Consider the following 57,671-nt stretch of genomic DNA (forward strand, 5'->3'; position numbering starts at 1 on the left):
GCCAGGCAGAATGCCAGGCCGGCAGAAGCGGTTCCGTGGATTGTGCGTTTAAAGCTCGTCACGTGATCGCTCCGTTCAATTCGCCTGTGTCGAGCCGGTGATGATCGATCCCGACTTGATGACCTGGATATCCGCCTTGCCGCCACCATGCAGAAGGTAGTCAGCCGCAACCGTATCTTCTTCCTGAGCATCGGCGACGGAGCGCAGGGCGAGCGTCAGACGCTCGGCCATCTGCTGGGCGACGGCCATGACCTTCGTCTGATCTGGCGTCAGCTCCAGCGTCGCGGTGGTGCCGACGACGGACTTGCTGCCATCGGGGGCTTCCTGGATGTTCTGGTCGATGGCCAGGACGCGGACGTTGTTGAGAACGTTTTCGGTGATGTAGCCGCCGCCGTTGTTCTTGTCCTGGCGAACCATGATGACGTCAACGCGGTCATTCGGCAGCACGAAACCACCGGCGCCGGTGGCAACCGAGATTTCAGTGGCGACCGCGCGCTTGCCCGATGGCAGCAGCGACGACATGATGCGGCTTGAACTATCGGCGACTTTTTCCGCTCTCAGCGGTTCGCCCTTGAAGATCGGCAGGCGGACGACGGAACCGTCAAGCTCCTTGAACGCATCCGGCCGCGCTTCGTTGGTGATAAAGCCCTCGGCGACACCGCTGCGCGGCCAGTCCAGCCATTGCAGCGACTTTTCGTTGAGGCGTGCTCCGACAGGCAGGTTTTCGGCAGACACCAGAACCTGGACGGTCGGCTCCTTGATGATTTTTTCCACCAGCTGTGGCGCCTCGGTACCGGACATGCGCATGGCCAGCAGGCCTGCAAGGCCTGCCGCCACGACGGCCACTGTCAGGATGATGATGCGAGCGGGCTTCATTGCCGTTCCTTGGGAGAATCCTTGATCTTCCCTGCAGAATGGTCGGCAATGGTGTAATTATGGTTAATGGGAAGCTTACAATACTGGTTAACGCAGTATTGCCGGGGCTTCGGCGCTCTTCAGATAGTCTTGAGCGCGAGGATTGCGATCGGCGAGGCCGAAAATGACAACAGTCCACCGATGGCGATCGCGATGCCATAGGGGATTTTCCTGGTTCCGACGATCGAGACCGGTAGAGGAATTCCCATGGCCATTACCATATCGGCGCGGAAGCGAAGCAGAATGAAAAGCACGGTCACGAGGCCGCCTGCATAAGCGACCGTGACAAGGAAGCCGGCAAGTGCCGGTGTGAAACCAAACCACAGGCTTGCTGCGGTGAGGAGCTTGGCATCTCCGCCGCCCATGGCGTTCGCGGCGAACAATGCAAAACAGACTAGAAATACCGCACCAGCTCCAACAAGGCTGAAGCCGATATCGGCAAGCGGTATGCCGGCAAGCGGAGCCAACAGCAGAAAAGCCAACGCGAGACCAAGTGATACCCGGTTGGATATGGTCATCGTCAGGAAATCGCTTACCGCGGCGATGACGAGTGCCGCGGGAAACACCGCGAGCACGAGGATGGCGACCATATCATTCAGCATTGGCAGCTCTTCCAGGCAACTTGGCGAAAAGGTTCAAAGCCGCCCACCGGACGGCTTCAACCATTGTCATCGTGCCGAACAACGGCAGAGACTTACCTGTTGGCGCTAGTTGTCGCGTTGTTCATGCGGCCGGCCAGAGCATTGAAAGTGTTACCCAGGTTGTTGCCGAGCGTCGAAGCGCCAGCGATAAGAGCAACCGAGATGAGAGCAGCGATCAGGCCATATTCGATGGCAGTTGCACCGGATTCATCTTTAAGAAAACGAGCGAAAATCTTGGACATTGAACTCTCCTACTCCAGATGGTTGTTGTTCAGCACTTACCGACAACTGTTTGCCGTTGCTCGGTTGACCTGAAAACTACATGCGGACGATTGCCAACCGTTTAATGAGGAGCGTTACCAAAGGGTTAAACGGGTCACTTATGGCCGCTTTGGTAAACGGTTGCTAATGAGAATGGTGCAGTTTCTATCGATCTGCACCATTGCGATATATAACGCTAATAAGCGTTATTTTTCATAAAGATAATAGATGCACCAGAAGAGCGGAATTTGACTTTCGTCATGCTGATCGGCAGCCAAGAGCCCAGACTGCCGGTCATTGGAGGCCACTTAAGGCTTCATTCACCAATCAGCGTCATCTTCTGTTCATATCGAAATCCGCTCAAGGACCTTCAAAATGGCGCTGCGTAGCGTAATGGTTGCCTTCACCATTATAACCGGTCTTGCTGCCGGCACGGCCGGCGCTGCAGAGGAACAGGACCTGCTGCGGGTTTATATGAATCAGGCGCGCGTGCTGAAGCTCGACCGACCGGTGGCCAAGGTGATCGTTGGCAATTCGGAAGTGGCGGACGCTACCGTAGCCGACCCGATGACGATCGTTTTGACCGGCCGCAGTTTCGGCGCAACCAATCTCGTTCTTCTCGACAGGGATGGCAACGCGATTGCCGACGAACGGGTCCTTGTATCGATCGACGAGGGTAATACGGTGCGCATCTTCAAGCAGACCGAACGCACCGTGCTTTCGTGCACGCCGAACTGCGAGCAGCACGCCGAGTTCGACACGACCACGAAGACGCCGTGATCGCTTCGACTGCACCAATTTGCATCAGTCGCGAAACGGATTCTCAATAATCCTCCAATATGGTCCAATCGCCTTCGCCGTTTGCCGGATAGGAAGAGATGCATCAGGACCATTCGTTCACGGCCGTCGGAAAGACTTCGCCAAAAGCTTCCAGATTCGGTCTGAAGAGGCTGCTGCGGTCAAGAGACGGCGCGGCGGCCATTGAATTCGCAATCCTTGCCATCCCCTATTTCCTCATCGTATTCGCGATCATCGAGACCTTCGTCGCCTATACGGCCGAGCAACTGGTCGCCAATGCCGTCGACACGATGGGACGCAAGCTGCGTACCGGCAACATCACTTACAGCAGCACCAGCGCGACCACCTATATGGACAGGACCGCGTTCCGCACCGCCTTCTGCGGAGAGGTTTCCATCCTGATCCAGTGCAGCGCTGCAGAAATCGCGACCCCGAACAAGCTTTGGCTGGACATCAAGAGCTATTCGAATTTCTCCGACATGCCGACGACCGTGCCGATCACCTCGAGCGGCGACCTCGACACATCGTCCTTCACCTATTCGCCGGGCGCAGCGGGCACCAAGAACATGCTGCGGGCCTATTACAAATGGGACATCATCACCGATCTGCTGCGGCCCTATATCTCCAACGTCCGGCCGACCAGCGGCTCTAACTATTTCCTGATCGTGGAGACCTCGGCATTCAAGAACGAGGAATACCCATGACAAGGCATCAAAACGCCTTTTCACGGCTTCTCTTCATCGATCGCCTCAGCCGCTTCGCACGGGATATACGGGGCGTCGGGGGTGTGGAATTTGCGCTGATCGCACCGCTTCTGCTCGGTCTTTATATCACATCGTTCGAGTTGACGATCGGGCTCAGCGTTTCCAAGCGAGTAACCCGTTCGGCCAGCACGATCGCCGATCTGGTCACCCAGCAGTCGAAGGTTGCGACCACCGACCTGCAGCAGATGATCAATGTCACCAACGGCATATTCACGCCGTATACGCCGCAGAACCTGTCGATCAAGGTCACCGGCATTTCACTCGACACATCCGGCAACCCGACCGTCGCCTGGTCCTGGGCCCAGGACGGAAGCAGACCCTATGCCAACGGTGCGACCGTCGCTGACGTTCCGACCGACATGCGTTCCGCAAGCACGTTCCTGGTCCGCGCCGAAGTGTCGGTGACATACCAGCTATTCATGTTCATGCCGGGCGTGATGCCCGACCAATGGAAGACGCTGACGCTCAGCCGGCAATTCTTCTATCGCCAGCGCGTGGGAACGAGCATCACCTGCGACGGCTGCTGACGCTTCCGCCACGCTTTTGCCGCGACCTTTGCCAATATCATTACCGGGCTATATGTAACGCGAAACGACCCGCTCATCAGGAGCGGACGAAACAGCATTAAGATCACCGGTGGCAGATGGCGCGTGCCTTTCTTTTCGTTCTTGATTCCTTTGGCGTCGGCGGCGCCCGCGATGCCGCCGATTACGGCGACCTGGGATCCAATACGCTGGGCCATATCGCCGAATTCTGTGCCGCCGGTGCAGCCGACCGGGCCGGCGTCAGGCAGGGACCACTGAAACTTCCCAACATGAGCTCGCTCGGCCTGATGGATATCGCCAAGATGGCAAGCGGCAGCCATCCGGCCGGCATGCCATTGCCCGAAAGGCTGTTCGGGCTCTATGGCGCGGCAAGCGAAATGTCCAACGGCAAGGACACGCCATCCGGCCATTGGGAGATCGCCGGAACGCCGGTCATGTACGACTGGGGTTATTTCCCAACCGAGGGTGATGCCTTTTCACCCGAACTGGTCGAGGCCATTTGCCGTGACGGCGACATTGCCGGCATTCTCGGCAATTGCCATGCCTCCGGTACCGACATCATCGCCAGCCTTGGCGAAGAGCATATCCGCACCGGCAAACCGATCTGCTACACATCGAGTGACAGCGTGTTCCAGATCGCCGCACATGAGATCCATTTCGGCCGCGACCGACTGATCGCACTCTGCCAGGTGGTGCGTGGCCTGCTCGATCCGCTCAATATCGGCCGGGTGATCGCCCGTCCTTTCCTCGGAGAGACACCGGAAACTTTCAAGCGCACCGGAAATCGCCGGGACTTTTCCGTGCTGCCGCCGGAGCCGACATTGCTCGATCGCCTGGTCGAGACCGGCCGCAACGTGCATGCGGTGGGCAAGGTCGGCGATATCTTCGCCCATCAGGGCGTATCGCGGGTGATCAAGGCGAATGGCAATGCAGCGCTCACGGCTGCAACGCTTGCCACCATGGGCGAGGCTGCCGATGGCGACCTCGTGTTCACCAATTTCGTCGACTTCGACATGCTGTATGGCCATCGACGCGACGTGCCGGGTTATGCGGCAGCGCTGGAAGCCTTCGACCTCGGCCTGCCGGAGATCCACAGGCAGCTGAAACCGGGCGACCTGGTGATCCTTACTGCGGACCACGGATGTGATCCGACCTGGCGCGGAACCGACCATACCCGCGAACGTGTGCCGATCATGGCTTTCGGCCCTGGTGTCCGAACCCGCTCGATCGGCGTCAGATCCTCCTATGCCGATATCGGCGAGACGGTGGCCGCGCATCTGGGCATTCCGGCGGGCCAGCATGGATGGAGCTTTCTTTGACCCAAGAACTTCCCAAGGCCGAAATCCATTGCCATATCGAAGGTGCTGCACCGCCGGCACTGGCTCTGGCGCAGGCCCGCAGATACGGCGTGGACAGCAGCCACTTCCTGCACGACGGCCGATATATATGGCGGGACTTCTCGCAATTCCTTGTCGCCTATGATGCGGTTGCGGCGCTGTTCAGGACGGAGGCGGATTATGCGCTGCTGACCGAGACCTATCTTGCCGAACTTGCCGCCATCAACACGATCTACAGCGAGATCATCGTTTCGCCGGATCATGGCGACCGGATCGGGCTCGGCGCCGACGCCTATCTTGCCGGCATCTGCGACGGGATAATTGCTGCCAAGGAAAAATCGGGCATAGAGGCGCGGATCATCGTGACCGGCGAACGGCATTTCGGTCCGGATCGGGTGATCGCGGCGGCAAATTATGCGGCACGCGCCAAAAACCCTCTCGTCACCGGTTTCAACATGGCCGGCGATGAGAGGATGGGGCGGGTTGGCGATTATGGCCGCGCCTTCGACATCGCCCGCGATGCCGGGCTGGGCTTGACCATCCATGCCGGCGAAGTCTGCGGCGCATCCAGCGTCGCCGATGCACTCGACCTGGTGAAACCCGCGCGGATCGGCCATGGGGTGAGAGCCATCGAAAATGCAGCGCTGGTGCTACGTCTTGCCGAACTCGGCACGGTGCTGGAGGTTTGTCCGGGCTCGAACATAGCGCTCTCGGTCTTTCCCGATTTCGAAAGCCATCCGCTGAAGCGCCTAAAGGCTGCCGGCGTGAAGGTCTGCATCAATTCCGACGACCCGCCCTTCTTTGGCACCTCGCTTGCCCGCGAATACCAGATCGCGTCGGAAACGATGGGCATGGCGGATGCCGAAATCAATGCGATGACCCGGACCGCTCTCGAAGCTGCGTTCGTCGATGATGCGACAAAGACGGCCCTCATTTCACGTTTCGACGGAGAGATTGGGGAACAAGTGCCATCAATCACGTGAAGGCTTGCAGAACGAAGCATTTTTCGGGAAGAAGAAGGCGATAACGAAGAGGAAAAAGCCATGGACGGCGTCACAGTCATCGATCACCCGCTGGTGCAGCACAAGCTGACGATCATGCGCAAGAAGGAGACCTCGACGGCCGGCTTTCGCAGGCTGCTGCGCGAGATCTCTATGCTGCTCTGCTACGAGGTCACCCGCGATCTCGACCTGACGATGGAAACGATCGAAACGCCGATCACGCAAATGCAGGCGCCGATCGTCGAAGGCAAGAAGCTGGTTTTCGTCTCCATCCTGCGCGCCGGCAACGGCCTGCTCGAAGGCATGCTCGAACTGGTGCCATCCGCCCGCGTCTCGCATATCGGCCTCTACCGCGACCACGAAACATTGCAGCCGGTCGAATATTACTTCAAGGCGCCGGAAGATCTCGACGAGCGCCTGATCATTGTCGTTGACCCGATGCTGGCAACGGGCAATTCCTCGATCGCCGCCGTTCACAAGCTGAAGGAGCGCGGCGCCAAGAACATCCGCTTCCTTTGCCTGCTTGCGGCACCGGAAGGCATCCAGAACTTCCAGGACGCCCATCCGGACGTGAAAATCTACACGGCCTCGATCGACAGCCACCTTAATGAAAAGGGCTATATTGTACCCGGCCTCGGCGATGCCGGTGACCGCATGTACGGAACGAAGTGAAATTCAGCATTTCCTAACCAATGATGAAGAAGGCGGCCGGACCGGAAGGCTCGGCCGCTTTTTCGTAACCATTGGCGCCTAGCATATCTGCCCAGAACCCAAGGGACAGATCATGCTCATCCGCACCGCCATATTCGCAGCCGTCGCTGTCATCCTGGCAACGCAGATCCCGGCTCTGCTCGAGCGGGGTAATGACCCGGCGCAGCAACAGACAGCACCACAGCCGCAAGCCCCCTCAACCACCGCACCTGCAGCAACCATACCGCTGGCGGCTTCCGTGACACCAGGCAGCACCGTGCTCGATGCCGATGGGCGTGGGCATTTCGTTGGCAATTTCCGCATCAACGGCAAACCTGTAACCGGCCTCGTCGATACCGGCGCATCGCTCGTCGCGATCAACGAAAGCACGGCCCGCAAGCTTGGTTTCGGCGGCAACAATCTCGATTTCCGTTATACTGCCAATACCGCGAACGGCCAGACGGAAGCGGCCCATGTCGTGCTGGACCGGATCGAGATCGGCAATGTTCGCGTTCGCGACGTCGATGCCTTCGTTCTGCGCGACACGTCGCTGTCCGGCACGCTTGTCGGCATGAGCTTCCTGACGAAGCTGAAATCCTATCAGGTCAAGGGCAGCAGCCTGACGCTTGCCAATTAACGATGATCTTCAGTCGACCCGCTCGATGATGGCCGGCGAAAGCAATGGTGCGCGCTCGTCGGTGCGGTAGGCAGCAAGCAGCGCCTCCGACGCTCGCTCCGCCTGTTCAAAAGATAAGGCGTGAACGCGCGCAATAGGCTGGCCCCTGGTGACGGCCGAGCCGAGCGGAAGGATCTCGCTGAAACCGACACGGTGATCGATAGCATCCGAAACCTGACGTCGCCCGCCGCCCATATCCACAACGGCAAGGCCCAGGGCTCGTGCATCGCAGGCCGAAAGATAACCGTCGGCCGGAGCCGGAACGTCGAGGATGATGGGCGCCTGCGGCAGATAGATTTGTGGCCGCTCGCAGAAATCCGCGGGACCGCCAAGCGCATGCACCATGCGGGCGAAGGCCTCCATCGCCCGACCGGATGAAAGTGCCGCAGCCGCCAGCCGGGTTCCTTCGGCAAGTGTCGCGCCCAAGCCCGCCTGGACCAGCATTTCGGCGACCTCGGCCAGAACCACGGATTCCAGCCGTGTTCCAGCCTTGCGACCGTTGAGGAAATCCACACAGTTCATCACCTCGACGGCATTGCCTGCGGCATCTGCCAGCGGTTCGTTCATGTCGGTGATAAGGGCGACCGTCGGCACCCCTGCTCCGCTCGCAACATCGACCAGCGAACGCGCAAGCAGGCGAGCCTCCCCGATATCCTGCATGAAGGCTCCGGTACCGATCTTTACATCCATCAGCAGCGTCTGAAGCCCGGCCGCCAGTTTCTTCGACAGAATGGAGGCCGTGATCAGCGGCACAGATTCGACCGTCGCCGTGACGTCGCGGATCGCATAAAGGCGACGGTCCGCGGGTGCCAGATCGGCGGTCTGCCCGACGATGGCGCAACCGACCTTCTTCACCACCTGCGCAAAGCGGGTCTGATCAGGAGCGATGTCATAACCGGGAATGGATTGCAGCTTGTCGAGCGTGCCGCCGGTATGGCCAAGACCACGGCCGGAAATCATCGGCACTGCCAGGCCGCAGGCTGCGGCAACGGGCGCCAGCATTAGTGAAACATTGTCGCCAACGCCGCCTGTCGAGTGCTTGTCGGCAACCGGACGGCCGATATTGCTCCATTTCAGTACAGAACCGGAATCACGCATGGCCAATGTCAGCGAAACTGTCTCGTCTTGAGACATGTCCCGAAAGAAGACAGCCATTGCGAAAGCCGCGACCTGGGCCTCCGATATGGTTCCTTCGGTTACGCCCGCAATGAAGGCGCCGATTTCGTCCTTCGAGAGTATGTGACCGTCACGCTTGCGGCGGATGATTTCCTGCGGGAGCATACGGCGCCGTCAGTAACCGGCGGCGGCTGCGCGCGGCGAGGACGTGCCGGCGAGAACCGCCAGGATATCGTCCAGCAGGCTCGAGGCACCGAAGCGGAAGGTGGATGGCATGATCCAGTTCGGCCCCATGATGCTTTCGGCCAGTCTCAGATAGAGATCGGCATCGGCGACGGTGGAAACACCGCCCGCAGGTTTGAAGCCGACCCGCGCCTTCGATTCGCGGATCGCGCTCAGCATGATGTCTGCGGCTTCCAGCGTCGCATTGACCTGTACCTTGCCGGTCGAAGTCTTGATGAAGTCGGCACCTGCGGCAATGGCCAGTTCGGATGCGCGCTTGATGAGCGATCTATCCCGGATCTCGCCGGTTTCCAGAATGACCTTGAGGCAGGATTGTGGGCAGGCTGCACGGACGGCCTCGACCATGGCGGTGACGGCTGCTTCGTCGCCGGCGATGAAAGCCTTGTAGGGAATGACGAGATCGATCTCGTCTGTGCCTTCCTCGACCGCCTTGCGCGTCTCCGCGACGACATCGGCTACGGCAAGATCACCAGACGGGAAGTTGACGACGGTAGCGATACGGACCGGATGGCCGGCACCGAGGATCTGGCGCGCGTGGGCGACAAAACGCGGCCAGATGCAGATCGCCGCCGTGTTGCCATAAGGGGTCTGCGCCCTCAGGCACAGGTTCTCGATCGCGGCGTTGTCGCAATCATCACGCAGGTTCGTCAAGTCAAGAAGAGACAGGGCAAATGCCGCCGCCTCGCGCGGGCTATGCAGTTCCATGATGTTCTCCGCTTATGATTGAAGTTCAAGTTTTAGCGTTCAACCGATTAGAAGCAAGGCGCAGAACCCGGGTAAAATGGCGCATAAGCGCTATGCATCTGATAAGTCAGGCGTTGCCGGACAGCATTTCTCGCAGGATTGCGGCAAGACGCGCGCCCCCGATCGGCGCCATGTCCTTGGTTTCCTCGTGGCTGAGCTCGGCGCCGGTCATGCCCGCACCGTAGTTGGTCACGACCGAGGCGGCTGCAACCTTCAGCCCGAAATAGCGGGCGAGGATGACCTCCGGCACGGTTGACATGCCGACGGCATCGGCGCCGAGCGTGCGGGCCATGCGGATTTCCGCCGGCGTTTCGAAGCTCGGGCCGGAGAACCACATGTAGACACCGCCGAATAGCGGCACGCCGGCACGGATCGCCGCGTTGCGCATCGCGAGCGCCAGATCGGTGTCGTAGGCGCTCGTCATGCCGACGAAACGGCCGTCGCCATGTTCGCCGATCAGCGGGTTCATGCCGGAATAATTGATGTGATCGGTGATCTGCATGACGGAACCCGGCGGCATGTCCTGGCGCACCGAGCCGGCGGAATTGGTGAGGATCAGCGACTGCACCCCGATGCCCTTCAGGACCTGGATCGGGAACCGCATGGCGCGCGCATCGCCACGCTCGTAATAATGGGCGCGGCCAGACAGCATGATCACCGGCTCGCGCCCGAGATAACCGGCAACCAGTTCTGCCGCGTGGCCGGTGACGCCACTGACTGGAAAACCCTCAAGTTCGGCATAGGGGATGCGGATTTGATCGGTCATGCCGTCGACCAGCGATCCTAGTCCGGAGCCGAGCACGATCGCCACCCGCGGCACGAGGCCATCCAACCGTTCAACCAGCAGATCCGAGACAGTCGTCATCCGATCACATCCGTCTCGAAAGCGTAGGGAAGCAATTCGGCCATGGTGACGGTCTTCTGCACGCCGAGGTCATCACAAAGATAGATGCGTGTCTCGGCCGAGGCGAATTCCGAGATCTTCTGCCGGCAGCCGCCGCAAGGGGTGCAGAGCGGCAGCTTTTCGGCAATCACCGCCAGTTCGACGATCTTCTTTCCGCCGCCCATGACCATGGCGCCAATGGCCGTCGGCTCGGCACACCAGCCTTGAGGAAAGGACAGGTTTTCGATATTGGCGCCCAGATAGACCTTGCCGTCATCGGCCCTCAGTGCAACGCCGACCGGGAATTTGGAATAGGGCGCATGCGCCCTCTCCATGGCCTTGCGGGCCGCCTCGAACAATTCATGCGACATGGTCAGCGTTCCTTCGTGTAGGCGACACCGCCGGCCTTGGGCGGACGCGCCACGCCGATGAAGCCTGCAAGCAATATACAGGTGAGAATATAGGGCAGAGCCTGGAAGATCTGTACCGGCACCTCGCCGATGAGCGGCAGGGATTTGCCCTGCATGAAGTTTGCGAATGCATCAAGGAAACCGAACAACAGGCAGGCGAACATGACCGGCACCGGCTTCCACTTGGCGAAGATCAGCGCTGCCAGCGCGATATACCCTTTACCGGCGGACATGTTGTTGATGAAGGCGGCCGACTGGGCGATCGACAGATAGGTGCCGGCAAAACCTGCGAGAAAACCGGTGACGATCAGCGCCCGATAACGCAGCCAGGTGACGGAAATGCCCGCCGTATCGACGGCACCCGGATTTTCGCCGACGGCTCGAAGCCTCAGGCCGAAGCGGGTTCGATAGAGGATCCACCACGACAGCGGCACCATCAGGAAGGCGATATAAGTGAGAAGGTTATTGCCGGAGATGACATTTGCATAAAGCGGTCCGATGATCGGAACCTCGCGCATCATGTCCACGCCGGGCAGGATGATGGCGCCGAAGCGACCTTCAGCCGGCACCTGACCGGTGCGGCCGCCCTGGTTGAACCAGGCCTGACCGAGCACGATCGTCACGCCGGCGGCGACGAAATTGAGTGCGACGCCGGAGACGATCTGGTTGCCACGATTGGTGATAGAGGCAAAACCATGCAGCATCGAGAAGGCGATCGATATGGCGATGCCGGCACCGAGACCGGCCCAGGCATTGCCGGTCCAATAGGCGACGCAGGCTGCGGCAAAAGCCGATGCCAGCATCTTGCCTTCCAGCCCGATATCGAAAATGCCGGCGCGTTCGGAAAACAGCCCGGCAAGAGCGGTGAACAGGAGCGGGATCGAAAGGCGGATGGCCGAGCCGAGGATGCTGACGAAGGTATCGAAATATTCCATGGCCTATCTCCCCCTTGCCGTCTGGTAGAGCCTGACGATCCCCGGGCGCAGCATGTATTCCAGCGCGCCGGCAAACAGAATGACCATGCCCTGGATGACGACGATCATGTCACGGGTGATCGACGGCATGTCGAAGGACAGCTCTGCGCCGCCCTGATAGAGAATGCCGAACAGCAGTGCCGACAGCACGATGCCGGCCGGGTGGTTGCGGCCCATCAGCGATACCGCGATGCCGACGAAGCCGGCGCCGCCGACGAATTCGATCTGCAGGCGGCCGGAGGCGCCCATGACCGGGTTGAGCGCCATCATCCCGGCCAGACCGCCAGAGATCAGCATGGTGATCATGACGATCTTTCCATAACGGATGCCGGCATAACCGGCGGCGCTCGGGCTGACGCCGAGTGTGCGGATCTCGTAACCGAGCCTCGTGCGCCAGATAAGCACCCAGACCAGAAAACACATGATCAGCGCGATGAGGAAGGAGAAGTTGAGCGGTGCGGCACCCAGCTTGCCGCCGAACAGCTCGATCAGCCAGCTCAGTTTCGGCAATTGGCCGCCTGGGAGAAAGGTGCGGCTTTCCGGCGCCATCTTGCGCGGCACGATCAGCAGGCGCACCAGCACGTAGTTCAACAGCGACGAGATGATGAAGTTGAACATGATGGTGGTGATGACGATATGGCTGCCGCGATAGGCCTGCAGCCAGGCGGGGATGGCGGCAGCAGCCGCGCCGAACAAAGCCGCGCCGATGACCGCGAAAGGCATCGTCACATACCAGGGCACATAATGGTCGAGCGACAGCGCCACCAATGCAGCCCCCAGACCGCCGAGATAGGCCTGGCCTTCGGAGCCGATATTGAAAAGGCCGGCATGGACGGCGACCGCCACCGAGAGGCCGGTGAAGATGAAGCTGGTCGTGTAGAACAGGGTGAAGCCGATGCCTTCGCCGCGGCCGAGCGCGCCGACCAGCAGCAGTTTCAGCGCTTCGAACGGATTTTCGCCGATCGCCCAGACGACCAGGCCGGAAAAGAAGAAGGCGAGCACCAGATTGAGAAGCGGGATGACGCCGTAATTGATCCAGGCGGGCAAGGGAACTGAAGCCGTGCTCATCTTGCGCCTCCCGCCCGTTCGGCGACAACCCGACCGGGGATGATCCACCCATGCTTCATTGCAGACTCCAGAACCGAATTTCCATCAGGCATCGTCACGCGGCGATCCCCGCCATCATCAGGCCGATCGACCCTTCATCGGCATCCGCCGGCTTTTCGCCGACGATCCTGCCGGCAAACATCACGAGAATCCGGTCCGAGAGCGATCGGATCTCGTCCAGCTCGACCGAGACCAGCAACACGGCCTTACCGGCATCGCGCATTTCGATGATGCGGCGGTGGATGAATTCAATCGCGCCGATATCGACACCGCGTGTCGGCTGACCGATCAGAAGCATTTTCGGATCGCGCTCGATCTCGCGGGCGACAACGATCTTCTGCTGGTTGCCGCCGGAAAAGTTTGCCGTCTTCAGCCGCGCATTTGGCGGGCGGATATCGTATTTGGCGATCTTTTCCTCGGCATCTTTGCGGATCGTTGCAGGGTCGAGCAGCATGCCGCGGCCATAACGCGGATCGCGATGGTAGCCGAGGATGGAATTTTCGTATTCCTCGAATTTCAGCACCAGACCCATATGGTGCCGGTCCTCGGGAATATGGGCGAGGCCGAGCCTGCGCAGCAGTGCCGGATCGGCCGCTTCAACCGGCTTTCCTTCGACGAGGATCTGACCGGATACGGGCTTGCGAATGCCGGCGATTGCTTCCAGGAGTTCCGACTGGCCGTTGCCTGCGACACCGGCAATACCGACGATCTCGCCTGCACGGACATCGAAGGAAACGTCGTCGACCATGGTGACGCCACGACCGTCTTTCACGGTCAGGTTCTTCACCGACAGGAGAACAGGGCCGGGATTGGCATCGTCCTTTTCGACACGCAGCAAAACGCGGCGGCCGACCATCAGTTCGGCAAGTTCGGCAACCGTGGTTTCGGCGGTCTTTCGGGTCGCCACCATCTCGCCGCGGCGCATGACCGACACCGTATCGGTGATCGCCATGATCTCGCGCAGCTTGTGGGTGATCAAGATGATCGTCTTGCCCTGATCGCGCAGGACCTGGAGGATGCGGAACAGGTGGTCCGCCTCGGCCGGCGTCAAAACACCGGTCGGCTCGTCGAGGATCAGGATATCGGCGCCGCGATAAAGCGCCTTCAAGATCTCGACGCGCTGCTGGCTGCCGACCGGCAGTTCCTCGATTACCGCATCGGGATCGACTTCGAGGCCATAATCCTTCTCGAGCCGCTTCAATTCCTTGCGCGCGCCGGCGACACCCTTGGCCAGAAGCTGGCCGCCCTCGGCGCCGAGCATGACGTTTTCGAGCACGGTGAAATTCTCGACCAGCATGAAATGCTGGTGGACCATGCCGATGCCGGCAGCGATCGCCGCCTGGCTGTCGCGGATTGTAACCGGCTTGCCCTGAATGCGGATCTCGCCTCCGTCGGCATGATAAAAACCATAGAGGATCGACATCAACGTCGACTTGCCGGCGCCATTTTCGCCGATAATGCCGTGGATGGACCCTTTGCCGACGGTGAGGTTGATATCCTTGTTGGCGTGGACTGCGCCGAATTTCTTGTCGATGCCGACAAGCTCGATCGCGGGCTCGTTTGCGGAAGACTGAAGGTTCAAAGGCTCGACCTTGCTCTCTTTATATATGCAAAAAGGGCGCATGGCGGAAACCGCCACACGCCCCTTCGACAGATAGCTTACATCGGGCAGGCGTTGTCCGACATGTAATCGTGCACCTTGACAGTGCCGGCGACAATATCGGCCTTGGCCTTGTCGACGGCTGCCTGCATTTCAGGGGTGATAAGCGACTTGTTGTTTTCGTCGATCGCAGCGGTTACGCCGTCTTCCTTGATACCGTTGGACTGGACGCCGGCGGTGAACTTGTCGGCAGCCGTATCCTTGTAGGCATTGTAGACGGCGAGATCGACGCGCTTGACCATCGAGGTCAATACCGAGCCCGGATGAAGGTGGTTCTGATTGCTGTCGACGCCGATCGAGAATTTCTTGTTGTCGGCAGCCGTCTGCAGCACGCCGAGGCCCGAAGCGCCGGCTGCCGCGTAGATAACATCCGCGCCCTGGTCGATCTGGTTTTTGGTCAGCTCACCGCCGCGAACCGGATCGTTCCAGGCAGCACCCGTCGTGCCGATCATGTTCTGGAAGACTTCAGCCTTGGCATTGGCAGCCTTTACTCCCTGGACATAACCGCAGCCGAACTTGCGGATCAGCGGGATATCCATGCCGCCGACGAAGCCGACCTTACCGGTCTTGGAGGCCATGCCGGCAAGGATGCCGGTGAGGTAAGAGCCTTCCTCTTCCTTGAATACGACCGAGCGGACGTTCGGCAGATCGACGACGGAATCGACGATCGCAAACTTGGTGTCAGGGAATTCGGCGGCGACCTTTTCCATCGCCGAAGTCCAGGCGAAGGAGACCGCAACAACGGGGTTGTATCCGCGGCTTGCGAAGTTGCGGATCGCCTGCTCGCCCTGCGTGTCGCTGGTCGGCTCGAAATCGCGGTAATCGGTGCCGGTTTCCTTCTTGTACATCTCGGCGCCGGCATAGGCGGCCTCGTTGAAGGATTTGTCGAATTTGCCGCCGGTACCGTAGACCAGCGCCGGCTTGATTTCAGCAGCCAGAGCCGTGGTCGACATCGCAGCCACGGCCAGAAGGCTCAAAAGGGTTTTCTTCATCATGCAGCCCTGTTTTTTAGTGTTTAGGTCCTCCCGCAAAGCTGTCAGTCAGACATCAAGCGGTCACCTGCCCCCCTCTTAGAAGGCTTGGCTGCAACTACTCTTGCATGTGCGCGGCAAAAATTCACCAGATTTTTTTCAACTGGTAAAAACGCCTATCCCTTTGGCAGCCTGCATGAATTTGGCCGCGGACCTGCATAAATCCGCGGCGCATGATGCGTTGCCGCCGGTGATCAGGCGACTTTATCGACCGGGCAGGACACACCGGTGCCCTTGAGGCCGCAATAGCCGGCAGGGTTCTTGGCGAGATACTGCTGGTGATAGTCCTCGGCATAATAGAAATCCGGGACGGGCGCGAGCTCGGTGGTGATCAGCGCATCACGGCCGGCACGCGCCAGCGCCGCCTGAAAAGCGTCAAGCGCATCACGGGCTTCAGTAGCCTGGCTTTCGCTCGTCGTGTAGATGACGGAACGATAGGTCGTGCCGATGTCATTGCCCTGGCGCATACCCTGGGTCGGATCGTGTTCCTCGAAGAACAGTTTCAGCAACCGGCGGTATGACACCGCTTTCGGATCGAAGACTATTTTTACGACTTCGGCGTGACCGGTTAGGCCCGTCGTCGTCTCGTGATAGGTCGGATTGGGGGTAAGCCCGCCGGCATAACCAACCGACGTCACGTAAACGCCCGGCAGTTTCCAGAACAGCCGCTCGGCGCCCCAGAAACAGCCCATGCCGAAATAGGCAGTATCGAAGCCATCCGGATAAGGGCCATCCAGCTGGCGGCCGCTAACGAAATGCAGATCCGCGGTGGGGATGGGGTTGGCCCGTCCCGGCAACGCTGTTTCGCTCGACGGCATGGCCGTCTTTTTGTTGAAGATCTCGCGCAGGAACATGCTCGCCTCCTCACTCCGCGACATGATTACCTTGGCGCTTGCCGCTCTCATGTGCATGCCTTTATGCCGCGACAAGGCATGCTGTCGGCCTTCACGTCGCCGGGACGCAGCATTCAGGCAGAGAACCGCCCGGCGAATGATTGCCTTTTGTAGCCGATCATCCAGAATATCAACGCCAGAATGAGGAACACACCGCAAGCCGGCTGTGCCAGGACAGGTGCCACAAAGGGACGCCAGATATCGGCACTTATATAGTCATTGGCGGACAGTTCTGCCAGTGTCAGGCTTGCGGGATCGAGACTGAGCCAGGCATTGCCGAGACTGGTAAGCACGACACCAGAGGAGGACACCGACTGGATGGAATCAAGCGTGCCGACAAGGATGGCTGCGACAAGCGCAACAAAACTAAAGGCATGTAACACTGCTCGAACGGCGTTCACTGCGCAGATCCCTTTTCCTCACCGGGAAAACATCGGGGGCGCTTCACGATCCCGGAAAATGACGTGCTGCGCTTCAACTCGCTGTTTTCCCGCTTATCGCCACGAAAACAGCCGAATGCCATTGCCGGACATGCCTTGATATTGCTCCGGAGAGGATAGCGAGCGAGCGGGCGATTGGCAACGCAGGCAAACTTTCCGGGACGATGTCAAAAAAGCTTCAGATTCGGGTTGATCCTTGAGAATTGATCGGTATATATCGCGACCGTTCCAACGCTTTGCTTCCGAGACGACGCAAAGCACTCAAAGGACAGGTGGCCGAGTGGTTTAAGGCGCACGCCTGGAACGCGTGTGTGCGTGAAAGCGTACCGTGGGTTCGAATCCCACCTTGTCCGCCATTTATCTTCTTAATATGATGATTTTGCTTGGTTTTTTATACAGCACATAAGCTGGCCCATCATTCAGCCCATCAGCCCTTTTTTTCGTGATTTTTATCTGTGCCGGGATTGTCATATCCGGGTGCAGTCGGATAAACCGCGTAACACGGGCTCGAAAGGTCCATGCGCAAGACGTGCTAAATCAATCTGTTCGCCGACAGGCGGAATAGGGTTTAGCATGAAAAGCGTTCCTCCTCGCCGGGCATTAAGCCTGGACGAACTCTCCCACAACAACAGCTATGCTGCGATGAAGGCTGGCCTTGGCGACGATACGGAGAATATCTCCGGTCGCATAGAGCCCCAGCACGCAAACACGCGCTCGACGAAGCGCATCTCTACCGGCTCCTCTCCGGATAACGCCAATATCAATGTCCCCAACAAGGCGTCTGCCTCCGCTTCGTTTGGCCCCTATCTGTCGGATAAGGAGGTCGCCCAGCGCTACGGAGTGAAAAAACAGACGATCTGGCGGTGGGCGAAGAAGTCGGAAACTTTTCCCAAGCCCATCAAATTCCAAGGGACCACGACGCGCTGGTGCCTCGCAGCGCTGATCGAATACGAGCGCCGCGAAAAGGAGGAATGCGCATGAGCGCGCCTCCGGTCAGACACCCTCGTCGCAACCTTCAGGACCCGCGCAAGGCAAAGGCAAACTATCTCTACACCAGCGCAAGTGTGATCAGCCATTATGAGATCTGCGCAAACACCCTTACGAACTGGGTGCAGCGTGGCTTGGTACACTACCAGTCCGGCCGCAAGCGCCTGTTCAAGGGTGAACATCTGAATGCCTTCCACCTGAATAGACTGAAGAATGCGAAGCGCGGACTGGAATTGCATGAGGTGTACTGCGTCACATGCAAAGACATCCATTCGCTTCTGGAGGCGAAAATTCACGCTGTCCCCTTTAAGGGAAGGATGTCGGTATCCACTCCGTGCCTCAAAAGGGCCTCGCCGGCCTACAAGTCCATGTCGATCGGCGATTACGAGGCTCTCCAGGTGCTCAGAAAACCAATCCTAGAACGAAGCCAGAAGACTAATAATGATTCCGGCTCCCCTTCTGCGATTGTGATTGAAGAGGTTTTTTCGGACGGCAATAGCAGAGCGCCGCATGCGGAACCGGCGCAGTCAGCAGTCCCACTGCCATCCAAGGCGATTCAGAGGGGTAACGCCGCCAAAGTGCACGTCATCGCCGTGCCCTCCGCTGCCGAAACCGCGAACGTTTTCGCAATCTACGAGTATCAGATGCTTGTGAAGGAAGCTCGTGGGCGTCATGACAAGACCGTCGACGCGATCCTTCGTCATATCTGGCAGTTTGTCGATCTGGCAGGAAAGGTTGACTTCCGCGAAGTCGACAAGGAAACGATCGCACTCTTTAAGTCGGCCTTCCAAGAGAAGAGTGTCAATGGCAAAGCGCGCGCCGCACAAACCGTGGTTCATGCATTCACTCACCTGAAGGGCTTCTTCGAGTGGCTCGCGGAGCAGCCTGGGTACGGGTGTGTGCCGTCGCATCTCCACGACTATTTCACGCCCCCGCGCCGGCTGGTAAATATCGCCAATGCGCCGAACACGAAGGAGTACCCCTCTCACGAGGAGATCGTTGCAGCGGTGGAATCAATGCCCGGCAACTCGTTCTTGGAGCGCCGAAATCGTGCGATGCTGGCATTCGCCTACCTATCCGGCGTTCGGGTCGGGGCACTCATCACCTTGCAGATAAAGCACGTTGATCTGACACTGAAAACGGTGGATCAACTGGCTGCCGAAGTCGATACCAAAAACAGCAAAACGATGCGTTCGGATTGGTTTCCGGTTGGAGAGATGTTCGAGGCAATCGTTTCCGACTGGATCACCGATTTGAGAGCACAGGGAGCCACCGGCGAGACACCTCTCTTCCCAAGAGGAGCACGTTACGCATTTGGCGCCAGAAACGGCTCCGGCTGGGAACCCCTGAAGGACGAAGGGACCGTTGGAAAGATCTTCGCCCGCGTTGCGGTCAACAGTGGCATCGACCATTTCACCCCGCATCGCGTACGCGACACGATCGGCTCGATGATCTTTCGCTGGGCTTCAAATCTGGAGGAAGCGAAGGCCCTCAGTCAGGGCATTGGGCATGACAACTTGAAGACGACGCTGGATCACTACGGAGCGATCAGCGAAGCGAGGCAGCACGAACTGTTCTCGGGAATTCGGGGCCGGAGCGAGCTGCAGTTTGGTATCAACACGCGCAGCCTTACCCCGAAAGCACGCGTGCAGCTTCAGCAAACCGTCGAAGAATTTATCGAGAAGATGATGGCGATGCTGAAGACGGAATAGGCTTAGAATCAGGCTAGCAGGCCTCTGTTTCGCTGTCCGCGCAGTTGGAGCGGCGGGGCAAAATCGAGAAAGGTGCGGCGGCGACACAGGTCGCCGTATCTCAAATCACAATTGTTGGATAAGCGGCGATTTACCGGGAACCACACACAGCCGAAGCGGCGTGAGCGCTCATCAATTGCGAGCTTGCCCCGTTCGACAGATCCACTGATCTACGATCATATCGGCTGGAATAAAGAGTGGAGAAAAATACGGGCCGCTCTGGAACGGGCCGGGCCCAGCGCGCCATCCGCCGAAGCGAACCCCCTTAATCCCAAGGGCCAGAACACAGATAATATAGGCGACAAGTTCGCCCACGTCCAATAGGCAGCGACGCCAATGCAGAACCGTGTGATCAGGCCACTTCGGCCGAGGGCGGCGTCGGCGCGGTGACCACCCTATTGGGCCGCCGCCTACTCTGAAAGAGCGGCTTGCATGCGGCGCCTCATCGAGGCGAGAAGCGCGAGGGCCCCTTCGAAATCAAGTTCTTCGTGATGCTCCGGATCAAAATAGCGGGGATAGAGGATGTAGGCCGCGGCGAAAATCTCCACTGGCGTGCGCCTCGCCGTCCGGCGATCACATCGCTGGCGATCGTCCGTTGCTCCCCAACCGGCATAAAATGGCATGCCCACGCAGGTCACCGGAATATCGCGTATCAGCGCTTCGAAACCAGATAGCGACGTGATCGTGTAGACGTGATCAACGGTCTTGAAGGCATCCGCGAGCGTTATGTCCTGCTCGAGGATCATAGCCAGATGGCCGACGTCGCGAGGGTTTGACTGGTATGGCCGTGTGCCGTGCAGCAGTTCGGGATGCGGCTTGTAGATAATCTGCGCACCCGGATTTTCATCGGCAGCAATATTCACGAGATCGTTGTTGTCGAGCCTCCGGTCGCAACCCTTCTCGATTGAGGCGTCACCCTCCACCTGCCCGACGACGAGGACACGTTTGCATGTTTTCGGGCCATATATAGCATCGATATCGACATCCTTCGACGTGTTGTATTTCGACAGCCTGGATGCAACCAATGCACCGATGCCGGCCTTTGCTCGTTCGATCAATTGAGGATCGGCATCAAAATCGTAGGTCTCGATGATGCGCTCAAGATCGGACTGCCTTGTCGCATCGAAATACATGGCTGAGCTATCAAAGCAGAGTGAAATGGGCGGAGCCCGCGTAGCCCCGAGCGCAATCGAGCGAAGGAAACCATCTTCGACCCTAGTGATCGGGATGGTATGCCGCTGACAGAAATCTTCGATGAAGGCGGGAATTTTGTAGCCCCAGACATAAACCTTCGAGCCTTTTCGCATCAGCATGAAGGGCGCGATCAGGAGATAGAACCGCAGTCTGCCGATATGCCTGTTGCGCCGGGCGACGTTTTCACCCACAAGCCAGTGCTTGATAAAGTGCTTCCAGGTGTTGAAGCCCAGCACATAAGAGCGTGGTTCGAGCCGTGGCATCGCCCGGGATAGAAATGATGCCAGCCATTTATGCAAATTCCCGCCCATAGCTGGTTCGTCTCATTTCCAAAAGAGAAAAGCAATTCAAGAAAAGGTCCGTTAGATCGCTGAACTAAGTGGATCAAGCCTTTGACCTCCAGCAGCCTTCCCAGTAATCGACTAGGGCAAAGCCAATTTGCTCCGTTAGAAACAGGAAGCCAGTGCGAAAGTAGCTAATATCTGATCACGCGCTGGACCGATCGCAACCAACCAAATAAACTAAACGTCCGCATAACACCGTGATAGCCGGCCTTTGAAGCCTTGGCTAGACGGCTACCGTGACCAAGAACGAGACGATAAAAATGCAAGCCGAAGAAATATTGAGGCGCATACTAACTGCATCGGAAGGTGACAGGGAGTTGGATATCGAGGTTGCACAATTTTTTGGATGGAAAAGCATTCCACTAATGAAGACGGACCCCGACACGGGCCTACCACGCCTAGGGGCCGCGTGGGCACCTCCTCATTCTGAAGAGCCGGCCCGCCTACCGCACTACACGACACGTATTCAAGCGGCTGCGGACTTACTATCAGAAATCGCGCCTAACGAAGAAGTAGGAGTGAGCTGGGAAGGTGGCGCAGCCTCTTCGAAGATCACCAACTGGAAACCAGTTAAAGCAAACACACCAGCGCTTGCCCTGTGTGCCAGCGCTCTAATTTTTCACGCTTTTTCTAGGCAGTCGCCCCCCCCAGCCTAGCCACTGGATCATGCGCGCCCCAAAATTTGGGAGTATTGATAATTGTGCGGCTCGGCGGTCGCCAAGCGCAACTCTATATCTTCGATCGACTTTTCTATCTCGGCGAAATCGATCCCTCTTAAATGGTTAATATCGAAGTCCCACCATTTTGTCGCTTGAAGACGCGAAGCTACATCTTCAGGAAATCGCTTCTTGATTTCCTTGGCCGGCAGTCCTCCGACAATGGAATAGGGCTCGACATCTCGGCTCACTACGGAGCCAGCACCAATGATCGCGCCATCACCGATTTCGACGCCCCTCAATATCGTGGCGTTAGCTCCGATCCAGACGTCATTTCCGATAGTCGGCGGCTTTTTTTGCTCTCCGCGCCGACCTCCCAGCCCACGGGTAATACCTAAGGCCCGATGAGCACCGAACACCACAGGATGAGTAGAAAACATATGGATCGGATGCTCACCGAGGCCAATAGTCACATTGGGCGCAATTGAGCAGAACCTTCCAATTGAACACTGCGCAACAAGACAGCCTTGCCCAAAAAAAGTGTAAGCACCGACCGAACAACTTCCAATAAATACAGCCTCAACATCGGCATAAATCGGATCTTCTACAGAAAGAACAACATCTCTTTTGATGCTACGCGGCGCAACTCTAATCATTACCGGTCCGTCTTTTCCATTCCCCCGAGCCACCCAGCTCAAATCATGGGGCGCATCTGAGTGACCTATCTAGGGCAAGTCAATCGCCTCGATGCTTGGCTGCGGATTTTATTGTAAAAAAGACCAAAAGAACGCGAGATCCAGCTCGGCTAGACATTAACTCATGCGCGATGACATGGTTGCTCGTTTGCGCAAAGGCATGTCATAACCCGTGTCGTCGAAGCAGAGAAACGTGGGACTATCGACTTATGCCTGACTACTTTAGGTTGATTGAACTCCTCGAATCGTCGAGTAAGCCAGATCGGGGACTGGACGGGGAACTCGCCAAGCTAGTTGGATGGATGAAGACTGTGGTTGACATTGAGGAAGCACGGACAAGGCAATCACAGAAAAAATCTCATTGGCTTACCCCAACAGGCGAGGACGCACTCTATCCTCCTCCGTACACTGCCGATCTAGATCGTGCCTATGAATTCGCTCAACAAATGATACCTGGTCACATCGCGGCGGTAATATGGAGAAATGGCGCGAGCTCAAAAGCCCAACTTGAAGGGTACAAGGCCTGTTTTGCGCCGACAGCTCAACGCGCGCTGTGCGCAGCAGTATTACACGCAAAAGTCGCAGATTGAAATCAACGGCGCGCTAGCGCACCCCACGCGCCACGTGGCTCGGGTGGTAACTCATTCCAAATTTGACCCTTGTCGGGAAGCTCGCCAGAAACCAGAAACTTTGCCCCCCAATGAAGACACTTGCGTTACGTCTGTCGTCGCGGTTATCCACACGAAAGGCTTACGCCGTATTTCAACCACCACAACGTGCTGGCTGATGATGAACTTCGAGCTAGGAAAAATTCATGCGCCTGTTGATCTATTCGCACCCACTTGCCACCAATGGGAACCCAAACTTCGGCCTGAATGCGTTCCGCAATAAATTGTTGAAAGTAGCCTCCGCTGCAGTCCAGCAAGGGCACGACGTTTTCGTAGCTGCTCCTCCTCATTATCTACAGGCAAGCCAGCGGATCGGCGGCGCGACGTACATCGAACTCAACACCAACGAATTCATCGCCTCGACTGGCATCGCAGGCGACATCGACTTTCATTTTTATCGCGTAGCGCCCGATTCTTTGCCCGTCCAAGCTGCGGCAAATCTGCTTAAAAGAAACATCAAGATTTCTCCAGACGTGGTTTTGACCTGGGAAGCAGCAGTGCCCCACATCAAGATCGCCTTCCCTGACGCTCGCATCGTTAATATGATGCCGTCGCCATTCAGCCGCGTACCTTATGGGGACATGGTAATGGTCGATCCAGAAGGGCTATTCAAAGAGGGTTATCTCTACGGAACACTCCCTAACCGGATTGAGGAGATAACCTTACTTCAACAGGAGATTGATGCGCTTAATCGACTCCGCTCGGAAGGAGCGCAATTCTTTAACTCAAAAGATAGGGTAAGAGACGAAGTCTTTCGACTTAGAGAGAGCCGCGATGGTATATCGTCGGTATCGCTCCTGCCGTTGCAAGTGTCCGCTCACTACGCATTTCGCAAAGACGCACCATTTCTTACGCAATTCGAGATGCTTGAGAATGTACTTTCATCATCTGATCGAAAAAATGGCATCTTAACGACCCAATACGTAACAAAAAATATACACGAAAGAGCTCTAAATCCCGATACTGCCAGCTATCTGGACAACACATATCCCAATTTCTTGTTCAATAAAAATTTCGACAATCTACATAACATCTCACAATACTTACTTCCATTTGTCGATAGCGTTACAACCTACTCGTCATCTCTTGCATTCCAGGCACTGCTTCTGGAGAAGCCTGTTTCCTTGGTGGGCGATTCATACCTATCTCCCGCCATCCGTGCCGTTGCCGGCGATGAAGTTCTACGTGACAAATTGCTTGCGTTTGTGCTTTTCAGATATTCTGTATTTTTCCCGGCCGCCATCACCCAGCCTGAGACGCTAGAAAGGCTCCTCAATCCGAATTTCGAAAAATCGCAGCTCGAAATAAACGGCTATAAGGACCAATTTTTCAACGGCTTGAGATTTGCTAACGCAGAAAAAGAACTTACACGCGATCTGCAGTATTGGCCCAATCGTGCTTCAGTTCCGCCGGAAATCGCCGCAACGATCAAGCAAGCCGAACTCGTTTCTTTCGATATTTTCGACACTCTAATCGAGAGGCCGCTGGTCGACCCGAAACACGTCTTTCAGGTCGTGCAAGATCGTCTTCGCTCAGAGCCCAGCGTCAGAACGTTCAATTTCGCGAAAGCCCGCGTGGAAGCGGAACGTGTCGCCCACACTGTACTGAACGGCAAACGAGAAGAGGTCACCTTAGACGACATTTATGCCGTCCTGAGTGAAAAATATGATCTCGATGATATAGAAACGCAGGCGCTCAAGAATATTGAGATTCAGGTTGAAATGGACTTGATGGTAGCCCGTCCAGCGGGCGAGCGCCTTTATCAATTCTGCATCTCTACAAACAAGCCGATCGTTTACACATCAGACATGTACCTTGGGCGCGAAACAATTCTAGCGCTACTGAAAAAGTGCGGTTATTCGACCGAGCACACCCTCTATTTATCGTCGGAGATTGGTAAGAAAAAGAAATCAGGCACGATCTTTCCGCACATGGCCCGCAGTGAAGCGGTAGCAATGGATCGCATCGTTCATATCGGCGATAACCCAATCGGTGATGTAGCGTCACCGGAAGCACATGGTATAAAAGCTATCCATGTTAAACGTGCTATTGATCGATTGCGTGAACATGGGCGCTATCGGTCGTTGTTCGGCAATGCTGCATACACCGATATCCATGGATCGGCGACAGCCTATTTGATTGCACGCCACCTATTTGACGACCCATTTGAAACGATCGACGACGAAACATTGTTTCGAAATAGCGCCTTTGAGCTCGGCTATTGCGGGCTCGGGCCATGCGTGACCGACTACGCATTTTGGTTAGATCAAGAGATATCAGCCAATGGAAATGACCATGCTTTCTTCATCGCCCGCGACGGGAGAATCATAAAGGACATCTTTGAAATCATCCAGCGCTCAAACGCTAAATCGACTTACGCTTGGGGCTCACGGAGGCTCCTTCGCGGGGCGACCACAAAGAACGCGACAGAATTTTTCGACATCGTTGAAGACGTCACAGCCGCACCGTTGGACGACATCATATATGATCGCTTTGGGCATCGGCTTGATAACCATACGGGCATCTCACCGAATGCAAGCCGCCTGGATAAAATACGTTCGGCCAAGGAAGCATTCCCTATCCTCCTCAAGAAAATAGACGAACGGAATTCGAGGCTTAAGACGTATTGTAATGCCATCGGTCTAACTGCTGCAAAGAACCCTTGCTTGGTAGAAATCGGTTATGCTGCAACTATTCAGGAAGGATATCAGCGGCTAACAGGGAAGCCGTTGACGGGTTACTATATGGTGTTGCTTGACACCGCTCTCGGTCGTGCAGCTCCTGAGCGTGCGATGTTTGGTTACGCCGGAAATTTCTCACAGAGATTCAATTTTTGGCACCCCCTCACAAACTATTCGCAGATATTCGAAACACTATTCTGCAGTGATGAAGATACGATTGTTGACGTCAAGTACGATGCCGATGGGCAACTTGTTCCAATACGTGACGTAGCTAGCAACGACTTTGATAGAAAATCGCTTATCCGCGAGGTGCACGCTGGTGCACGCGAATTCGCTCGGAATGCAAAAAAGATTATCGGGCCTTTGGCCGACTACATTAGGCCAAACCCTGAGGTCGGCACTCGAGTTCTGACCAACTTTATTGAGTACCCAACCAAGTCTGACGCCCTGATCTTGGAAGGCATCACATTCGAGAACGCTTTCGTTAAAAACAAAATTTTGCATATGATACCCCCGAAATCGAAGTATCGCGACTATGCAGCTGGGAAATTCAGGACAGCATGGCCGCAAGGCTCAGATGCAGTCGTTGAAATAGCGACGTCAGCCGGCCCAAGAGCCAATAATGGGAAAACTAAAAAGCAGCCTCCGGCTCCAATCAAGGCCGTTAAAATGTCTTGGCCGCGCAGGCAGGTAAAGAAGGTCGTGCGGCCTTTTGTCTCCAAGCTTGGCAACGAAAAAGATGTTCAAGAGTTCGAGCTTAACCCACCCGCATTTTTCGCGAAGCTGCGGAACCCATGGTATCGGGGGATTGGATATGTTTTGTTTCCGCCACCAAAAGCAAAGAAATGACCTACAATCCGAAACCAGGCATTTAGATCGACCAAGGTCTTGAGCGACCAATTGTCCAGCGAGCTCACGGCGGCATAAATCGTGAAAGATGAGACATGAGGCTTTTGATCAGAGTCTTATCTCATCTTTCATTGACCCTTATCCCGATGGCTTTTGAGAGGGTAAGAAGGCGGTTCAAACGGAGCAAAATACCTCTCTCTTTCCGGTACCATTGCTCATCCTTGGTCGAATAAATTCGTCCGGTGTGTGCTGTCACCTCATTATTTGTTGTATGTGACAGGCCTCTGTCCACCAGAACACATGACTGGCCGTTAGCGGACGCCCAGCGCTAAAGCTAAACCGTGAGCGGTAGGGAAGCGGCGAGGCGTGTCGCTTTTTAGTTGCTGTTAAAACATGAGCTTGGTCAACGAGAATTAATGGATTCGGCGCGTCGACAGTTGCGCTACTTCACGCCCCGCACCTTTCAATCTCTAGAGGCAATTGGCTAGAGAACCGACGCCATCGAAAGCAATGCCAGGACAGACACCACTGCTTTTAAATCGCCGGATGACTAGCCAGCGGATCGACAGCACTGAAGTTCCATAATCCAGCACCGTTGGCAATGACTTTTTATCATGCAGCTATCACACGTCATTCGCTTTCAGCTAGTTAAGCAATACCCCTCCCACTCCAGCATCATCGCCCGCCTCTGCTCCAGGAGATCCGTTCGGTGATACGCCGCTTCCACCGCATTCTTGATCGTATGCGCCAGCGCGCGTTCTGCGAGATCGCGTGGATAGCCGTTCTCGGAGGCCCAGTCGCGGAAGCTGGAACGGAAGCCGTGGGCCGTAGCAAGGCGGCCGGGGGTGTCGCTTTGGATCCTCTTGTCGCGAAGGAACTTGGTCAGCACCATATCCGTCATCGGTTTGCGTGAGCGAGAGATAAAGACCAATCCCTCCCCCGTCTCCGATTTATCCAATTGCCTCTCCAGAATTTTGATCGCTCTTGGGCCAAGGGGGACCCGGTGCGTGACCTTGCCCTTCATTCGAGCCGCTGGGATGGTCCAGATCGCGTGAGAGAAATCGATCTCTTCCCATTGCATTTCCCGCAGTTCACCGGAGCGGCAGGCCGTCAGGATGAGCAGCTCCAGCATTTGCCGTGACACAGCCTCGCCTTCCATGAGCATCGAAAAGAATTCTGGGATTTCCCGCCAAGGCAGAGCCGGCTGGTGCTCTACTCTTTCGCGCTTGCCCGGTTGCTTCGGCAGGATCTTGTCCACGACGCTAACCGGGCTGGCCAGTATGAAGCCGTTGGCCGCCGCCCAGTTCATCACCGCGTCGCAGCGCTGTTTGATCCTTGCCGCGGTCTCAGCCTTTTTGAGCCAGATCGGCTTCAGGCATGCAGCAAAATCTGCAGGCGTCAGATCTTTGACCATCCGCTTGCCGATCTTCGGGAAGATGTACGTCTCCAGCGACGTCATCCATTGTTCGGTATGTTTGCTGTTACGAAAACCTTCAGCCTTGTCAGCGTGATGCCGCCTTGCGGCATCTTCGAATGTGGGGACGGAAGCGAGCTTCTTTTGCTCGCGCTCTTGGGCCCGGCGCTCCTCCAAGGGATCAATGCCCTTCTCGATCACGATCCTCAACTCAAACGCTTTCGCGCGCGCATCTCGGATCGAGACGATGGGATAGCTGCCCAATCCCATGTCTCGCCGCTTGCTGTTCTCGGGGGACTTAAAGCGAAATATCCATTTCCCGGTGCCGGCAGTCTTTGCCGGATAGAGATACAATCCGGCGATCGTACCATCTGAAACAGGCTTGTCGTCGGGTTTCAGTTTTCGCGCTTTCGCATCGCTCAAGGCCAAAATCATTCTCCAGCATTCGGATCCTGATTGGTCTCTAGCCCATCATCCAGCCCATCACAAGATGATGGGCTGGATGATATTTAGTGTTATTCCATGCACCTATTATTCATTGCAACTATCGTATTTTATCTCTATTAAACAATGACATATGACGTCATATCCGAGAGCATAGATTATCAAATATAGCAGTCACCTTGTCCGCCATTCTTTATTTCCAACCGTCGTGACACGTAGTCACTCTTCGCGAAACGTATGCGCCATCTGATCGGTAAACGGCTTGGCCAGATACGAGATGACCGATCGATCAGAAATGCGGATGAATACCTCTGCCGGCATGCCGGGATAAAGCGCAAGGTTTTCGAGCTTGGCGAGGCTTTTCGGCTCGGGCCGGATGCGTACGGGATAGTAGCTCTGGCCGCTGCGCTGCTCGACGACAACGTCGGGAGACATCGACACGACATCGCCGACGACCTCCGGCGTGGTGCGCTGATCAAAGGCACTGAAGCGGATGTCGACCGCCTGTCCGGGATAGACCTGATCGATATTGCGAGATGCGATCTTGGCCTCAAGCGTGAGTTCGCGCTGGTCCGGCGCCAGAAGCATCAGCGCCTCTCCAGGATTGGCAACACCGCCAATCGTGTGGACAGCCACCTGATAGATGCGTCCGGCAAGCGGGGCACGCAGATCAAGCCGCTGCAGCTGGTCGAGTGTCGCGACCCTGCGCTCCTCCATTTCGGAGATCTTCGCCTCGATCTCGGTCAGTTCCTTGGCGTTCTCGCTTCGCCGATCTTCATCGAGCTGCAATATCTGTAGATTGATCTCGCTGATCCGCCCTTCGGCCTGCGCCCGGGCGGCGATCCGCTCGCCTTTGTTACCGTCAAGTTCAACGCGCTGGCGTTTGAGAGCGTTCACCCGCTGCAGGGTGACGAGCTGCCGCTGATAAAGCGATTTGATGGCGCGGTATTCCTCGTCAATCAGCTCGATAGACTCGTCGATCGCCTGAATTTGAAGATTGTTTCCCGCGATCTGCTCCTTGAGCTGGCCCTTACGCTCATCGAGCTGCTTCCTCATCCCCGCAAGCGACGACTTGCGCGTCAGGAAAAGCTGGACCTCTCCGTCGACAAGCTTGCGATTGGCGGAAATGTCGATGCCGTTTTCTGCCAGATCCGCCTCGGTAAAGGTTTCAAGTTCGAGCGTTTCGGCCTGGAGACGGAGCCGCTTGGCATATAGTTGCGCAAGCGCGCTGTTGACGATGCCAAGGCTTGCCCGCGACGAGGTGCCGTCCAGCCTCAAAAGGATGTCTCCGGCCTCGACATGGGCGCCTTCTCTCACCAGCAACTCGGAAACAACACCGCCACTGAGATGCTGTATCTTCTTGACGTTGTCGTCGATGATGACGGTCGCATCGCCGACCACCGCGTTGGACAAGGTCGCCGTCGCAGCCCATCCGCCAACGCCTCCGACGAGCAAGAGAGCAAGAACGGAGACCGCTGCGACATGGCGGCGAAGTGATCGGTGCGAAGAGTTCCCTTCCATCGCTTCACTCCTGTGCTTCGGCTACGATTTTCAATGGTGTCGGGCGATGTTCGCCAGCCGAAGAATCCCGTCGCAACACCTTGGTCAAAACCTCGTCCTTGTCCCCGAAAGAGGCGATGCGTCCTTCGCTCATCATCAGAACGAGATTGACGCCGGCAAGCGCGCTCGGTCGATGCGCGATGACGATGGCAATGCCGCCCCTCTGGCGTATGTTGACCACAGCCTGACTCAGAGCCCGCTCACCCTCGGCATCAAGGTTGGAATTGGGTTCGTCCAGCACGACCAGAAAAGGATTTCCGAAAAGCGCCCGCGCCAATGCAATGCGTTGCCGTTGCCCTGCGGAAAGCATCGATCCACCCGAGCCGATCTCGGTCGCATACCCCTCCTCAAGCTTCAAAATCAGATCATGGATTCCCGCCGCCTTTGCGGCCTCGATTATCTCTTCCGCTGCAGCACCTTTCCGAAAGCGCGAGATGTTGTCAGCGACAGATCCTGAAAACAACTCAATGTCCTGAGGCAAATAGCCGATATGCCGGCCACGATCACGGTCACTCCATTGATCAAGAGTTGCCCCATCGAGACGTATCGAACCGCGATGCACAGGCCATATTCCGGTCAGCGCGCGCGCCAGCGAGGATTTTCCGGATGCACTCGGTCCGATCACGCCTATCGCGTTTCCGGCTTCGACGGTAAAACCAATATTGGCGATGACAATGCCTGACCGTCCCGGAGGCCCGCTTGCAAGCGCTTCGACAACGAGGTCTTTTTCGGGCGCGGGGAGTGCAATCGGCGACGACGTGCCCGGCACTCCATCGAAGGCTTGCGCAAGTCGCTTCCAGGACTGCTGTGCCGATACGAACCCGCGCCAATTGGCGATCGCCTGTTCCACCGGCGCAAGCGCCCGCGATGTCAGGATCGAGGCGGCGATGATGATGCCCGCCGACGCCTGGTTGTCGATGACCAGAACAGCACCCGCGGCAAGAACGCCCGACTGAAGAGCGATACGGAAAATTTTCGAGACGGCGGCATAACCGTTTGCGACATCGGAATTCCTGCGATGCGACTGGCGATACTGATCATTGACCGCAGCCCAGGAGCGCTGCAGGTCTTGCGCCATGCCCATGGCTTCGACGACTTCGGCATTGCGATGGACCATGCCCAGAAATGTCCCGCGTTGACCGCCGAGTTCGTAAAGCTGCCTGGAGGACGACTGCGTAGCCCGATTGGTCAGATAGGTGAGAACGGTCAGGGCTACGGCTCCGCCGATGGCGATGACGCCAATCAACGGATGGAAGAGGAAACAAATGCCGATATAGAAGGGCAGCCAGGGCAAATCGAAGAATGCCGGAGGCCCGGCGCCGGACAAGAAGGATTTCACCTGGTCGAAATCCCGCATCAGCGCCAGCCCATCCGCCACTGCGCTTCCCTTCACGGGTGTCTTGACCGCCGTCCTGAAGACGTCTTCTCCCAGCTCCTCGTCGAAAATGCCGGATATGCGGCTGAGCATTCGACCTCGGGCAAGCTCGAACGCGCCTTGGAAAAGATAGAGCATCAGGGCGAGAAGACATAAGGCGACAAGCGTCGGGATACTGCGACTTGGGATAACCCGATCATAGACCTGCAGCATAAAAAACGAGCTGGTGAGGTAAAGGATGTTGATCAGCCCGCTGGCCAGCGCGACGGCCATCAGGCCGGCGCGGCAATGTCTCAGGACCCCGGAGGGCGAGCTGCCATTCTGTTGCTTGCCGTTCACGGTCACCAGCCCTTCGTCCACCCGAGGATGTCTTGAACTCCTGACGGCTTCCTCTCCCCCGCCTACAACTATGATAGCCCGTCTCAGTAGAGAAAGAAGTCGGCGGACGTGAGTTTCAGCCCGTCGTCGACGGTTGCAAAATGCACTGCTGCGGCTTTGCCGTTGCCGTCGCTATCGTAGAAGAGATCGCCGGTCTGCTTGTTGTATGTTATCCGGTCGTCTGCATCGTGCGCCTTACCAGATGTCGAGGCGTAGAATTGGCCGCTGCTCATCGTGCCGGTACCGGTAATCTTGGTGAAGATCGCCTTGGCCAGATAGGCGGTGTCGTCGGTCACGTTGAAATCGAATATGTGATCGACATTGGTGGAAGCGCTGAGCTTGGTGTCGAAATAAAAGCTGTCCTTTCCGCCGCCGCCATAAAGGTCGTCGTTGCCGGCCTTGCCGTAGATCTGGTCCTTGCCACCGTCGCCACGCAAAGAATTGCGAACCGCGCTGCCGATGAGCTTGTCGGCAAAGTCAGTGCCGCGTGCGGCCTCGATGTTCGTCAACGTATCCTTGTTGCCGAAACCATCGATGGCATAACCCTTTGTCAGGTCAACGGTGACGCCGCTTTTGCCGCCGCGATTGACGTCGCGGTGATAACGCACCTCGTCGAAACCAGCGCCGCCATCGATCTTGTCGGCGCCGGCAAGGCCCATAAACTGCTCGTCAGCGCTTGAGCCCTTGAATGTGTCGGCAAATTTCGTTCCGCGAAAACTTTCGATGCTCGAAAAGGTCTCGATATTTCCGTATGGGTCGGTGGCTTTGTGGGCAGCGGCGTCAATACTCACCCCCTTCTTGGCAGCCTTGCTCAGAAAGCTGTCGTCAAAGCTGAGCTGGTCCCAGCCCGAGCCTCCGTCATAGCTGTCCTTGCCTTCACCACCGACGAAGAAATCGTCTCCGGCTCCGCCCTTTAAGACGTCGTTTCCGGCATAACCGTAGAGATCATCGTCGCCAGCACCGCCATTGAGCGTATCGTTGCCACGCAGCAGCCATTGCTGCATATACCACGAGCCGGCATCCACCACATCCTGGAAGGAGGTGGCTGAGACATCGAAGCCTGAAATCTTCTCGATAAGCTTGTTGTTCGCCGTGAGGACCTGTACCTCGATCACACGGCCGCCCGTGGCGTTGCCTTCACCGTCGAATTTCAATCCGCTGCCGACAATTTTGGCCTGAATGCCGTTTTCGAACTTGAACAGCACCTGTGTCGACGAGTAGCTGCTAGATACAGCGGTGTCGAAGTCGAGAAACTCTGCCAAGGATGGCATATAGTCCAGGCCGGCGATCGGCGGATTATAATGATCCGGATTGACGTTTCCCGGAAAGTATCTCTGTAAAGTGGCCATCCGTCCCTCCCTGAAGACGCGATTTTCCTCACAGAAACGTTATCACGGCCGCTTGTTCTGGCGTCACCCGTTTGGGTTAGTCTTCATTCAAATTCTCACTGCCTGATCCCACGTCTCCGCACGCAAGGCGACTGCCTGGTCCAAGCGCTTGACCGGCCGGATCATTCGACCGGGTGGATGACCCCGGCAGGCTTGCCGGGCTCATCCTTGCAAGGGCAGCAAATGCGGCCACCGGCCTCTTCTGTCTAGGGTCTGGCCGGCACTTCGACCGTATCCAGTTTCCGGCTGAGAACGAGCGCCAGGATGGTACAGATTGCGCCAGAGATCAGGTAACCACCGATAAAGATGATGCCGAAATTGCTGGCAAGACCGAGCGCCACCAGCGGCGCAAAGCCCGCACCGATCAACCAGGCCAGATCGGAGGTCAATGCCGATCCCGTATATCTGTAGGTTGGCGAGAATCGCGACGACATCGATCCCGATGCCTGGCCGAAAGACAGGCCCAGAATGGCAAACCCGAGAATGATGAAGGCCGCCTGGCCGGTGCTGCCGGCATCGAGCAGGAAGGGCGCCGTGAAGCTGAATATGGCAATGATGAAAGCGCCGATCAGAAGCTGCTGCCGGCGGCCGATGCGATCGGCTAGGAACCCCGACAGCACGATCGTGGCAAAACCAACCAGTGCACCAAGGACCTGTACGAACAGGAAAGCGCCGGCCGACTGACCGCCAAACAGCGTCACCCAGCTGAGCGGGAAGATCGTCACCAGATGGAACATCGCGAAGCTTGCAAGCGGCGCGAAGGCACCAATGACGACATCCAGCCCATGAACGCGCAGCATCTCGGCGATCGGTCGTGCCTCGAGCTCATGACTTTCCATCGCCGCACCGAACTCGTGCGAGGCAACGATACGTAGGCGTGCAAACAGCGCCACGACATTGATCGCGAACGCGCAGAAGAAGGGATAACGCCAGCCCCAGTCGAGAAAATCGGCACTTGATAGATTGACGACGAAATAACCAAACAGAATGCTGGCAAGCGCAAAACCGAAAGGTGCCCCCAGCTGCGGGATCATCGCATAGAAGCCCTTGCGATTGGCGGGCGCATTGATCGCCAGCAGCGACGCCAGACCATCCCACGCTCCGCCCAGCGCAAAACCCTGGCCCAGCCTGAACAATGCCAGAAGCGCCACCGACCACATGCCGATCGTTTCATAACCGGGAAGAAAGGCGATGGATGCCGTCGAACCGCCCAGGATGAGCAAAGCCGTTGTCAGCTTCGTACCGCGCCCATAGGTCCGGTCGACCCACATGAAGACGAACGACCCGACCGGTCTTGCCAGGAAGGCGAGCGAAAAGATCGCAAAGGAATACAGCGTTGCGGTGACCGGATCCGGCACGAAAGAGAAGACCAGGCGCGGAAAAACCAGCACGCAGCCCAGGCCAAACACAAAAAAGTCGAAAAACTCCGATGTCCGGCCGATTACCACGCCGATGGCAATGTTGCCCGCCGAAATCGGCTTATCGTCGTGAATCTGCCTGGCATCCCTCTCCATTTCCGATGACGACGGATGGGTCGCCAAAACTACTGCCTCTGCCATGACTAACGTCCTCCTTCGCGTCATTGCAACAATGAGTATGTTGGCCAATCTTGCTGTCAATCAAGATTTCAACCGCAAATTTGTGGATTGTGAGAATCTTGGCAAATTTTGCCACAATCGTCGTTATGACCCCCATCCGCTCTGTCTTCTATCAACTTTATAGTCTAGATTGCGCCGCGCAGGGCCGCCTTCCGTAAAATCGGAGCAGGTGGTGATTGCAGTGCGAAAAAATGTAGCACTGCGACGAAACACCTCATGGAGATCGGGGCCATGCTCCGATAGGCGAACTAGATAAAAAGCAAATTTGAGCAGACCAATGTCCCCAATCGTACGGCGTCTTTGCCAGCTTTCACCCCTCCTTACCCTCCCATTCATGTCAGGCTGCGACCTGGTCGTGATGTCGCCGGCCGGCGATATCGCCCAGCAGCAGGCCGACCTGATCGTCGTCTCGACCGTGCTGATGCTGCTGATCATCGTGCCGGTCATTTGTCTTTCGCTTTATTTCGCGTGGCACTACAGGCACTCGAACAAGCAAGCGAAATATGATCCCGAATGGCATCACTCCACCCGCCTGGAAGTGGTGATCTGGTCGGCTCCGCTGGCGATCATCATTGCGCTCGGCTCGATCACCTGGATCGCCACCCACAAGCTCGATCCTTTCCGTCCGCTCGACCGGATCGATGCGGAACGTTCCATTCCGGAAGGCACGAAGCCTCTCGAAGTGGAAGTTGTCGCGCTGGACTGGAAGTGGCTGTTCTTCTATCCCGAATACGGGGTTGCTACCGTCAACGAGATGGCTGCACCGGTCGATCGTCCGATCACCTTCAAGATCACCGCTTCGTCAGTGATGAACTCGTTCTACGTTCCGGCACTCGCCGGCATGATCTACGCCATGCCGGGCATGGAGACGAAGCTTCACGCCGTGATCAACAAGGAAGGCGTTTTCGACGGCCTTTCGGCAAATTACAGCGGTCCCGGCTTCTCGCACATGCGCTTCAAGTTCCACAGCTTCAACCAGCAGGGCTTCGACGGCTGGATCGCCCAGGTCAAGCAGAACGGCACCGCGCTTAACCGCGACGCCTATCTCAAGCTTGAAAAGCCTTCGGAAAAAGAACCGGTTCGCTATTACGCCAACGTCGAAGACGGCCTTTACAAGGCGATCCTCAACGTCTGTGCCACCCCCGGCAAGATGTGCATGGACGAGATGATGCATATCGACATGATGGGCGGCGGCGGCGAGGATAGCCGGGAAAACCGCGATCGTCTGAAATATGAAGGCGGTCCGATCGACATCAACCTGCGCGGACATGGGGAAGAGCATTCCTCCGCCGAGCCCGTCGCATCGCAGACCATGCAGAACATGTCCGGCATGGACATGACGCACGGCAACCATTCCATGCACAACATGGACATGGCCAAGGGCGACGCCGCACAGGCGCCAAAGACAAACTAACCTGGCGCCTAGCGTCGCAAGACTTAATGAACGGGTTGTCCCATGTTTTCCAATCCTGACCTCCTGAAGTTCATCTTCGGCCGGTTAACTCTCGAATCCATTCCCTACCACGAGCCCATCCTGGTAGCGACCTTCGCTGCTGTCGCACTCGGCGGCATCGCGCTTTTCGCTTTCATCACCTACATGAAATGGTGGGGTCCGCTGTGGAATGACTGGATTTGCAGTATCGATCACAAGAAGATCGGTATCATGTACATCATCCTCGCGATCGTGATGCTGCTGCGCGGCTTCTCGGACGCCGTGATGATGCGTATCCAGCAGGCTATCGCCTTCAACGGTTCGGAAGGCTATCTGCCGCCGCACCATTACGACCAGGTCTTCACTGCCCATGGCGTGATCATGATCTTCTTCGTCGCGATGCCGTTCGTGACGGGCTTCATGAACTTCGTCGTGCCGCTGCAGATCGGCGCACGCGACGTGTCCTTCCCGTTCCTCAACAACTTCTCCTTCTGGATGACGACCGCCGGCGCGATCGTCGTGATGATCTCGCTGTTCGTCGGCGAATTCGCCCGTACCGGCTGGCTCGCCTATCCGCCGCTTTCCGGCGTTGAATACAGCCCTGGCGTCGGTGTCGACTATTATATCTGGGGACTGCAGGTCGCCGGTGTGGGTACGACGCTGTCGGGCATCAACCTGATCTGTACAATCGTCAAGATGCGTGCCCCGGGCATGTCCTTCATGAAGATGCCCGTCTTCACCTGGACCTCGCTCTGCACCAACATCCTGATCGTCGCTACCTTCCCGATCCTGACTGCCACGCTGCTCCTGCTGTCGCTCGACCGTTATGCCGGTACGAACTTCTTCACGAACGACCTCGGCGGCAACCCGATGATGTATATCAACCTCATCTGGATCTGGGGTCACCCGGAAGTCTACATTCTCGTCCTGCCTGCCTTCGGCATCTTCTCCGAAGTTGTCGCGACCTTCTCCGGCAAGCGCCTGTTCGGTTACGCCTCGATGGTCTACGCAACCTGTGTGATCATGATCCTGTCCTACCTCGTGTGGCTGCATCACTTCTTCACGATGGGTTCGGGCGCATCGGTCAACGCCTTCTTCGGCATCACCACGATGATCATCTCGATCCCGACAGGGGCGAAGATGTTCAACTGGCTGTTCACCATCTACCGCGGTCGCGTTCGTTACGAACTGCCGATGCTGTGGACGATCGGCTTCATGGTGACGTTTGCCATCGGCGGCATGACCGGCGTCATGCTTGCGGTTCCCCCGGCCGACTTCGTGCTGCATAACTCGCTGTTCCTGATTGCTCACTTCCATAACGTGATCATCGGCGGCGTGCTGTTCGGCCTTATGGCGGGTGTTGCCTACTGGTACCCGAAGGCCTTTGGCTACAGGCTCGACCCGTTCTGGGGCAAGCTCTCCTTCTGGTTCTGGTTGATCGGCTTCTATTTCGCCTTCATGCCGCTCTACGTACTCGGCCTGATGGGCGTTACCCGCCGTATGTCGCAGTTCGACGATCCGTCGCTACAGATCTGGTTCGTCATTGCAGCCTTCGGAGCCGGCCTCATCGCACTCGGCATCCTGTCTTTCATCGTTCAGCTCATCGTCAGCTACATCAAGCGCGACGAACTGAGGGACGAGACGGGCGACCCGTGGCAGGGCCGTACGCTGGAATGGTCGACCTCGTCGCCGCCGCCGGACTACAACTTTGCCTTCACCCCGGTCGTTCATGATCATGACAGCTGGTATGACATGAAGAACCGCGGTTACGAGCGTCCGCTCAAGGGCTTCCGTGCGATCCACATGCCGAAAAATACCGGCACCGGTGCAATCCTCGCAGCGCTCAACGTTGCCCTGGCATTTGCCCTGATCTGGTACATGTGGTGGCTCGTCGTGGTGTCTTTCGTCGCCATCGTCGCTGTCGCGATCGGTCATACGTTCAACTACAAGCGTGACTTCTACATTCCCGCGGAAACCGTTGCCGCAGAAGAAGCCAAGCGAACCGAGCTGCTGGCGAAGCAGGTGTAACAATGAGCAATATTCAGAGCCAATCTGCGGAAAAGCCGCAATTCTACATCGAGGAAGACCATCATCCGGAAGGCAGCACGAACCTTGGGTTCTGGCTGTACCTGATGAGCGACTGCCTCATCTTCGCAACGCTGTTTGCGACCTATGCCGTCGTCGGCCGCAGCTATGCGGCCGGCCCATCGCCGGCAGATCTTTTCGATCTGCCGCTGGTGGCGATCAACACAGCCATGCTGCTGTTCTCGTCGATCACCTATGGTTTCGCGATGCTGCAGATGGAACGCGGCGCAAAATCGGAAACGCTGTTCTGGCTGGCCATTACCGGCCTGTTCGGCCTCGCCTTCATCGGGCTTGAACTTTACGAGTTCAACCACCTGATCCACGAAGGCGCCGGTCCGCAGCGCTCGGCCTTCCTGTCGGCCTTCTTCACGCTGGTCGGTACCCACGGCCTGCACGTCACATTCGGCCTGATCTGGCTGGTGACGCTGATGGTTCAGGTTTCCAAACATGGCCTGATCCCGGAAAACCGTCGTCGCCTGACCTGCCTGTCGATGTTCTGGCACTTCCTCGACGTCGTCTGGATCGGTGTCTTCTCTGTTGTCTATCTCATGGGAGTCGTCGGATGACCGCGAAAGCCCCTTCACACGAAGATGCACACGAAGCCCATCATGCCCACAGCCACGGGCATGAGGCCGGCCACGGCACGTTCAAGAGCTACATGACGGGCTTCGTCCTGTCGGTGATCCTGACGGCCATCCCGTTCTGGCTGGTGATGGCCGACGTGTTCGACAGCAAGGCCGCAACCGTCGGCGCGATCATGATCTTCGGCGTCATCCAGATCGTCGTGCACATGATCTACTTCCTGCACATGAACAGCAAGTCGGAAGGCGGCTGGACGATGATGGCACTGATCTTCACGATCGTCATCGTTGCCATCGCGCTGGTCGGCTCGCTCTGGGTCATGCATCATCTCAATACGAACATGATGGTCATGTCGCCGGAAATGATGAAGAACCTTCCCTAACGGCTAAACGGGCGCCCCCTCTGGGCGGGCGCCCGCATCTGGATATCTTAAGAAGTGGAAACGCCCGTGAAATCATATCTTGGCTTTCGGGCGTTTCTTCTTTTTATGGCCATCGTCTTCACCGCACTCGGCGTCTGGCAGATCCAGCGGCTTTTCTGGAAGCTGGACCTGATCGCCCGGGTCGACGCCCGGGTTCACGCCGAGGCGACCGCGCCGCCGACTTCTGCAGAATGGCCAAAGATAAAGCCGAGCGATGCGGAATATCGACATGTAACGGTAACCGGCAGCTTTGATCACAGCCGCGAAACCTTGGTACAGGCCGTGACCGAGCTCGGACCCGGCTTCTGGGTCGTAACCCCGCTCAATCTTGTCGGCGGCAGCATCGCGCTTATCAACCGTGGCTTCGTACCGCCGGACCGTCGCGATCCATCGTCGCGCGCGCAAGGCCAGGCAGACGGCAAAGTCACCGTTACCGGACTGCTCCGCCTCACCGAACCGGGCGGCGCCTTTCTGCGCAGCAACAATCCCGCGGCCAATAACTGGTATTCGCGCGATGTCGCGGCGATCGGAAGCAGCAAGGGGCTTGCGGATGTTGCACCCTATTTCATCGATGCGGACGCCACAGCCAATTCCGGAGGTTATCCGGTGGGCGGCCTGACTGTCGTCCAGTTCCGCAACAGCCACCTCGTCTATGCGCTGACATGGTTCAGCCTTGCGATCATGTCGATTGCAGCCCTGATCCTGCTGCCCCGGCTGCTGCGCCGGGACGACTGATCCGCGTGAGTGCGCGGAGCTAGCGCTGAACAGCAACAGTAAAAGAATTATTTCGCAGTCATCTTGAACCGGCGGCCTGCCGATACGAGATGCCGATTTATCGCCTCGGCACGGGCTCTGTGCCGGGACGTTGGAGGCTATCTCTCTATCCGGAAGCAGGAACGGTTTCGAGAGCACTCGTTAAAAACCGGAAGACACGCTATACAGTGTCGGATGCAGCTTATCCGGCACTGTAGATGATAACGCTGTCGGTTTGGTGAAGGTATATGCAGAAGACACTGCTTCGTTACATCTGGGAGCATACCAGACCGCAACAGACATGGATCCTGATGATCGTCGCGGCGTCGATGATCCCGTATTTCCTTGCCTTCGATTTGCCCAAACAGATCATCAACGGCCCGATACAGGGCCAGGGTTTCGAGGATCTCAATGGCAAACAGGCCTTCCTCGACTTCTCCTTCACCATTCCGCTTATTAACCAGACCTTCAGTTTCGACGGTTTTCCGCTCGAACGCATGCAGACACTGGTGGCGCTCAGCGGCGTGTTCCTGCTGCTGGTCATCGTCAACGGTGGCTTCAAATATTACATCAACACCTATAAGGGCAGGCTCGGCGAGCGCCTGCTGCGGCGCATACGCTTCGATCTCGTGGACCGGGTCCTGAGGTTTCCACCGCGCCACGCAAAGAGCCTGAACGGCGCCGAAATCGCCAGCATGATCAAGGACGAAGTGGAGCCGTTCGGCGGCTTTACCGGTGATGCCTTCGTTCAGCCGGCACTGCTGGGCGGTCAGGCGCTCGCGGCACTTTTCTTCATCATCCTGCAGAATTTCTGGCTGGGCATGGTTGCCGCCTTCATGGTCGCCATCCAGGTGATCATTATTCCGAAGATGCGTCGCCGGCTGATCGAACTCGGCCGCCAGCGGCAGATCACCGCTAGACGGCTCGCCGGCAAGGTGAATGAAATCGTCGAGGGGCTCGGCACCATCCATGCCTACGACACGTCCAATTTCGAGCGCGCCGATGTCGCGAGCCGGTTGGGCGAGATCTTCCGTATCCGCTACGATCTCTACCAGTGGAAGTTTCTGGTCAAGTTCCTCAATAACTTCCTCTCACAGCTCACACCCTTCCTGTTTTACCTGATCGGCGGCTACCTGACGCTTCGCGGCACACTGGACGTCGGTCAGCTGGTTGCCGTCATCAATGCCTACAAGGATCTGCCCGGTCCGCTCAAAGAACTGATCGACTGGGATCAGGCCCGACAGGACGTGCAGGTCAAATACGAACAGGTGTTCGAGAATTTCGAGGTCGAGGACCTTATCAATCCGGCGCTCCATGCGTTGACGATCACACCGGCGCAGACACATACCGACACGTTGCAGGCCGTTGCCGTATCGGTCAACGACGACAGCGGCGCCAAGGTTGTCGATCACGTCACGCTGAAGATCGATCCGGGCGAGAAAATCGCCATGGTCGATCATCTCGGCCGCGGTGCCGAAGCCATGGCCGAAGCGCTCGGAAGGCTTGCATGGCCGTCAAGCGGTCGCATCTGCCTTGGCGAGACGGATATCAGGGAACTGCCGGAGTCCATTACAGGGCGCCATATCTCCTATGTGTCGACCGACAGCTATTTCTTCCACGGAAGCCTTAAGGATAATCTTCTCTACGGGCTGAAGCACGCGCCGGTACAGAAGTTCGACTATAGCGCCAAGGACATCCGCGAGCGACAGTGGGAGATCCGCGAGGCCAAGAAGGCCGGCAACCCGCATCTCGACATCCGCGCCGGCTGGGTCGATTACAGTTCCGCGGCACTGGGCAACGGCGCCAAGCGCGATCTGAAAAAATCCCTGCTGGCCGCCCTCGATGCGGTGCAGTTGACCGACGACGTGCTGGAGCTTGCTCTGCATTCCATCATCAATCCCAATGACGACCCCGAATTCACGGCACGGGTGGTCGACATGCGGCATGCGCTTCGCGACCGGATGAAGGAACTGGGCATGGAAACCCTGGTCACTCCGTTCGAGCCACATGAATACAACGGCGATGCGACGATTGCCGAAAACCTGCTCTTCGGCGCAACGCTGGAGCCACTGACACGCGACAGCGAACTTCTGTCGAGCGAATATTTCTACATGGCGCTCAACAAGGTCGGGCTGCAGAAGCCTTTCGCCGACATAGGCAAGACGGTGGCGAAGAACCTCGTCGAGATTTTCGGCGGCCTGCCGGCCGACCATCCGTTCTTCCGCCAGGTGACGACGCTTTCTGCCGAGGACATCAGCTATTATCAAAGCCTGCTGCAGCGAAAGAGTGAGCCAAGGCCACCCAATTTCCGCCTTTCGGATGCCGACAAGGCGTTTATCCGATTGACGCTGGAATATGTCGAGCCGCGCTACCGCCTTGGTATCCTGACCTCGGAACTGCAGGACAAGATCGTCGGGTCGCGTGAGTTGTTCTATACGGAGCTCCCGGCCCATCTGCGCGATCTGATCGAGCGGTACGATCCGGACAAATACGTGTCCGTGGCAACGTTGCGGGACAACATCGTGTTCGGCAAACTCAGCAACCGTAATGCGGAAGCAGTCACCGAACTGCGCGCGCTTGCCTCATCGGTTTCGAGAGAACTGGGCTTTGCCGACGAACTGCTCAAGGCAGGCCTCGAATTCGATATCGGTGCGGGCGGGCGCCGGCTGACCCCGGTACAGAGGCGAAAGCTTAATCTTGCGCGCGCTTTAATTAGGCGATCTGACTACTACATATTCAATAAGCCCCTCCCCGGCTTGGAAAGACATGCCCAGGAGGAAATTGTTCAAAACGTGCTTGCATTTCTGGGACAACAGGAGAATGATCCAGCTGTAATCTGGGTCTTGTCAAATATCTCCTTGTCACGTTTGTTTGACCGTGTGGTGATGTTCGACGCAGGCGCAATCCTCGAAGAAGGGTCTTACGAGACGCTCGAACAGGAAAGCGGCACCTTCAAGGCTTTGGTGGCTTAGTCCCATCGATCCTGTAGGAAAGGCGGTAAGAGCGATGTTGCTGTGTGATGAAGTCCAACTGTTGCGGAAACTTCCGTATTTTGCGGAGGTCGACACGTGCAAGCTGAAGCTGCTTGCCTTCGCGTCCGAACGGGTGACTTTCAAGGCCGGTCAGCGCCTTTTCACTGAGGGCGACAGTGGCGACTCTGCCTATTTCATCCTGAGCGGCAACGTGGAATTCCTGGTCAACACGCCGGACGGTCCGGTCAAGGTCAGCGAACGTGGCGCCAATTCGATCGTCGGAGACATCTCGATCCTCTGCGACGGGCCACGTAGCTCGACGGTGAAGGCAGATGGCCTTGTCGAAGCCCTGAAGATCAACAAGGATTACCTTTTCCGCATCATGGACGATTGCCCCGGCATGACCATGAAGGTGACAAGAGCGCTCGCCGAACGGCTTCGCCTGACATCGTCGGAACTGGACAAGGTGCGCGCCCTGCAAAAGGCCTGACGCGCGACCAGCAGGTTTAAATCTTCCGATAGACGAAATAACGGCCTTCCTCGACCGTCGGCAGACGTGGAAGCTCTTCAAGCTTGGCATGCGCAAGCGGTAAGCCACTGACGGCAAATCCGCCCGTTTTCAGCATATCGGAGACAGTATCCGGAAGCCATGTCAGCGTGATGGCATCCCTGTCCGGATATCCGGTGCCGATATCGGCGTGAACGAGGGCCGCGTCACCCGCGGCAAACTCCCTGCCCGTTTCCTTGATCTCGCCCATGACGAAATCCTTCTCCTCAGGCACTATGGTGCGATGGGCATTCATGGCCCGGTCGAAGGCGACAATACGGCGATCGGAAAACAGCTCGCGCAAGTGACTGTATGTTCGTCCGTTGCCCAGTCCCACTTCCAGTATCGGGCCTTCCGGGGGCAGACCCAGATCATGCGCAATGTGATTGAGGATATCGCGCTGGGCGGACATGCGATTGATGAATGCGTCGAGCCGGCTCATGGTTTTTCCGTTTCTATGCTTTGACGATGGTGTCGGACGGGATGCCCTTGCGGGCGAAGACGTTGCGGGTATCGACGATCAGCGGCGAGAGCCGCGCTATGATGTCATAATCGACATTGTCGTGATCGGTCGCGATTACCACGGCATCGTAGGAGCCAATTGCCTCTTCACTCCACTCGATAGAACGCCGGCCCTTGAGATCCGCATATTCGCGGGTTGGCGGAATTTCCGCGACATAGGGGTCGAAATAGGCTGCGGACGCACCGCGGCGTTCGATCAATTCCATCAGCCGAAGCGACGGACTTTCGCGGATGTCCGGCACGTTTTTCTTGTAGGCAAGACCGATCAGAAGAACCTTCGAACGGCTGAGGGCTTTGCCGCTGCGGATATCCAGCGCTTCCGCCAGCCGGTTGACGACATGGTGCGGCATGGCGGTATTGATCTCGCCGGCCAGCTCGATGAACCGGGTCGGCGTTTCGAATTCGCGCGACTTCCATGTCAGATAGAAAGGGTCGATCGGAATACAGTGGCCGCCAAGACCGGGACCGGGATAAAAGGGCATATAGCCAAAGGGCTTGGACTTGGCCGCATCGATGACTTCCCAGACGTCGATGCCCATGGCGTCGTAGACGAGCTTCAGTTCGTTGACGAGAGCGATGTTGACGGCGCGAAAGATGTTTTCCGTCAGCTTTACGGCTTCGGCGGTCGCAGTCGTCGAGACGGGCACGATTGTCGAGACGGTCGCGCCGTAAAATGCCTGCATCAGGCCGGATGCCGCTTCGCCGTCACCGGCCACAACTTTCGGAATGGTCGCTGTTTGGAATTGACGATTGCCGGGATCTTCGCGTTCGGGCGAATAACCGAGGAAGAAATCGCTGCCCGATTTCAGACCCGTCCGTTCCAGGATCGGCTTGACCACTTCGTCGGTGGTTCCGGGATAGGTAGTCGACTCCAGCACGATCAACTGGCCCTGGCGCAGGGTTGCGGCAATCGCCTCTGCGGTTTTCGCCACATAGGACAGGTCGGGATCGCGATGCGCCGTCAACGGTGTCGGCACGCAGATTGCTATGATATCGCACTCGGCGAGGCGGGCGAAGTCGCAGGTCGCGGAGAAACGACCTGCCTCGCATTCAACCTGAAGGGCCTCGGTCGGGACGGCCTCGATATAGCTTTCACGCCGATCGATGAACGCGATCTTGGTCGGGTCGATATCAAAGCCGGTAACCGAAAACCCTGCCTTCGCAAAAGCCATGGCCAGCGGCAGGCCAACATAGCCGAGCCCCACGACACCTGCCCTCGCCGCGCGCGCATTGATCTTGGCGTGAAGCGCCGAGGAGGTGGATGAATTGGTCATGACGGGAGAAATCCTTGCTGTGAGGCAGTAGCGGACAGTTGTGAGAGAAGCGTCGACGTGTCAAGAGTGGTTCACGGGGAGATGATCCCCTCCGCGTGATGCCAGGTCTATGAAAATCCTGTTCTATTCTCCGCTCAAGTCGCCCAGCCACCCCGTTCCTTCGGGCGATCGGCTGATGGCGCGGATGCTGATCGGCGCCTTCGAACGTCTGGGGCATGATGTCGTCGTGGCGTCCGAAATGCGCAGCTTCATGCGCTCGGCGGACATGAATGAGGCGCTTGAGGCGACGATGGCACAAGCTCAACGAGAGATCCAGCAGATCACCGCCCGCCATACCGGAGCGGATCTCTGGTTCACCTATCATCCTTATTACAAGGCGCCTGATCTGCTGGGTCCGGCCGTATCGAAACGTTTCGACATTCCGCTGATCAATGCCGAAGCCTCCTATTCGAGCCGTCGCAATATCGGCGCATGGAAGACGTCTCAGGAGATGCTGATCCAAAGCCTCGGGGCCGCTGCCGTCAATCTTTGCTTCACCCGCCGCGATCAGGAGGGCCTGGCAACGGCAGTTCCTGATGCCAGGCTTGCGCTGATTGCGCCGTTCATCGATAGCGGCCCCTATCTGGAACTCTCGCCATCGCCTGAGCCTTTGCGGCTGATCACGGTCGCCATGATGCGGGCCGGCGACAAGCTCTCGAGCTACAGGGCACTTGCCGCGAGCCTGAGCCTGATCGCCGACCGTCCCTGGAAGCTGGCCATCGCCGGCGACGGCGAATGCCGCAACGAGGTCGAAGCAGCTTTTGCGCCGCTCGGCAGCGGACGTATCGAATGGCTTGGCGCGCTTTCGCAGCAGGAGATCGCCGCTCAGTTGTCGCGGGCTTCGATCTTTGTCTGGCCGGGGCATGGAGAAGCCTATGGGCTTGCCTATCTGGAAGCGCAGGCGGCCGGACTGCCGGTTATCGCCGAAGCAACGGCCGGTGTGCCAGAGGTCGTGGAACACGAGCGCACAGGCCTGCTGACACCGCCAGACGACCACGCCGCCTTCGCCCGGGCGATCGTGCGTCTCCTCGACGACGATGCGTCTAGGAGACACCTTGGACGGCAGGCAAGACGATTTGCGACGGAAGAGCGGTCGATCGCCGGTGCGGCGGCAGACCTGGATCGTATCCTCGATACCTATGTGAGATGACCGGATGAGCCGAAGCCAATTCGTCGACATGCTCGACACCTATGTGAGCGGGGGAAGAACCGCCTGTCTCTGGCTTCGCGACGACGACGCGGTCGAACCGAGCGGGCCGCTCTCCCGCTTGCTGGCGCTTTCGGCCAAATGGAACGCTCCGATGACGGTCGCCGCCATCCCGGCCCATGCAACTAAGGAACTTGCGAACCTTTTCCACGACTTGCCGCTGATCAGTGTCGCCGTGCACGGCTGGGATCATGTAAACTATGCGCCGTCATCAGAGAAGAAGCAGGAACTCGGTCTGCACCGAGGCGAAGAGACCGTGCTTGCCCGCCTTGCAGACGGGCTGGCCCGTCTCAGGGACATGTTCGGTGAGCAGGCCATTCCGCTCCTGGTACCGCCATGGAACCGGATTGCCCCCGCCCTCGTCGGCCACCTGACAGGTCTCGGCTATCATGCGCTGTCGGTTTTCGGGCCTGAACGCAACGATGCTCCGTTGCCAATGGTGAACACCCATGTGGACATTATCGACTGGAAGGGAAACCGTGGCGGGCGCTCCTTCGATCCGCTCTATGCGGAGGCCGCAACGCGTCTGCGGGTAAGCAGCACGACGGAGACAAACCTTGGCATTCTCACTCACCATCTCGTGCATGACGAGGCGGCATGGGCGTTCCTCGACGATTTCGTCGCTTTGACCGCTGGCCATCCGGCTTGCCGGTGGATGCCCGTCGGATCGTTGATGAAGCGCGCTTAAGGACGAAGGTACCCTACCAGGGCTTCCAGGCGATCAGCAGGCCGGAATCGTCGCGCTCCTCCAAGTCGGCGGCGAAGGCCCTGACATCGTTGAGCGACGTTGAGGACGGCATCGCCCCCGCGACGAAACCCGCATCGGCGAGGCTGACCGGTCCGGACCGGGCAAGAACCGTGAAGATCAGCGGTCCGGTCGACCACCATGCCGGCGCGTCACCAAGGTTGGCCACCACCGACGGCAGGACATTGCACAGTCTTTCGAAGACGGGATTACCTGACGGTGTCGCGATGAATGAATTGGCAAACAGCGTGCCCCCTCTACCAGTGTTGCGCGGCGTATCCTCGGCAAATGCAGCCAGTCCGATGAGCGGCAGGAGATGATGGAACGTCTTCGTGCTGCGCGCCGGATACCAGTCACAATCAAGATAGATGCCGCCGAGATCTCTCAGGATCATGTAGCGGACGACATCGACAGCCCCCGGAAAGTCGCCTTCCTCCAGCATGTGGCTTAGCGCGGAATTGCGATCATAACCGGATTGAACAAGATCTGCCTCGCGCCATAACCTATGCCGATAACCATGAGCCGCGGCATGGTCGACCCAGGCCGAGACGGTGGGAGGAACAGGCTTTGAACCCAGCCATATCTGATGGATGCAGCGCGGGACATCGGCACGCGACAGCGCAACCATTGTCTCGCGCTCGGCCGCGGAGAAATGGGCATGAGGCAAAAGCTTTTCCGGCGGCGGCACGAGGTGGAACTGATAGGCGGCCTTGCGGACCGCATCACCTTCGGTTTTGGCCAGTTTCAAGAGCGCCGATTGCAGGCGTCTGGGCAAGCCGAGTGAGGTCGTCGCATCAGCTTCACCGAGCCCTCCGGCCTCGATCCCTGCCAAAAGATCGCGTGCTTCTTCCAGCTGGCCCGAGTCAATCAGCTTCTTTGCGGCGCCTAGCATCCTTTTGTAGTCTGGTTCGTTATTCATCCGTAGCGATCCGACAATCTTTATAGGCCATGGACTATCATCATTGCTCTGCGCTACGCTCAATTTTGTTCCAGCGTCAACCTGATCAGGTGCCAAGATATGCATCCCGACAAAATCGTTTTTGCCGTCATGCGAAAAACAGACGTTCCGAAATGTCAATTCAGGGCGAGTTGCAACCACTGCCCCCGCCCGAGGAATACTGCCCGATGACCCTGACGCCGGACCTTCTCAGAATTGAAAATCTGAGCGTCAGCTTTCCGGTTTTCGGCGGCAAAATTCAGGCCGTCAATAACCTCAGCATGCGGATCAAGCCAGGCAAGGTGACAGCTCTGGTCGGTGAATCCGGCTCCGGAAAATCGGTTATCGGCCGCACGATCGTCGGCATCGAGAGCCCGATCGCCTCAATAGAGGGTCGGGTCATGTTCAACGATCCGAAATCCACCGAAGGACCGGTAGACCTGTTGAAATTGCCGCAGGACGGACGGCAGATCCGTGCCATTCGCGGCAACCGGATCGGCATGATCTTCCAGGAACCGATGACCTCGTTGTCGCCGCTGCACACGATCGGCAACCAGATCGACGAGGCTTTGAGGATCCACGATGCTTCATCGCCCGCGGAACAGCGCGAGCGGATCACCGATACGCTGTCGCTTGTCGGCTTCAAGGACCCGGCCAAAGTGCACGGCATGTACCCGTTCGAACTGTCGGGCGGCATGCGCCAGCGTGCGATGATCGCCATGGCACTTGTCTGCCGACCGGCGCTGCTGATCGCGGATGAGCCGACCACGGCGCTGGACGTGACCATTCAAGCGCAGATTCTCAAGCTTCTGCGGGACCTGCAGTCGCGTTTCAACATGGCAATGCTGCTGATTACCCACGATCTCGGTATCGTCACCAACCTCGCAGATGAGGTTGTCGTCGCCTATCGCGGCGAGGTGATGGAAGCCGGCACTGTCGACGATATCTTTCGCCGGCCAGTACATCCCTACCCGAAGGGGCTGATCGCGGCGATACCGACATTCGAGATGGCGCGTGACCAGCGCCTCAAGCCGCTCCGAGAAATCGCCATCGATACGGCGAGCCTGATGGGAACGCGTACACCCACGATCGGCGGCAGCTCCACCATCCTGCGCGTCAATCACATCAGCAAGACATTCAAGGCGAAGAAGCGCAAGCTCGGCAGCCACGAAAGCAATATCACGCTCGCAGTCGACGATGTGAGCTTCGACATCCGTCGCGGCGAAAGCCTCGGCCTTGTCGGCGAAAGCGGCTGCGGCAAGACCACGCTCAGCAAGATCCTGATGCGCGGGCTGAGCGCGGACAGCGGCTCTGTCATATACGAAGGCGAGAAAGGACCGATCGACGTTCTTTCGGCCAAGGGCGACGAACTCGACATGCTGCGGCAGCGGATCCAAATGGTGTTCCAGGACCCGATCTCATCGCTCTCGCCGCGCATGACGGTCAGGGAAATCATCGGCGAGGGCCTGGAGATCCATGGTCGCGGCTCGCGCAGCACACGGCTTGAGGTGGTGCGGCGACTGTTGCGGACGATCGGTCTGGATGACGGTGCGCTGAGCCGTTACCCGCACAGTTTCTCCGGTGGACAACGCCAGCGTATCGGTATCGCGCGCGCGCTTGCTCTTGGCCCCGAACTGATGATCTGCGACGAACCGGTCTCCGCGCTCGACGTGTCGATCCAGGCACAGATCCTCAATCTGCTAAAGGACCTCAAGCACGATCTAGGCCTCACCTACCTGTTCATTTCCCACAATCTCGCGGTGGTGAACTATATGGCGGACCGTGTCGCCGTGATGTATGCCGGGCGGATCGTCGAGATCGGGCCGTGCGAAGTCATCATGCGCAACCCGGCCCATCCCTACACCAAACGACTGATCGCCGCCGTCCCCATTCCCGATCTCGACCGGCCACTCAATCTCGACAGTCTCGAAATTCCGAAAAAGCCGATGCAGAACTGGCATTCGGCCTTCGTCCAGGACGATGGCGGTGAAAGGCTGACCCAGATCGATCTGGGAGACGGCCATTTCGTGCTTGCCAAGCCCCAGGCGGACATGAGGGAGTTGCGGTGATGATCAGACGCCGGACCGTGCTTGGCCTGATTGCCGGGTCGCTTTTGCCATTGAATGCCCGGGCCGCCTTTACTGGTTCGGATTATCTCGATGCCGAGGTGAAGGATGGAAAGTTACCCGATATCGCCGATCGACTGCCGCGCAACCCACGTGTAGTCAATCTCGGCGGCAAGGGCCTGAAGGCAGGCCGACACGGCGGTGTGGTACGCATGCTGATCGGCGGCCAGCGCGACATCCGGCTGATGCCGATCAACAGTTATGCGCGACTGGTTGGCTACGACGAGCATCTTGAACTGCAGGCGGATGTTCTCGACAGCTTCAATGCAGAAGAAGACCGGGTCTTCACCTTCAAATTGCGCCAGGGCCACAGATGGTCGGACGGGTCGTCGCTGACGACTGAAGACTTCCGTTATGCCTGGGAAGACGTGATGAACAACCGCGATCTTCATCGTGGCGGCATTCCGATCGAACTCAGGGTGAACGGCCGGGGCCCGCGTTTCGAATTGCTGGATGAGTTGACCATCCGCTATTCCTGGGAGGAACCCAATCCGGATTTCGTGGCGCAGCTGGCAAGCCCGACACCCCTGCTGATCTTCATGCCATCCGCGTATCTAAAGCAGTTCCATCCCAAATATCAGAGCCCGGAGGAAATCGCCCGGCTCCTGAAAAAATACAAGGCCGACGACTGGGACGATCTGCACAAGCGGATGTCCAGAACGGTTCGGCCGGAAAACCCAGCATTGCCGACGCTTGACCCCTGGTTCAACACGACCGAACCACCGGCCGGACAGTTCATCTTCAAACGTAACCCGTTCTTTCACCGGGTCGATGAAAACGGGTTGCAGCTTCCCTATATCGACAAAATGGTTCTGAATGTCAGCGCACCGGATCTGATCGCCGCCAAGGCGGGATCGGGCGAAAGCGAGCTGCAGATCGCCAATGTCGATTTCTCGGACTACACCTTTCTGAAGGCGGCAGAGAAGCGCTTTCCGATGAAGGTGGACCTGTGGAAGCGCACACAGGGTTCACGAGTGGCGCTGGTCCCCAATCTCAACTGCACGGACGAGGTCTGGCGCAAGGTTTTCCAGGATGTCCGGGTCCGGCGGGCGCTGTCGCTCGGCATCGATCGCGAAGAGATCAACAAGGCCGTCTTTTTCGGCCTGGCACACGAGGCCGGCAATTCGATCCTGCCCGACAGCCCGCTGTTCAAACCGGAATATGAGCAGGCCTGGGCGAGCCATGATCTGGAGCAGGCCAACAGGCTTCTCGACGAGGCCGGACTTTCCGCGCGGAACGAGGAAGGCGTGCGGCTTCTGCCCGATGGCCGACCGGCCAAGATCATCATAGAAAGCGCAGGCGAAAGCACGTTCGAAAGCGATGTGCTTGAACTGATCACAGATCACTGGTCGAAAATCGGCATCGCCATTTTCACCCGCGTGTCGCAGCGGGAAATCTTCCGCAAGCGGGTGATCGGCGGCGAGACCGTGATGGGCATCTGGATGGGGCTGGACAACGGCATCCCGACCGCGGACATGTCGCCCAAGGAGCTCGCCCCGACCTTCGACGACCAGTTGCAATGGCCGGTCTGGGGGCTTCATTATCTTTCCGGTGGCAGCGACGGGCATCCGCCGGACCTGCCGGAGGCGATCGAACTGCTCAAGCTGATGAACGAGTGGAAGACCGCGGGCACGCATCAGCAACGCGAACAGATCTGGCACTCCATGCTGGGTATCTTCACCGATCAGGTCTTCACCATCGGCATCGTCAACCAGGCGCTCCAGCCTCTCGTAAGGTCGTCGAAATTGCGGAATATTCCGGAGAAAGGCCTGTTCGGCTACGATCCGACCTCCTATCTCGGCGTCTACATGCCCGACACCTTCTGGTTCGAGGAGGATCACGTATGATCCGCTACATTTTCTGGCGGCTGGCGGTGATGATCCCGACACTGGTGATGATCTCGATGCTGGTCTTCACCATCATCAATCTGCCTCCGGGGGACTATTTCGAGAGCTATGTGGCGGAGATGCGGGCGATCGGCGAGAGTGCCGATATGCAAGAGATCGAGGAACTGAGGGCGAAGTACGGCTTCGACAAGCCACTGCCTATCCGCTATTTCCACTGGGTCGGCGGCATGATGGTCGGTGATTTCGGCTATTCGTTCGAATATCGTCTGCCGGTGTCGGATGTGGTCGGAGACAGGCTATGGCTGACGATCCTCGTTTCGGTGGTGACCATCATCGTTACCTGGCTGCTTGCCTTTCCGATCGGCATCTATTCGGCCACCCATCAGTATAGCTGGGGCGATTACGGCCTGACGCTGCTTGGCCTGATCGGTCTTGCCGTGCCTAATTTCGTACTGGCGCTGATCCTGATGTATTTCGCCAATATCTGGTTCGGTACCTCGATCGGCCATCTAATGGACCAGAAATTCCTGAACCAGCCGATGAGCTGGGAAAAGGCCAAATCGATCCTCGAACATCTTTGGATTCCGGTGATCATCATCGGCACCGCGGGTACCGCCGGCATGGTGCGGCGGCTGCGCGCCAATCTGCTCGACGAATTGCGCAAGCAATATGTGATGACGGCGCGGGCAAAAGGCCTGCATCCGTTCAAGGTGCTGGTCAAATATCCGTTGCGCATGTCACTCAACTTCTTCATCTCGGATATCGGCTCGATCCTGCCGCAGATCATTTCGGGTGCCGAAATCACCGCTGTCGTACTGTCGCTTGAAACGACCGGGCCGATGCTGATCAAGGCCCTGCAGACGCAGGACATGTATCTCGCCGGCTCGTTCCTGATGTTCCTTGCGCTGTTGACCGTGGCCGGCGTGCTGATTTCCGATATCGCGCTGGCATTGTTCGATCCGCGCATCCGGCTTTATGGAGGCAAGACGCGATGAGCATGCAACTGCCGCCGGACGGCCAGCCGCTGCCGCATTACGCCTCGCCGACGCCCTTCGACCCCTATGCTTTCGACAGGGTGATCGAAGGTGCGCCTGTCGCGAAGCAGGCCTCGCAGCTCAAGCTGATGTGGTGGCGCTTTCGGCGCCATCGGCTGGCGCTGTTTTCCGGCATATTCCTGCTGGCGGCCTATCTGTCGATCGTCATCGCGGAGTTTCTGGCGCCCTATAACCTGCATACGCGCAACATGGATCACATCTACGCGCCGCCGCAGTCCATACATCTGTTCAACGACGGCAAGTTCGTCGGCCCGTTCGTCTACGGCCAGACGATGAAGCTCGACATGGAGAACCTGCGGCGGGTCTACACCGACGATCCTGGCAGGGTGGAGCGGCTGCGTTTCTTCTGCAAGGGCGATCCCTACAAGTTCTGGGGCGTGATCTCCGCGGACCGCCATCTGATCTGCCCCACGGAGGGCGGTCAGCTATTTCTGCTCGGGACCGACCGGCTCGGCCGCGACGTGCTTTCCCGCATCATCTACGGCGCCCGCATATCGCTCACCATCGGCCTGCTCGGGATCACCACGAGTTTTGTGCTGGGTATCCTGATCGGCGGGCTTGCCGGTTATTGGGGCGGCACATTCGATCTCATCGTCCAGCGCATCATCGAGGTCCTGCAGTCGATCCCGAGCATTCCGCTATGGCTGGCACTTGCAGCCGTGATGCCGGTCGACTGGAGCCCGTTCGTCATCTATCTCGGCATCACCTTCATCCTCGGCCTGCTCGATTGGACCGGGCTCGCGCGAGCGGTGCGATCCAAGCTTCTGTCGCTTCGGGAGGAAGACTATGTGATGGCGGCGCAGCTGATGGGCGCAAGCCACTGGCGCATCATCGGACGACATCTCGTCCCAGGCTTCATGTCGCATCTGATCGCCAGCGCGACGCTGACCATTCCCGGGATGATCCTCGGCGAGACGACGCTCAGCTTCCTTGGCCTCGGCCTCAGGCCACCGGTGACCAGCTGGGGCGTGCTTTTAACGGAAGCGCGGACGGTGAATGTCGTGGCGCTCTATCCGTGGCTGCTGATCCCGGTGATCCCGGTCATCCTCATCATCCTCGCCTTCAACTTTTTTGGTGACGGCCTGCGCGACGCGGCTGACCCGTATCACTGATCTTGCGTGGTGAAGGTTCGGGGGATAGTGGTTTGGCGTCGGCCGTTTCGCCAGACGGCCGGCCAGACCGCATAGGATAGACTTTGAACATACCGAAAAAGATGGTCGTGCTGTTGAAAGGTTATCCGCGCCTGTCGGAGACCTTCATCGCACAGGAGTTGCGCGGCCTTGAACTTGCCGGCTTCAAGCTGGAACTGATGTCGATGCGCCGGCCGACCGACACGAAACGGCACCCGGTGCATGACGAGATCGAGGCACCGGTCCATTACCTGCCGGAATATCTTCACGACGAGCCGGTCAGGGTCGCCAGGGCGCTGTTTCACTGGATCGGCAAACCCTCTTTCCGGAACACAGCCAAGGCGTTTTTCAAGGACCTTTGCCGGGACATCAGCCGCAACCGTTTGCGCCGCTTCGGGCAGGCGCTGGTTCTGGCGCGGGAATGGCCTCAGGAGGCGGAATGGCTGCATGTGCATTTCATCCACACACCGGCCTCGGTCGGGCGATATGCGGCGAAACTGCTCGGTATTCCCTACACGGTTTCGGCCCATGCCAAGGACATCTGGACAAGCCCTTCCTGGGAGCTTTCTGAGAAGCTGACCGATGCGGACTGGACGGTGACCTGTACGCGCGGCGGTGCGGAGCATCTGCGTTCACTTTCGGAGGACGCTCGCAAAGTACATCTGAGCTATCACGGTCTCGACCTCAGCCGGTTTCCGACGCCTGACCGGGGCATGGCCATACGGGACGGTTCGAATGCGGCAGACCCGATTGCCATTCTGGCGGTCGGGCGAGCCGTGCCGAAGAAGGGTTTCGACATCCTTCTGCGGGCGCTGGCGCTGCTACCTCCCGACCTGCACTTTCGGCTCGACCATGTCGGTGGCGGCGATGAACTTGCAACGCTAAAGCCGCTGGCGGAGGAACTGGGACTTTCCAACCGGGTGCACTGGCACGGTGCCATGGCGCAGAAGGACGTGCTGTTACGATATGGTGAAGCCGATATCTTCGCCCTGCCCTGCCGGATCGGCAAGGACGGCGATCGCGACGGCCTGCCGAATGTTCTGGTCGAAGCCGCCAGCCAGCGGGTTCTGTGCATTTCCACAACGATTTCGGGTATTCCGGAACTGTTCGTCGACGGCGAAAACGGGCTGCTGGTGGAGCCGGAAAGCCCTGCGGCACTGGCTGCGGCGCTTGAGACAGCGATCCGAAACCCATCGGAACGCGACCGAATGGCTAGCAGTGCCGAGGCAAAGGTCCGCGGACATTTCGACCACAAGACCAGCATCCACGACCTCGAACGGCTTTTTTCAAACGCCTATCAAGGCTATGCGAGGACAGAAGGACCCCGTCCATGACATCGCCACGCGTGTTGTTCTACGTCCAGCATCTGCTCGGAATCGGCCATATCGCCCGTGCAAGCCTCGTCGCCTCGGCCCTTGTGGAAGACGGTTTCGACGTGACCATGGTAACCGGTGGACTGCCTGTGCCGGGTTTCCCCGGCCCCGGTATCAAACATGTCCGGCTGATGCCCGAGGTGACGTCGCGCGAAGGCTTTTCGGGACTGCAGGATGTCGGCGGCACACCGCTGGATGACGACGGCGAGAGACAACGCACCCGGCAATTGCTTGCGCTTCTGGCAGAGACCCGGCCCGCTATCGTCATCACCGAAGCTTTCCCCTTCGGGCGCCGGCAGATGCGTTTCGAGCTTCTGCCACTTCTCGACGCAGTGAAGGCGATGCAGCCAAAGCCGCTGCTTTTCACCTCGATCCGCGACATTCTGCAGGTCAACAAAAAGGCGGGGCGCGACGAGGAAACGGTGGCTCTGCTGAAAGAGCACTTTCACCGTGTTCTGGTGCATGGCGACCAGAGCCTCACACGGATCGAGGACACGTTTCCGCTGGCCGGCGAGATCGCCGACAAGATGCTCTATACGGGCCTCGTTGCACCGGCAGCGCCTGTTCCATCGCCCGAGCGATACAAGGTGATCGTCTCGGCGGGCGGTGGCGCAGTCGGTCACAAGCTGCTCGATGCAGCGGTTGCTGCGCGAGACCTGATGGCTTCTCCCGACCGCTGGTGCGTCATTACAGGGCCCAATCTTGATCAGGCAAGCTTCGACAGTCTGTCGGCCAAAGGAGGCGCCGGGATGGATGTCTTCCGGTTCCGCAGCGATTTTCGGCAATTGCTCGGCAGCGCCGAGGTTTCGATCTCGCAGGCTGGCTACAACACCGTCTGTGACGTGCTGAGAGCAGGCTGCGGCGCGTTGCTGGTTCCTTTCGCCACTGGTGGAGAAACCGAACAGACGGCACGGGCCGAAAAACTCAAGGCTCTGGGGCTTGCGGAGATGATCGAGGAAACGACAATCACCGCGCAAGCCGTCGCGGCCGGGATCGAAAAGATCCTTGCTCAGCCACGCTCGGGCTCGATCGACCTCAACATGGATGGCGCGCAGGAAACGGCGCGGCTGTTGCGCGCGGCACTTGGCAAAGGCCGCTGAGGTCTCAGTTCTCGACGACGGATAGATAGTCCGGCTTTTGCCCTGCAAGCCATTCGCGAACGATGGCTGAAAGATTTGGCAGGCCCTCAAGCCGGTAGTGCGGCGCCGTCACCGATGGCGGCTGGCGGACCAGAAGCGACTTGATCGCCGCCGAAAGCGTCGGACCATCGGTGGACTGATCGGGATGCAGCATGGCAACGAGGCCGAGCTCGGTTGCCCGCGTGGCGCGGATCAGCTGTTCCTGACGTGGTACCATCCGCGGGATGATCAAAGCCGGCTTGTCGAAGGAGAGTATCTCGCAATAGGTGTTGTAGCCGCCCATGGCGACGATCGCCCTGGCATTGGAGATCAGATCTTCCATGCGGTTATCGAATTCGATCACCTCAAGACAGGCATGCTGCTGCGCCGACTGC

General features: G+C 57.9%; 50 protein-coding genes and 1 tRNA gene (2 of these 51 only partly in view). 26 read left to right on the forward strand and 25 right to left on the reverse strand.

Going from position 1 to position 57,671, the window contains the following annotated elements:
- The 4 genes from AC2GXZ_RS10850 to AC2GXZ_RS10865 all read right to left on the reverse strand — a co-directional run.
- Positions 1-62: the 5' portion of a type II and III secretion system protein family protein gene (locus AC2GXZ_RS10850; RefSeq protein WP_483759152.1), read on the reverse strand. 1,423 nt of this gene lie to the left of the window's left edge; the window shows 62 of its 1,485 coding nt (coding positions 1-62); it begins with the start codon at positions 60-62; its stop codon lies off the left edge, out of view.
- Positions 63-75: 13 nt separating this feature from the next.
- Positions 76-876 carry a Flp pilus assembly protein CpaB gene (gene cpaB / locus AC2GXZ_RS10855; protein WP_483759153.1) on the reverse strand — a complete coding sequence of 267 codons (801 nt, stop codon included), beginning with the start codon at positions 874-876 and terminating at the stop codon, positions 76-78.
- Positions 877-995: 119 nt separating this feature from the next.
- Entirely contained in the window at positions 996-1,517 is a 522-nt protein-coding gene (locus tag AC2GXZ_RS10860) for an A24 family peptidase (RefSeq protein ID WP_483759154.1), read from the reverse strand.
- A 92-nt stretch (positions 1,518-1,609) separates the two neighbouring features.
- Complete coding sequence (locus tag AC2GXZ_RS10865) at positions 1,610-1,798, reverse strand: Flp family type IVb pilin (protein WP_483759155.1); 189 nt, start codon at positions 1,796-1,798, stop codon at positions 1,610-1,612.
- A gap of 412 nt (positions 1,799-2,210) precedes the next feature.
- On the opposite strand from AC2GXZ_RS10865, the gene AC2GXZ_RS10870 reads away from it, so the two are divergent.
- The 7 genes from AC2GXZ_RS10870 to AC2GXZ_RS10900 all read left to right on the forward strand — a co-directional run bounded on the left by AC2GXZ_RS10870 (position 2,211) and on the right by AC2GXZ_RS10900 (position 7,589).
- Positions 2,211-2,597, forward strand: a complete 387-nt coding sequence (locus tag AC2GXZ_RS10870) for a pilus assembly protein N-terminal domain-containing protein (protein WP_483759408.1) — start codon at positions 2,211-2,213, stop codon at positions 2,595-2,597.
- Between the two features lie 98 nt (positions 2,598-2,695).
- A complete protein-coding gene (locus tag AC2GXZ_RS10875) occupies positions 2,696-3,319 on the forward strand; it encodes a TadE/TadG family type IV pilus assembly protein (protein ID WP_483759156.1) in 624 nt (207 codons plus the stop codon).
- The gene (locus tag AC2GXZ_RS10880; protein WP_483759157.1) at positions 3,316-3,906 is read left to right on the forward strand and encodes a TadE/TadG family type IV pilus assembly protein; all 591 of its coding nucleotides are present in this window, start codon (positions 3,316-3,318) and stop codon (positions 3,904-3,906) included. The genes AC2GXZ_RS10875 and AC2GXZ_RS10880 overlap by 4 nt, the downstream gene beginning before the upstream one ends.
- A 116-nt stretch (positions 3,907-4,022) precedes the next feature.
- Positions 4,023-5,243: a phosphopentomutase gene (locus AC2GXZ_RS10885; RefSeq protein ID WP_483759158.1), complete on the forward strand. Its 1,221-nt coding sequence runs from the start codon at positions 4,023-4,025 to the stop codon at positions 5,241-5,243.
- Positions 5,240-6,244: an adenosine deaminase gene (locus AC2GXZ_RS10890; RefSeq protein WP_483759159.1), complete on the forward strand. Its 1,005-nt coding sequence runs from the start codon at positions 5,240-5,242 to the stop codon at positions 6,242-6,244. The genes AC2GXZ_RS10885 and AC2GXZ_RS10890 overlap by 4 nt, the downstream gene beginning before the upstream one ends.
- Positions 6,245-6,304: 60 nt before the next feature.
- On the forward strand, positions 6,305-6,934 hold the full coding sequence (upp, locus tag AC2GXZ_RS10895; RefSeq protein ID WP_483759160.1) for a uracil phosphoribosyltransferase: 630 nt from the start codon (positions 6,305-6,307) through the stop codon (positions 6,932-6,934).
- A gap of 112 nt (positions 6,935-7,046) precedes the next feature.
- Positions 7,047-7,589, forward strand: a complete 543-nt coding sequence (locus tag AC2GXZ_RS10900; protein WP_483759161.1) for a TIGR02281 family clan AA aspartic protease — start codon at positions 7,047-7,049, stop codon at positions 7,587-7,589.
- Between the two features lie 9 nt (positions 7,590-7,598).
- Here the strand turns inward: AC2GXZ_RS10900 and deoA are convergent, their stop codons facing one another.
- The 10 genes from deoA to AC2GXZ_RS10950 all read right to left on the reverse strand — a co-directional run bounded on the left by deoA (position 7,599) and on the right by AC2GXZ_RS10950 (position 17,090).
- Positions 7,599-8,909 carry a thymidine phosphorylase gene (gene deoA, locus AC2GXZ_RS10905; protein ID WP_483759162.1) on the reverse strand — a complete coding sequence of 437 codons (1,311 nt, stop codon included), beginning with the start codon at positions 8,907-8,909 and terminating at the stop codon, positions 7,599-7,601.
- 9 nt (positions 8,910-8,918) lie between these two features.
- A complete protein-coding gene (gene deoC / locus AC2GXZ_RS10910) occupies positions 8,919-9,692 on the reverse strand; it encodes a deoxyribose-phosphate aldolase (RefSeq protein ID WP_483759163.1) in 774 nt (257 codons plus the stop codon).
- A gap of 106 nt (positions 9,693-9,798) precedes the next feature.
- The gene (locus AC2GXZ_RS10915) at positions 9,799-10,596 is read right to left on the reverse strand and encodes a purine-nucleoside phosphorylase (protein WP_483759164.1); all 798 of its coding nucleotides are present in this window, start codon (positions 10,594-10,596) and stop codon (positions 9,799-9,801) included.
- Entirely contained in the window at positions 10,593-10,985 is a 393-nt protein-coding gene (locus tag AC2GXZ_RS10920; protein WP_483759165.1) for a cytidine deaminase, read from the reverse strand. The genes AC2GXZ_RS10915 and AC2GXZ_RS10920 overlap by 4 nt, the downstream gene beginning before the upstream one ends.
- Positions 10,986-10,987: 2 nt before the next feature.
- A complete protein-coding gene (locus AC2GXZ_RS10925) occupies positions 10,988-11,959 on the reverse strand; it encodes an ABC transporter permease (protein WP_483759166.1) in 972 nt (323 codons plus the stop codon).
- Positions 11,960-11,962: 3 nt separating this feature from the next.
- Positions 11,963-13,066, reverse strand: a complete 1,104-nt coding sequence (locus AC2GXZ_RS10930; protein WP_483759167.1) for an ABC transporter permease — start codon at positions 13,064-13,066, stop codon at positions 11,963-11,965.
- 94 nt (positions 13,067-13,160) lie between these two features.
- A complete protein-coding gene (locus AC2GXZ_RS10935; RefSeq protein WP_483759168.1) occupies positions 13,161-14,687 on the reverse strand; it encodes an ABC transporter ATP-binding protein in 1,527 nt (508 codons plus the stop codon).
- Positions 14,688-14,764: 77 nt separating this feature from the next.
- On the reverse strand, positions 14,765-15,757 hold the full coding sequence (locus AC2GXZ_RS10940) for a BMP family lipoprotein (RefSeq protein WP_483759169.1): 993 nt from the start codon (positions 15,755-15,757) through the stop codon (positions 14,765-14,767).
- A gap of 233 nt (positions 15,758-15,990) precedes the next feature.
- A complete protein-coding gene (msrA, locus tag AC2GXZ_RS10945) occupies positions 15,991-16,650 on the reverse strand; it encodes a peptide-methionine (S)-S-oxide reductase MsrA (protein WP_483759170.1) in 660 nt (219 codons plus the stop codon).
- A gap of 113 nt (positions 16,651-16,763) precedes the next feature.
- Complete coding sequence (locus AC2GXZ_RS10950) at positions 16,764-17,090, reverse strand: hypothetical protein (protein ID WP_483759171.1); 327 nt, start codon at positions 17,088-17,090, stop codon at positions 16,764-16,766.
- Positions 17,091-17,395: 305 nt separating this feature from the next.
- On the opposite strand from AC2GXZ_RS10950, the gene AC2GXZ_RS10955 reads away from it, so the two are divergent.
- The 3 genes from AC2GXZ_RS10955 to AC2GXZ_RS10965 all read left to right on the forward strand — a co-directional run bounded on the left by AC2GXZ_RS10955 (position 17,396) and on the right by AC2GXZ_RS10965 (position 19,828).
- Positions 17,396-17,485: transfer RNA gene (locus AC2GXZ_RS10955), tRNA-Ser, on the forward strand.
- Positions 17,486-17,702: 217 nt separating this feature from the next.
- Positions 17,703-18,110 (forward strand): helix-turn-helix transcriptional regulator, encoded by a 408-nt coding sequence (locus tag AC2GXZ_RS10960; RefSeq protein WP_483759172.1) that lies wholly within the window; start codon positions 17,703-17,705, stop codon positions 18,108-18,110.
- Positions 18,107-19,828 carry a tyrosine-type recombinase/integrase gene (locus AC2GXZ_RS10965; RefSeq protein WP_483759173.1) on the forward strand — a complete coding sequence of 574 codons (1,722 nt, stop codon included), beginning with the start codon at positions 18,107-18,109 and terminating at the stop codon, positions 19,826-19,828. The genes AC2GXZ_RS10960 and AC2GXZ_RS10965 overlap by 4 nt, the downstream gene beginning before the upstream one ends.
- Positions 19,829-20,277: 449 nt before the next feature.
- On the opposite strand, the gene AC2GXZ_RS10970 is transcribed toward AC2GXZ_RS10965, so the two are convergent.
- Complete coding sequence (locus AC2GXZ_RS10970) at positions 20,278-21,324, reverse strand: capsular polysaccharide export protein, LipB/KpsS family (protein WP_483759409.1); 1,047 nt, start codon at positions 21,322-21,324, stop codon at positions 20,278-20,280.
- 745 nt (positions 21,325-22,069) lie between these two features.
- Entirely contained in the window at positions 22,070-22,717 is a 648-nt protein-coding gene (locus AC2GXZ_RS10975) for a CatB-related O-acetyltransferase (RefSeq protein ID WP_483759174.1), read from the reverse strand.
- Positions 22,718-23,570: 853 nt separating this feature from the next.
- On the opposite strand from AC2GXZ_RS10975, the gene AC2GXZ_RS10980 reads away from it, so the two are divergent.
- Positions 23,571-26,954, forward strand: a complete 3,384-nt coding sequence (locus AC2GXZ_RS10980; protein ID WP_483759175.1) for an HAD family hydrolase — start codon at positions 23,571-23,573, stop codon at positions 26,952-26,954.
- 640 nt (positions 26,955-27,594) lie between these two features.
- On the opposite strand, the gene AC2GXZ_RS10985 is transcribed toward AC2GXZ_RS10980, so the two are convergent.
- From AC2GXZ_RS10985 to AC2GXZ_RS11005, 5 genes are all read right to left on the reverse strand, one after another.
- Positions 27,595-28,803: a tyrosine-type recombinase/integrase gene (locus AC2GXZ_RS10985; protein ID WP_483759176.1), complete on the reverse strand. Its 1,209-nt coding sequence runs from the start codon at positions 28,801-28,803 to the stop codon at positions 27,595-27,597.
- A 228-nt stretch (positions 28,804-29,031) separates the two neighbouring features.
- A complete protein-coding gene (locus AC2GXZ_RS10990) occupies positions 29,032-30,333 on the reverse strand; it encodes an HlyD family type I secretion periplasmic adaptor subunit (RefSeq protein ID WP_483759177.1) in 1,302 nt (433 codons plus the stop codon).
- A 4-nt stretch (positions 30,334-30,337) separates the two neighbouring features.
- Positions 30,338-32,095, reverse strand: coding sequence for a type I secretion system permease/ATPase (locus AC2GXZ_RS10995; protein WP_483759410.1), 1,758 nt, complete (start codon positions 32,093-32,095; stop codon positions 30,338-30,340).
- A 74-nt stretch (positions 32,096-32,169) separates the two neighbouring features.
- Complete coding sequence (locus AC2GXZ_RS11000; protein ID WP_483759178.1) at positions 32,170-33,474, reverse strand: calcium-binding protein; 1,305 nt, start codon at positions 33,472-33,474, stop codon at positions 32,170-32,172.
- 245 nt (positions 33,475-33,719) lie between these two features.
- Complete coding sequence (locus tag AC2GXZ_RS11005; RefSeq protein WP_483759179.1) at positions 33,720-35,072, reverse strand: MFS transporter; 1,353 nt, start codon at positions 35,070-35,072, stop codon at positions 33,720-33,722.
- A 316-nt stretch (positions 35,073-35,388) separates the two neighbouring features.
- Between AC2GXZ_RS11005 and cyoA the strand changes: the two genes are divergently transcribed.
- From cyoA to AC2GXZ_RS11040, 7 genes are all read left to right on the forward strand, one after another.
- Positions 35,389-36,525 (forward strand): ubiquinol oxidase subunit II, encoded by a 1,137-nt coding sequence (cyoA, locus tag AC2GXZ_RS11010; RefSeq protein ID WP_483759180.1) that lies wholly within the window; start codon positions 35,389-35,391, stop codon positions 36,523-36,525.
- Positions 36,526-36,567: 42 nt separating this feature from the next.
- Complete coding sequence (cyoB, locus tag AC2GXZ_RS11015) at positions 36,568-38,571, forward strand: cytochrome o ubiquinol oxidase subunit I (RefSeq protein ID WP_483759181.1); 2,004 nt, start codon at positions 36,568-36,570, stop codon at positions 38,569-38,571.
- A gap of 2 nt (positions 38,572-38,573) precedes the next feature.
- Entirely contained in the window at positions 38,574-39,194 is a 621-nt protein-coding gene (gene cyoC / locus AC2GXZ_RS11020; protein ID WP_483759182.1) for a cytochrome o ubiquinol oxidase subunit III, read from the forward strand.
- The gene (gene cyoD, locus AC2GXZ_RS11025) at positions 39,191-39,592 is read left to right on the forward strand and encodes a cytochrome o ubiquinol oxidase subunit IV (RefSeq protein ID WP_483759183.1); all 402 of its coding nucleotides are present in this window, start codon (positions 39,191-39,193) and stop codon (positions 39,590-39,592) included. The genes cyoC and cyoD overlap by 4 nt, the downstream gene beginning before the upstream one ends.
- 105 nt (positions 39,593-39,697) lie before the next feature.
- Positions 39,698-40,366: an SURF1 family protein gene (locus AC2GXZ_RS11030; RefSeq protein WP_483759411.1), complete on the forward strand. Its 669-nt coding sequence runs from the start codon at positions 39,698-39,700 to the stop codon at positions 40,364-40,366.
- A 266-nt stretch (positions 40,367-40,632) separates the two neighbouring features.
- A complete protein-coding gene (locus AC2GXZ_RS11035) occupies positions 40,633-43,356 on the forward strand; it encodes an ABC transporter transmembrane domain-containing protein (protein ID WP_483759184.1) in 2,724 nt (907 codons plus the stop codon).
- Positions 43,357-43,417: 61 nt separating this feature from the next.
- On the forward strand, positions 43,418-43,846 hold the full coding sequence (locus AC2GXZ_RS11040; protein WP_483759185.1) for a cyclic nucleotide-binding domain-containing protein: 429 nt from the start codon (positions 43,418-43,420) through the stop codon (positions 43,844-43,846).
- A gap of 16 nt (positions 43,847-43,862) precedes the next feature.
- On the opposite strand, the gene AC2GXZ_RS11045 is transcribed toward AC2GXZ_RS11040, so the two are convergent.
- Positions 43,863-44,345 carry a class I SAM-dependent methyltransferase gene (locus AC2GXZ_RS11045; protein WP_483759186.1) on the reverse strand — a complete coding sequence of 161 codons (483 nt, stop codon included), beginning with the start codon at positions 44,343-44,345 and terminating at the stop codon, positions 43,863-43,865.
- 13 nt (positions 44,346-44,358) lie between these two features.
- Positions 44,359-45,699 carry a nucleotide sugar dehydrogenase gene (locus AC2GXZ_RS11050; RefSeq protein ID WP_483759187.1) on the reverse strand — a complete coding sequence of 447 codons (1,341 nt, stop codon included), beginning with the start codon at positions 45,697-45,699 and terminating at the stop codon, positions 44,359-44,361.
- A 109-nt stretch (positions 45,700-45,808) separates the two neighbouring features.
- Here AC2GXZ_RS11050 and AC2GXZ_RS11055 point away from each other — a divergent pair, with 109 nt between their 5' ends.
- Both AC2GXZ_RS11055 and AC2GXZ_RS11060 read left to right on the forward strand, forming a co-directional pair.
- Positions 45,809-46,888 (forward strand): glycosyltransferase family 4 protein, encoded by a 1,080-nt coding sequence (locus AC2GXZ_RS11055; RefSeq protein ID WP_483759188.1) that lies wholly within the window; start codon positions 45,809-45,811, stop codon positions 46,886-46,888.
- A 4-nt stretch (positions 46,889-46,892) separates the two neighbouring features.
- Positions 46,893-47,633, forward strand: a complete 741-nt coding sequence (locus tag AC2GXZ_RS11060) for a polysaccharide deacetylase family protein (protein WP_483759189.1) — start codon at positions 46,893-46,895, stop codon at positions 47,631-47,633.
- A gap of 13 nt (positions 47,634-47,646) precedes the next feature.
- Here AC2GXZ_RS11060 and AC2GXZ_RS11065 read toward each other — a convergent pair whose 3' ends face one another.
- A complete protein-coding gene (locus AC2GXZ_RS11065) occupies positions 47,647-48,609 on the reverse strand; it encodes a glycosyltransferase (RefSeq protein WP_483759190.1) in 963 nt (320 codons plus the stop codon).
- A gap of 206 nt (positions 48,610-48,815) precedes the next feature.
- On the opposite strand from AC2GXZ_RS11065, the gene AC2GXZ_RS11070 reads away from it, so the two are divergent.
- From AC2GXZ_RS11070 to AC2GXZ_RS11095, 6 genes are all read left to right on the forward strand, one after another.
- A complete protein-coding gene (locus AC2GXZ_RS11070) occupies positions 48,816-50,696 on the forward strand; it encodes an ABC transporter ATP-binding protein (RefSeq protein WP_483759191.1) in 1,881 nt (626 codons plus the stop codon).
- Positions 50,696-52,600, forward strand: coding sequence for an ABC transporter substrate-binding protein (locus AC2GXZ_RS11075; RefSeq protein WP_483759192.1), 1,905 nt, complete (start codon positions 50,696-50,698; stop codon positions 52,598-52,600). The genes AC2GXZ_RS11070 and AC2GXZ_RS11075 overlap by 1 nt, the downstream gene beginning before the upstream one ends.
- The gene (locus AC2GXZ_RS11080) at positions 52,597-53,595 is read left to right on the forward strand and encodes an ABC transporter permease (protein WP_483759193.1); all 999 of its coding nucleotides are present in this window, start codon (positions 52,597-52,599) and stop codon (positions 53,593-53,595) included. Before AC2GXZ_RS11075 ends, AC2GXZ_RS11080 begins: the two co-directional genes overlap by 4 nt.
- Positions 53,592-54,767: an ABC transporter permease gene (locus AC2GXZ_RS11085; protein WP_483759194.1), complete on the forward strand. Its 1,176-nt coding sequence runs from the start codon at positions 53,592-53,594 to the stop codon at positions 54,765-54,767. Before AC2GXZ_RS11080 ends, AC2GXZ_RS11085 begins: the two co-directional genes overlap by 4 nt.
- An 83-nt stretch (positions 54,768-54,850) precedes the next feature.
- Complete coding sequence (locus AC2GXZ_RS11090) at positions 54,851-56,119, forward strand: glycosyltransferase family 4 protein (RefSeq protein ID WP_483759195.1); 1,269 nt, start codon at positions 54,851-54,853, stop codon at positions 56,117-56,119.
- Entirely contained in the window at positions 56,116-57,258 is a 1,143-nt protein-coding gene (locus tag AC2GXZ_RS11095) for a glycosyltransferase family protein (RefSeq protein ID WP_483759196.1), read from the forward strand. Before AC2GXZ_RS11090 ends, AC2GXZ_RS11095 begins: the two co-directional genes overlap by 4 nt.
- Before the next feature lie 4 nt (positions 57,259-57,262).
- Here AC2GXZ_RS11095 and AC2GXZ_RS11100 read toward each other — a convergent pair whose 3' ends face one another.
- Positions 57,263-57,671, reverse strand: partial view of a glycosyltransferase family protein gene (locus tag AC2GXZ_RS11100; RefSeq protein WP_483759412.1) — the 3' portion only. The gene runs 803 nt beyond the window's last position; 409 of the gene's 1,212 nt are visible here — the last part of the coding sequence; its start codon lies off the right edge, out of view; it ends in the stop codon at positions 57,263-57,265.

The organism is Aliirhizobium sp. YIM B11859 (assembly GCF_057163345.1).

Coding starts and splice junctions, on each gene's coding strand:
- AC2GXZ_RS11060 (WP_483759189.1), top strand. CDS start 46,893: ATGAGCCGAAGCCAATTCGTCGACATGCTCGACACCTATGTGAGCGGG.
- AC2GXZ_RS10920 (WP_483759165.1), bottom strand. CDS start 10,985: ATGTCGCATGAATTGTTCGAGGCGGCCCGCAAGGCCATGGAGAGGGCG.
- AC2GXZ_RS11030 (WP_483759411.1), top strand. CDS start 39,698: ATGGCCATCGTCTTCACCGCACTCGGCGTCTGGCAGATCCAGCGGCTT.
- AC2GXZ_RS10870 (WP_483759408.1), top strand. CDS start 2,211: ATGGTTGCCTTCACCATTATAACCGGTCTTGCTGCCGGCACGGCCGGC.
- AC2GXZ_RS10985 (WP_483759176.1), bottom strand. CDS start 28,803: ATGATTTTGGCCTTGAGCGATGCGAAAGCGCGAAAACTGAAACCCGAC.
- cyoA (WP_483759180.1), top strand. CDS start 35,389: ATGTCCCCAATCGTACGGCGTCTTTGCCAGCTTTCACCCCTCCTTACC.
- AC2GXZ_RS10960 (WP_483759172.1), top strand. CDS start 17,703: ATGAAAAGCGTTCCTCCTCGCCGGGCATTAAGCCTGGACGAACTCTCC.
- cpaB (WP_483759153.1), bottom strand. CDS start 876: ATGAAGCCCGCTCGCATCATCATCCTGACAGTGGCCGTCGTGGCGGCA.
- AC2GXZ_RS11000 (WP_483759178.1), bottom strand. CDS start 33,474: ATGGCCACTTTACAGAGATACTTTCCGGGAAACGTCAATCCGGATCAT.
- AC2GXZ_RS10980 (WP_483759175.1), top strand. CDS start 23,571: ATGCGCCTGTTGATCTATTCGCACCCACTTGCCACCAATGGGAACCCA.
- deoC (WP_483759163.1), bottom strand. CDS start 9,692: ATGGAACTGCATAGCCCGCGCGAGGCGGCGGCATTTGCCCTGTCTCTT.
- AC2GXZ_RS11080 (WP_483759193.1), top strand. CDS start 52,597: ATGATCCGCTACATTTTCTGGCGGCTGGCGGTGATGATCCCGACACTG.
- AC2GXZ_RS11085 (WP_483759194.1), top strand. CDS start 53,592: ATGAGCATGCAACTGCCGCCGGACGGCCAGCCGCTGCCGCATTACGCC.
- upp (WP_483759160.1), top strand. CDS start 6,305: ATGGACGGCGTCACAGTCATCGATCACCCGCTGGTGCAGCACAAGCTG.
- AC2GXZ_RS10860 (WP_483759154.1), bottom strand. CDS start 1,517: ATGCTGAATGATATGGTCGCCATCCTCGTGCTCGCGGTGTTTCCCGCG.
- AC2GXZ_RS11045 (WP_483759186.1), bottom strand. CDS start 44,345: ATGAGCCGGCTCGACGCATTCATCAATCGCATGTCCGCCCAGCGCGAT.
- AC2GXZ_RS11005 (WP_483759179.1), bottom strand. CDS start 35,072: ATGGCAGAGGCAGTAGTTTTGGCGACCCATCCGTCGTCATCGGAAATG.
- AC2GXZ_RS11050 (WP_483759187.1), bottom strand. CDS start 45,699: ATGACCAATTCATCCACCTCCTCGGCGCTTCACGCCAAGATCAATGCG.
- AC2GXZ_RS11055 (WP_483759188.1), top strand. CDS start 45,809: ATGAAAATCCTGTTCTATTCTCCGCTCAAGTCGCCCAGCCACCCCGTT.
- AC2GXZ_RS10930 (WP_483759167.1), bottom strand. CDS start 13,066: ATGAGCACGGCTTCAGTTCCCTTGCCCGCCTGGATCAATTACGGCGTC.
- AC2GXZ_RS10970 (WP_483759409.1), bottom strand. CDS start 21,324: ATGCCACGGCTCGAACCACGCTCTTATGTGCTGGGCTTCAACACCTGG.
- msrA (WP_483759170.1), bottom strand. CDS start 16,650: ATGTTCCTGCGCGAGATCTTCAACAAAAAGACGGCCATGCCGTCGAGC.
- AC2GXZ_RS10865 (WP_483759155.1), bottom strand. CDS start 1,798: ATGTCCAAGATTTTCGCTCGTTTTCTTAAAGATGAATCCGGTGCAACT.
- AC2GXZ_RS10925 (WP_483759166.1), bottom strand. CDS start 11,959: ATGGAATATTTCGATACCTTCGTCAGCATCCTCGGCTCGGCCATCCGC.
- cyoD (WP_483759183.1), top strand. CDS start 39,191: ATGACCGCGAAAGCCCCTTCACACGAAGATGCACACGAAGCCCATCAT.
- deoA (WP_483759162.1), bottom strand. CDS start 8,909: ATGCTCCCGCAGGAAATCATCCGCCGCAAGCGTGACGGTCACATACTC.
- AC2GXZ_RS11075 (WP_483759192.1), top strand. CDS start 50,696: ATGATCAGACGCCGGACCGTGCTTGGCCTGATTGCCGGGTCGCTTTTG.
- AC2GXZ_RS10965 (WP_483759173.1), top strand. CDS start 18,107: ATGAGCGCGCCTCCGGTCAGACACCCTCGTCGCAACCTTCAGGACCCG.
- AC2GXZ_RS11065 (WP_483759190.1), bottom strand. CDS start 48,609: ATGAATAACGAACCAGACTACAAAAGGATGCTAGGCGCCGCAAAGAAG.
- AC2GXZ_RS11035 (WP_483759184.1), top strand. CDS start 40,633: ATGCAGAAGACACTGCTTCGTTACATCTGGGAGCATACCAGACCGCAA.
- AC2GXZ_RS10880 (WP_483759157.1), top strand. CDS start 3,316: ATGACAAGGCATCAAAACGCCTTTTCACGGCTTCTCTTCATCGATCGC.
- AC2GXZ_RS10900 (WP_483759161.1), top strand. CDS start 7,047: ATGCTCATCCGCACCGCCATATTCGCAGCCGTCGCTGTCATCCTGGCA.
- AC2GXZ_RS11070 (WP_483759191.1), top strand. CDS start 48,816: ATGACCCTGACGCCGGACCTTCTCAGAATTGAAAATCTGAGCGTCAGC.
- AC2GXZ_RS10940 (WP_483759169.1), bottom strand. CDS start 15,757: ATGAAGAAAACCCTTTTGAGCCTTCTGGCCGTGGCTGCGATGTCGACC.
- cyoC (WP_483759182.1), top strand. CDS start 38,574: ATGAGCAATATTCAGAGCCAATCTGCGGAAAAGCCGCAATTCTACATC.
- AC2GXZ_RS11095 (WP_483759196.1), top strand. CDS start 56,116: ATGACATCGCCACGCGTGTTGTTCTACGTCCAGCATCTGCTCGGAATC.
- cyoB (WP_483759181.1), top strand. CDS start 36,568: ATGTTTTCCAATCCTGACCTCCTGAAGTTCATCTTCGGCCGGTTAACT.
- AC2GXZ_RS10915 (WP_483759164.1), bottom strand. CDS start 10,596: ATGACGACTGTCTCGGATCTGCTGGTTGAACGGTTGGATGGCCTCGTG.
- AC2GXZ_RS10990 (WP_483759177.1), bottom strand. CDS start 30,333: ATGGAAGGGAACTCTTCGCACCGATCACTTCGCCGCCATGTCGCAGCG.
- AC2GXZ_RS10975 (WP_483759174.1), bottom strand. CDS start 22,717: ATGATTAGAGTTGCGCCGCGTAGCATCAAAAGAGATGTTGTTCTTTCT.
- AC2GXZ_RS10885 (WP_483759158.1), top strand. CDS start 4,023: ATGGCGCGTGCCTTTCTTTTCGTTCTTGATTCCTTTGGCGTCGGCGGC.
- AC2GXZ_RS10875 (WP_483759156.1), top strand. CDS start 2,696: ATGCATCAGGACCATTCGTTCACGGCCGTCGGAAAGACTTCGCCAAAA.